61 protein-coding genes and 1 tRNA gene (2 of these 62 only partly in view) are annotated in these 53,012 nt (G+C 70.7%); 31 read left to right on the forward strand and 31 right to left on the reverse strand.

What is annotated here, in order from left to right:
• A protein-coding gene (locus AB0310_RS13840; protein WP_366237481.1) for a metal ABC transporter ATP-binding protein crosses the window boundary here: on the forward strand, positions 1-693 show its 3' portion. Its footprint begins 51 nt before the window's first position; 693 of the gene's 744 nt are visible here — the last part of the coding sequence; the start codon falls outside the window, past its left edge; it ends in the stop codon at positions 691-693.
• On the opposite strand, the gene AB0310_RS13845 is transcribed toward AB0310_RS13840, so the two are convergent.
• Positions 631-975, reverse strand: a complete 345-nt coding sequence (locus tag AB0310_RS13845) for a hypothetical protein (RefSeq protein WP_187662384.1) — start codon at positions 973-975, stop codon at positions 631-633. The two genes, AB0310_RS13840 and AB0310_RS13845, sit on opposite strands and share 63 nt — an antisense overlap.
• Positions 976-1,047: 72 nt before the next feature.
• Positions 1,048-1,878, reverse strand: coding sequence for a putative endonuclease domain-containing protein (locus tag AB0310_RS13850; protein ID WP_280568136.1), 831 nt, complete (start codon positions 1,876-1,878; stop codon positions 1,048-1,050).
• Between the two features lie 167 nt (positions 1,879-2,045).
• Here AB0310_RS13850 and AB0310_RS13855 point away from each other — a divergent pair, with 167 nt between their 5' ends.
• Positions 2,046-2,537 (forward strand): DUF1269 domain-containing protein, encoded by a 492-nt coding sequence (locus AB0310_RS13855; protein ID WP_187662382.1) that lies wholly within the window; start codon positions 2,046-2,048, stop codon positions 2,535-2,537.
• Between the two features lie 86 nt (positions 2,538-2,623).
• Positions 2,624-3,139, forward strand: a complete 516-nt coding sequence (locus AB0310_RS13860; RefSeq protein WP_187662381.1) for a GNAT family N-acetyltransferase — start codon at positions 2,624-2,626, stop codon at positions 3,137-3,139.
• Between the two features lie 10 nt (positions 3,140-3,149).
• On the opposite strand, the gene AB0310_RS13865 is transcribed toward AB0310_RS13860, so the two are convergent.
• Positions 3,150-4,550, reverse strand: coding sequence for a threonine/serine exporter family protein (locus tag AB0310_RS13865; protein ID WP_187662380.1), 1,401 nt, complete (start codon positions 4,548-4,550; stop codon positions 3,150-3,152).
• A gap of 96 nt (positions 4,551-4,646) precedes the next feature.
• On the opposite strand from AB0310_RS13865, the gene AB0310_RS13870 reads away from it, so the two are divergent.
• Entirely contained in the window at positions 4,647-6,131 is a 1,485-nt protein-coding gene (locus tag AB0310_RS13870; RefSeq protein ID WP_366237482.1) for a serine/threonine-protein kinase, read from the forward strand.
• Positions 6,132-6,170: 39 nt separating this feature from the next.
• On the opposite strand, the gene AB0310_RS13875 is transcribed toward AB0310_RS13870, so the two are convergent.
• From AB0310_RS13875 to AB0310_RS13885, 3 genes are all read right to left on the reverse strand, one after another.
• The gene (locus tag AB0310_RS13875; protein WP_187662378.1) at positions 6,171-6,509 is read right to left on the reverse strand and encodes a DUF7882 family protein; all 339 of its coding nucleotides are present in this window, start codon (positions 6,507-6,509) and stop codon (positions 6,171-6,173) included.
• A 150-nt stretch (positions 6,510-6,659) separates the two neighbouring features.
• The gene (soxR, locus tag AB0310_RS13880; RefSeq protein WP_060922707.1) at positions 6,660-7,094 is read right to left on the reverse strand and encodes a redox-sensitive transcriptional activator SoxR; all 435 of its coding nucleotides are present in this window, start codon (positions 7,092-7,094) and stop codon (positions 6,660-6,662) included.
• Positions 7,095-7,145: 51 nt separating this feature from the next.
• On the reverse strand, positions 7,146-7,352 hold the full coding sequence (locus AB0310_RS13885) for a hypothetical protein (protein ID WP_025102541.1): 207 nt from the start codon (positions 7,350-7,352) through the stop codon (positions 7,146-7,148).
• 113 nt (positions 7,353-7,465) lie between these two features.
• Between AB0310_RS13885 and AB0310_RS13890 the strand changes: the two genes are divergently transcribed.
• The 4 genes from AB0310_RS13890 to AB0310_RS13905 all read left to right on the forward strand — a co-directional run bounded on the left by AB0310_RS13890 (position 7,466) and on the right by AB0310_RS13905 (position 9,951).
• Entirely contained in the window at positions 7,466-7,840 is a 375-nt protein-coding gene (locus tag AB0310_RS13890) for a VOC family protein (RefSeq protein ID WP_259954026.1), read from the forward strand.
• Positions 7,841-7,929: 89 nt separating this feature from the next.
• Positions 7,930-9,255 carry a flavin monoamine oxidase family protein gene (locus AB0310_RS13895; protein WP_366237483.1) on the forward strand — a complete coding sequence of 442 codons (1,326 nt, stop codon included), beginning with the start codon at positions 7,930-7,932 and terminating at the stop codon, positions 9,253-9,255.
• Positions 9,256-9,361: 106 nt separating this feature from the next.
• On the forward strand, positions 9,362-9,526 hold the full coding sequence (locus AB0310_RS13900; RefSeq protein ID WP_164498166.1) for a hypothetical protein: 165 nt from the start codon (positions 9,362-9,364) through the stop codon (positions 9,524-9,526).
• Between the two features lie 56 nt (positions 9,527-9,582).
• Positions 9,583-9,951, forward strand: coding sequence for a hypothetical protein (locus AB0310_RS13905; RefSeq protein WP_268776602.1), 369 nt, complete (start codon positions 9,583-9,585; stop codon positions 9,949-9,951).
• Here the strand turns inward: AB0310_RS13905 and AB0310_RS13910 are convergent.
• Together AB0310_RS13910 and AB0310_RS13915 are read right to left on the reverse strand one after the other, a co-directional pair.
• A complete protein-coding gene (locus tag AB0310_RS13910; protein ID WP_268776603.1) occupies positions 9,885-10,802 on the reverse strand; it encodes a cytochrome c oxidase assembly protein in 918 nt (305 codons plus the stop codon). The genes AB0310_RS13905 and AB0310_RS13910 overlap by 67 nt on opposite strands.
• Complete coding sequence (locus AB0310_RS13915) at positions 10,772-11,233, reverse strand: DUF2243 domain-containing protein (protein ID WP_259954022.1); 462 nt, start codon at positions 11,231-11,233, stop codon at positions 10,772-10,774. The genes AB0310_RS13910 and AB0310_RS13915 overlap by 31 nt, the downstream gene beginning before the upstream one ends.
• A gap of 124 nt (positions 11,234-11,357) precedes the next feature.
• On the opposite strand from AB0310_RS13915, the gene AB0310_RS13920 reads away from it, so the two are divergent.
• The 4 genes from AB0310_RS13920 (at position 11,358) to AB0310_RS13935 (ending at position 15,213) form a co-directional block, all read left to right on the forward strand.
• Positions 11,358-13,085: an MDR family MFS transporter gene (locus AB0310_RS13920; RefSeq protein WP_522727343.1), complete on the forward strand. Its 1,728-nt coding sequence runs from the start codon at positions 11,358-11,360 to the stop codon at positions 13,083-13,085.
• A gap of 1 nt (position 13,086) precedes the next feature.
• Positions 13,087-13,542, forward strand: a complete 456-nt coding sequence (locus AB0310_RS13925; protein ID WP_187662372.1) for a MarR family winged helix-turn-helix transcriptional regulator — start codon at positions 13,087-13,089, stop codon at positions 13,540-13,542.
• Between the two features lie 52 nt (positions 13,543-13,594).
• A complete protein-coding gene (locus AB0310_RS13930) occupies positions 13,595-14,062 on the forward strand; it encodes a MarR family winged helix-turn-helix transcriptional regulator (RefSeq protein ID WP_187662371.1) in 468 nt (155 codons plus the stop codon).
• A gap of 62 nt (positions 14,063-14,124) precedes the next feature.
• The gene (locus tag AB0310_RS13935) at positions 14,125-15,213 is read left to right on the forward strand and encodes an alkene reductase (RefSeq protein WP_366237485.1); all 1,089 of its coding nucleotides are present in this window, start codon (positions 14,125-14,127) and stop codon (positions 15,211-15,213) included.
• 16 nt (positions 15,214-15,229) lie between these two features.
• Here AB0310_RS13935 and AB0310_RS13940 read toward each other — a convergent pair whose 3' ends face one another.
• Positions 15,230-16,015 carry a DNA/RNA non-specific endonuclease gene (locus AB0310_RS13940; protein ID WP_187662369.1) on the reverse strand — a complete coding sequence of 262 codons (786 nt, stop codon included), beginning with the start codon at positions 16,013-16,015 and terminating at the stop codon, positions 15,230-15,232.
• 126 nt (positions 16,016-16,141) lie between these two features.
• On the opposite strand from AB0310_RS13940, the gene AB0310_RS13945 reads away from it, so the two are divergent.
• From AB0310_RS13945 to AB0310_RS13955, 3 genes are all read left to right on the forward strand, one after another.
• On the forward strand, positions 16,142-17,539 hold the full coding sequence (locus AB0310_RS13945) for a DUF1254 domain-containing protein (protein ID WP_366237486.1): 1,398 nt from the start codon (positions 16,142-16,144) through the stop codon (positions 17,537-17,539).
• 114 nt (positions 17,540-17,653) lie between these two features.
• Complete coding sequence (locus AB0310_RS13950; RefSeq protein WP_268776607.1) at positions 17,654-19,087, forward strand: MFS transporter; 1,434 nt, start codon at positions 17,654-17,656, stop codon at positions 19,085-19,087.
• 44 nt (positions 19,088-19,131) lie between these two features.
• On the forward strand, positions 19,132-19,617 hold the full coding sequence (locus tag AB0310_RS13955) for a universal stress protein (protein WP_366237487.1): 486 nt from the start codon (positions 19,132-19,134) through the stop codon (positions 19,615-19,617).
• Between the two features lie 50 nt (positions 19,618-19,667).
• On the opposite strand, the gene AB0310_RS13960 is transcribed toward AB0310_RS13955, so the two are convergent.
• Positions 19,668-20,357, reverse strand: a complete 690-nt coding sequence (locus AB0310_RS13960; protein ID WP_187662367.1) for a DedA family protein — start codon at positions 20,355-20,357, stop codon at positions 19,668-19,670.
• Between the two features lie 204 nt (positions 20,358-20,561).
• On the opposite strand from AB0310_RS13960, the gene AB0310_RS13965 reads away from it, so the two are divergent.
• The 5 genes from AB0310_RS13965 (at position 20,562) to AB0310_RS13985 (ending at position 24,592) form a co-directional block, all read left to right on the forward strand.
• The gene (locus tag AB0310_RS13965) at positions 20,562-20,711 is read left to right on the forward strand and encodes a hypothetical protein (RefSeq protein WP_187662366.1); all 150 of its coding nucleotides are present in this window, start codon (positions 20,562-20,564) and stop codon (positions 20,709-20,711) included.
• Between the two features lie 49 nt (positions 20,712-20,760).
• Positions 20,761-22,116: an aminotransferase class I/II-fold pyridoxal phosphate-dependent enzyme gene (locus AB0310_RS13970; protein WP_187662365.1), complete on the forward strand. Its 1,356-nt coding sequence runs from the start codon at positions 20,761-20,763 to the stop codon at positions 22,114-22,116.
• Positions 22,113-23,351 (forward strand): aminotransferase class I/II-fold pyridoxal phosphate-dependent enzyme, encoded by a 1,239-nt coding sequence (locus tag AB0310_RS13975; protein WP_187662364.1) that lies wholly within the window; start codon positions 22,113-22,115, stop codon positions 23,349-23,351. The genes AB0310_RS13970 and AB0310_RS13975 overlap by 4 nt, the downstream gene beginning before the upstream one ends.
• Before the next feature lie 13 nt (positions 23,352-23,364).
• A tRNA-Cys gene (locus AB0310_RS13980) sits at positions 23,365-23,435 on the forward strand.
• A gap of 44 nt (positions 23,436-23,479) precedes the next feature.
• Entirely contained in the window at positions 23,480-24,592 is a 1,113-nt protein-coding gene (locus AB0310_RS13985) for a DegT/DnrJ/EryC1/StrS family aminotransferase (protein ID WP_187662363.1), read from the forward strand.
• 2 nt (positions 24,593-24,594) lie between these two features.
• Here the strand turns inward: AB0310_RS13985 and AB0310_RS13990 are convergent, their stop codons facing one another.
• Positions 24,595-25,446 (reverse strand): AraC family transcriptional regulator, encoded by an 852-nt coding sequence (locus AB0310_RS13990; RefSeq protein WP_187662362.1) that lies wholly within the window; start codon positions 25,444-25,446, stop codon positions 24,595-24,597.
• 123 nt (positions 25,447-25,569) lie between these two features.
• On the opposite strand from AB0310_RS13990, the gene AB0310_RS13995 reads away from it, so the two are divergent.
• Positions 25,570-26,115 carry a carboxymuconolactone decarboxylase family protein gene (locus AB0310_RS13995; RefSeq protein WP_268776613.1) on the forward strand — a complete coding sequence of 182 codons (546 nt, stop codon included), beginning with the start codon at positions 25,570-25,572 and terminating at the stop codon, positions 26,113-26,115.
• A 59-nt stretch (positions 26,116-26,174) separates the two neighbouring features.
• Here the strand turns inward: AB0310_RS13995 and AB0310_RS14000 are convergent, their stop codons facing one another.
• Positions 26,175-26,888 carry a glutamine amidotransferase gene (locus AB0310_RS14000; protein ID WP_366237488.1) on the reverse strand — a complete coding sequence of 238 codons (714 nt, stop codon included), beginning with the start codon at positions 26,886-26,888 and terminating at the stop codon, positions 26,175-26,177.
• Positions 26,889-26,914: 26 nt separating this feature from the next.
• Between AB0310_RS14000 and AB0310_RS14005 the strand changes: the two genes are divergently transcribed.
• Positions 26,915-27,595, forward strand: coding sequence for an HAD-IA family hydrolase (locus AB0310_RS14005; RefSeq protein WP_363446628.1), 681 nt, complete (start codon positions 26,915-26,917; stop codon positions 27,593-27,595).
• Here the strand turns inward: AB0310_RS14005 and gabT are convergent.
• Complete coding sequence (gene gabT / locus AB0310_RS14010) at positions 27,579-28,922, reverse strand: 4-aminobutyrate--2-oxoglutarate transaminase (protein ID WP_366237489.1); 1,344 nt, start codon at positions 28,920-28,922, stop codon at positions 27,579-27,581. The two genes, AB0310_RS14005 and gabT, sit on opposite strands and share 17 nt — an antisense overlap.
• Before the next feature lie 73 nt (positions 28,923-28,995).
• Between gabT and AB0310_RS14015 the strand changes: the two genes are divergently transcribed.
• Positions 28,996-29,775, forward strand: a complete 780-nt coding sequence (locus AB0310_RS14015) for a YggS family pyridoxal phosphate-dependent enzyme (RefSeq protein WP_280565015.1) — start codon at positions 28,996-28,998, stop codon at positions 29,773-29,775.
• Between the two features lie 7 nt (positions 29,776-29,782).
• Here the strand turns inward: AB0310_RS14015 and AB0310_RS14020 are convergent, their stop codons facing one another.
• The 6 genes from AB0310_RS14020 to AB0310_RS14045 all read right to left on the reverse strand — a co-directional run bounded on the left by AB0310_RS14020 (position 29,783) and on the right by AB0310_RS14045 (position 34,801).
• On the reverse strand, positions 29,783-29,989 hold the full coding sequence (locus AB0310_RS14020; protein WP_280565013.1) for a CDGSH iron-sulfur domain-containing protein: 207 nt from the start codon (positions 29,987-29,989) through the stop codon (positions 29,783-29,785).
• Positions 29,986-31,032: an iron-containing redox enzyme family protein gene (locus AB0310_RS14025; protein ID WP_268776619.1), complete on the reverse strand. Its 1,047-nt coding sequence runs from the start codon at positions 31,030-31,032 to the stop codon at positions 29,986-29,988. The genes AB0310_RS14020 and AB0310_RS14025 overlap by 4 nt, the downstream gene beginning before the upstream one ends.
• 108 nt (positions 31,033-31,140) lie before the next feature.
• Positions 31,141-32,010: an endo alpha-1,4 polygalactosaminidase gene (locus AB0310_RS14030; RefSeq protein ID WP_396654775.1), complete on the reverse strand. Its 870-nt coding sequence runs from the start codon at positions 32,008-32,010 to the stop codon at positions 31,141-31,143.
• Positions 32,007-33,413 (reverse strand): MFS transporter, encoded by a 1,407-nt coding sequence (locus AB0310_RS14035; RefSeq protein WP_280565008.1) that lies wholly within the window; start codon positions 33,411-33,413, stop codon positions 32,007-32,009. Before AB0310_RS14035 ends, AB0310_RS14030 begins: the two co-directional genes overlap by 4 nt.
• A gap of 39 nt (positions 33,414-33,452) precedes the next feature.
• The gene (locus AB0310_RS14040) at positions 33,453-34,529 is read right to left on the reverse strand and encodes a carboxylate-amine ligase (RefSeq protein WP_187662352.1); all 1,077 of its coding nucleotides are present in this window, start codon (positions 34,527-34,529) and stop codon (positions 33,453-33,455) included.
• Between the two features lie 5 nt (positions 34,530-34,534).
• Entirely contained in the window at positions 34,535-34,801 is a 267-nt protein-coding gene (locus AB0310_RS14045; protein WP_187662351.1) for a DUF7218 family protein, read from the reverse strand.
• 121 nt (positions 34,802-34,922) lie between these two features.
• Between AB0310_RS14045 and AB0310_RS14050 the strand changes: the two genes are divergently transcribed.
• Positions 34,923-35,087 (forward strand): hypothetical protein, encoded by a 165-nt coding sequence (locus AB0310_RS14050; RefSeq protein WP_164498167.1) that lies wholly within the window; start codon positions 34,923-34,925, stop codon positions 35,085-35,087.
• Positions 35,088-35,156: 69 nt separating this feature from the next.
• Here the strand turns inward: AB0310_RS14050 and AB0310_RS14055 are convergent, their stop codons facing one another.
• Positions 35,157-35,363: a CsbD family protein gene (locus AB0310_RS14055; RefSeq protein WP_101848342.1), complete on the reverse strand. Its 207-nt coding sequence runs from the start codon at positions 35,361-35,363 to the stop codon at positions 35,157-35,159.
• A gap of 191 nt (positions 35,364-35,554) precedes the next feature.
• Between AB0310_RS14055 and AB0310_RS14060 the strand changes: the two genes are divergently transcribed.
• Positions 35,555-35,956 carry a four-helix bundle copper-binding protein gene (locus tag AB0310_RS14060; protein WP_025102514.1) on the forward strand — a complete coding sequence of 134 codons (402 nt, stop codon included), beginning with the start codon at positions 35,555-35,557 and terminating at the stop codon, positions 35,954-35,956.
• A gap of 21 nt (positions 35,957-35,977) precedes the next feature.
• On the opposite strand, the gene AB0310_RS14065 is transcribed toward AB0310_RS14060, so the two are convergent.
• Complete coding sequence (locus tag AB0310_RS14065) at positions 35,978-36,325, reverse strand: hypothetical protein (protein ID WP_268776623.1); 348 nt, start codon at positions 36,323-36,325, stop codon at positions 35,978-35,980.
• 291 nt (positions 36,326-36,616) lie between these two features.
• On the opposite strand from AB0310_RS14065, the gene AB0310_RS14070 reads away from it, so the two are divergent.
• Positions 36,617-37,111, forward strand: a complete 495-nt coding sequence (locus AB0310_RS14070) for an FBP domain-containing protein (protein WP_366237490.1) — start codon at positions 36,617-36,619, stop codon at positions 37,109-37,111.
• Here the strand turns inward: AB0310_RS14070 and AB0310_RS14075 are convergent.
• From AB0310_RS14075 to AB0310_RS14110, 8 genes are all read right to left on the reverse strand, one after another.
• Positions 37,108-37,929, reverse strand: coding sequence for a PaaX family transcriptional regulator (locus AB0310_RS14075; protein ID WP_366237491.1), 822 nt, complete (start codon positions 37,927-37,929; stop codon positions 37,108-37,110). The genes AB0310_RS14070 and AB0310_RS14075 overlap by 4 nt on opposite strands.
• Complete coding sequence (locus AB0310_RS14080) at positions 37,919-39,274, reverse strand: kynureninase (protein ID WP_366237492.1); 1,356 nt, start codon at positions 39,272-39,274, stop codon at positions 37,919-37,921. The genes AB0310_RS14075 and AB0310_RS14080 overlap by 11 nt, the downstream gene beginning before the upstream one ends.
• A 1-nt stretch (position 39,275) precedes the next feature.
• Positions 39,276-40,295, reverse strand: a complete 1,020-nt coding sequence (locus AB0310_RS14085) for a hydrolase (RefSeq protein WP_366237493.1) — start codon at positions 40,293-40,295, stop codon at positions 39,276-39,278.
• Positions 40,295-41,146: a tryptophan 2,3-dioxygenase gene (locus AB0310_RS14090; RefSeq protein WP_187662345.1), complete on the reverse strand. Its 852-nt coding sequence runs from the start codon at positions 41,144-41,146 to the stop codon at positions 40,295-40,297. Before AB0310_RS14090 ends, AB0310_RS14085 begins: the two co-directional genes overlap by 1 nt.
• 313 nt (positions 41,147-41,459) lie before the next feature.
• Positions 41,460-42,512, reverse strand: coding sequence for an alpha/beta hydrolase (locus tag AB0310_RS14095; RefSeq protein WP_280564992.1), 1,053 nt, complete (start codon positions 42,510-42,512; stop codon positions 41,460-41,462).
• Between the two features lie 194 nt (positions 42,513-42,706).
• Positions 42,707-43,234, reverse strand: coding sequence for a cysteine hydrolase family protein (locus AB0310_RS14100; protein WP_366237690.1), 528 nt, complete (start codon positions 43,232-43,234; stop codon positions 42,707-42,709).
• An 83-nt stretch (positions 43,235-43,317) separates the two neighbouring features.
• Positions 43,318-44,757 (reverse strand): purine-cytosine permease family protein, encoded by a 1,440-nt coding sequence (locus AB0310_RS14105; RefSeq protein WP_366237494.1) that lies wholly within the window; start codon positions 44,755-44,757, stop codon positions 43,318-43,320.
• 67 nt (positions 44,758-44,824) lie between these two features.
• Complete coding sequence (locus tag AB0310_RS14110) at positions 44,825-46,108, reverse strand: M18 family aminopeptidase (protein ID WP_366237495.1); 1,284 nt, start codon at positions 46,106-46,108, stop codon at positions 44,825-44,827.
• 238 nt (positions 46,109-46,346) lie between these two features.
• Between AB0310_RS14110 and AB0310_RS14115 the strand changes: the two genes are divergently transcribed.
• Entirely contained in the window at positions 46,347-47,210 is an 864-nt protein-coding gene (locus AB0310_RS14115; protein ID WP_366237496.1) for an EamA family transporter, read from the forward strand.
• 9 nt (positions 47,211-47,219) lie between these two features.
• On the opposite strand, the gene AB0310_RS14120 is transcribed toward AB0310_RS14115, so the two are convergent.
• On the reverse strand, positions 47,220-47,873 hold the full coding sequence (locus AB0310_RS14120; protein WP_232089094.1) for a response regulator: 654 nt from the start codon (positions 47,871-47,873) through the stop codon (positions 47,220-47,222).
• 226 nt (positions 47,874-48,099) lie between these two features.
• Here AB0310_RS14120 and AB0310_RS14125 point away from each other — a divergent pair, with 226 nt between their 5' ends.
• Entirely contained in the window at positions 48,100-49,242 is a 1,143-nt protein-coding gene (locus AB0310_RS14125; RefSeq protein ID WP_268776632.1) for a sensor histidine kinase, read from the forward strand.
• 214 nt (positions 49,243-49,456) lie between these two features.
• Here the strand turns inward: AB0310_RS14125 and AB0310_RS14130 are convergent, their stop codons facing one another.
• On the reverse strand, positions 49,457-50,200 hold the full coding sequence (locus tag AB0310_RS14130; protein WP_232089093.1) for a GntR family transcriptional regulator: 744 nt from the start codon (positions 50,198-50,200) through the stop codon (positions 49,457-49,459).
• A 170-nt stretch (positions 50,201-50,370) separates the two neighbouring features.
• On the opposite strand from AB0310_RS14130, the gene AB0310_RS14135 reads away from it, so the two are divergent.
• The 3 genes in view from AB0310_RS14135 to phnE are tightly spaced (at most 28 nt apart) and all read left to right on the forward strand, a layout consistent with a single transcriptional unit that may run on beyond the window.
• Positions 50,371-51,294, forward strand: a complete 924-nt coding sequence (locus tag AB0310_RS14135) for a phosphate/phosphite/phosphonate ABC transporter substrate-binding protein (protein WP_187662337.1) — start codon at positions 50,371-50,373, stop codon at positions 51,292-51,294.
• A 28-nt stretch (positions 51,295-51,322) separates the two neighbouring features.
• A complete protein-coding gene (gene phnC / locus AB0310_RS14140) occupies positions 51,323-52,150 on the forward strand; it encodes a phosphonate ABC transporter ATP-binding protein (protein ID WP_268776633.1) in 828 nt (275 codons plus the stop codon).
• Positions 52,147-53,012, forward strand: partial view of a phosphonate ABC transporter, permease protein PhnE gene (gene phnE / locus AB0310_RS14145; RefSeq protein ID WP_366237497.1) — the start only. 925 nt of this gene lie beyond the right edge of the window; the window shows 866 of its 1,791 coding nt (coding positions 1-866); it begins with the start codon at positions 52,147-52,149; the stop codon falls past the right edge of the window. Before phnC ends, phnE begins: the two co-directional genes overlap by 4 nt.

Genomic DNA, 53,012 nt, shown 5'->3' on the forward strand with positions numbered 1-53,012 from the left:
TCCGTGCGGTTCGGGGAGCGCGATGCGCTGCGCGACCTCGCCCTGTCGATCGGAGTCGGAGAGGTCGTCGCCGTCTCCGGCCCGAACGGCGCCGGGAAGTCGACCCTTCTCGAGGTCGTCGCCGGCGTGCGTTCACCGACGCGAGGGCAGCGGAGCGTGACGGGCCGGATCGCCTTCGTGCCGCAGCGCGCCGTGGTGCCTCCCGGCCTGCCGCTCACGGCGCGAGATGTCGTGGAGGTCGGCACGTGGGGGCGGCTCGGCGCCTTCCGGCGGCGGGATCAGCGTGCGCGCCACGCGGTCGAGGCGGCGATGGAACGCACGGCCGTGCAGGCTCTGGGGCGTCGTCCGTTCGCGGAGCTCTCCGGTGGCCAGCAGCAGCGGGTGCTGCTGGCTCAGGGGCTGGCGGCAGGCGCGGCGATACTCCTGCTGGACGAGCCGACGACCGCTCTGGATGCGGAATCGGTCCAGCGGATCCGGGCCGTGCTGCGCGAGGAGGCCGAGTGCGGAGCGACCGTGATCTGCGTCACGCACGACGCCGGGCTGATCGCGGCGGCCGACCACGGGATCGCCCTCCTCGACGGGGTGCGGCAGGCAGATCCGCGTCGCCGGGACGCGCGCACGGCGGTGCGGTCAGAGACCGTGCCCCATGTCGAAGTCGGAGAGTGCGGGGATGTCGATGTCTCCGCGCGATGACGAATCGCCCGTGGTCTTCGGGAAGTGGCGATGCGCGCGCAGCTCGTCGACCTCCGTCGCGAAGTCGGGTTCGGGGTCCGCGGTGTGGTGGGGGCTCACGAGCACATCGTTGCCGACACCCACGAGCAGATCGGCCCAGTCCTTCTCCCCGTCCAGGAGGATCGGGATCTCCACCGCTTCGGACTCGCCCTCGCTGGCGATCGCGGCCGCGAGGGTGAGGAGCGTCTCGGCGACGTCGTCAGAGGTGAGGAGCTGCTGGCCGGCGTAGGAGACGAGTTTCATGAGGACATCTTGTCGTCGTCGGCACCCTCCGGCACGGGGGTTGCGTCGATCCTCGAGCAGGGGATAAGCGGTTCAGCGCAGATAGGCGTCGACCATCAGGGCGCCGCGGATGTCGCGGAGCCGGTCGATGAGCCGGGTGATCCCGGCGGCGCCCACGGAGGCGAGAGGAAGGTCGAACGGGCCCAGGGGCTCCAGCTTCCCCATGCGCAGCCGGACGACCTCCCATCCGGCGCTGCGGACCGCGCGGTCCTTCCGGCGGTCCGTCTCCTCCCGCTTGCCGACGTGCTCCAGCCCGTGCCGGCCGACCGTGTCGTACTCGACCGCGATGCGCAGCTCGGGGAGCAGGATGTCGGGCCACACCTCCGTATGCCGGAAGAAGGGCCGCCCGACCTTGATCGCGTTGAGCTCGTCGGGGAACACCAGCCGTTCGGCCAGTGCCTGCCGGAGCTTCCCCTCCGCCGCCGAGGCCGGCTTCGGAGCGCATGCGCTCAGGAACGCGGTTCCCGTCGGCAGCGCAGGAGTCTTGGTGCAGAGCGCCGGTGCCGGCTTCTTTGGACGGGCGGGGAGCGCACGCGCCTCTCCGAGGATCACCGGCTGCGGCCGCGCCAGCGCCGCGCACTCCGGACACCAGGACGAGCGCCGTCGGACCCGCCCCGGACGCTCGCGCTGCTCGGTCGGCGTCGCCGCGAACAGGTGCCCGACGGCGCACTCCCAGCAGAGCAGGACATCGGCGGCCAGCGGGATCTGCGAGAGCACGATGCCGTGGTTGAGCTCCGGGTGGTACTGCCGGATGAGCTCGGGGTAAGCCGCCCACGCCGCCCGGTACGTCCCGACCGCATAGGGCACGTCGAGTCCGCGCGAGAACTGCCGTCTCGCCCACCACTGCTGCACGGACTCGGGCACGACAGCGACCGTAGGCCAGGCCACGGACATCGCCGAGCGGAGTCACCAGGGTGAACATCGCTCGCCGCTCTGTCGTGTCCCCAGGGGCGCGCCTAGGGTCGGTGGCGAAGACCGGTGCCTCTGCGCGCGTGGAGAGCATCTCCGACCGCAACCGAAAGCAGGAAACCATGGCTGAACTGATCGTCATCTCCTATGACACCGAGAGCGACGCAGAGGGCGCCTACAACCGCGTCCAGGCCCTGCAGGACGACCTCGTCGTCGAGCTCGCGGGCCTCGCGCTCGTGAAGGTCGACGGGGAAGGCAAGACGAAGGTGGAGTACCCGGGCGCCGGGAGCAGGATCGGCCTGGGCGTCGCGTCTGGTGCCCTGTTCGGCGCGCTGATCGGCATCCTGTTCTTCATCCCGGTCGCCGGCCTGGTGTTCGGCGGCCTGCTCGGGGCCCTGTTCTCCGGTCTCGACAAGACCGGCATCGACGCCGAGTTCCGCGACCGGGTCAAGGCCACCGTGACGGCCGGCAAGTCGGCCGTCGTCATCTACGCCCTCAAGCTCACGGAGGACAAGTTCGCCGAGGCGCTCGCCCCGTACAACGGCACCGTCGTGCAGACCTCGCTGTCCAAGGAGGACGAGGCCGAGCTGGTCAGGGACCTCGGCGGCCACTGACCGCCCACTGATGCGCCCGCCGTGGATCCGCCCGCGGCGGGCGCATCGTCGTCTCCGGTGTCGGTGGGGCGTGCAAGGCTGCGCGCGTGGACACACTGAGCCTCCGGCCCTGGTCGGCCGACGATCTCCCTCTCCTGCGGGCGGCGAACACCCCGGAGATGACGGTGCACCTCAACGGGCCGGAGAGCGCGGCGGAGGTGCAGGCGCGTCACGAGAGGTACCTGCGTCTCGTCGCAGACGGCGAGGCCCTGATGTTCGCGATCATCGACGACGAGGGGCAGCCTCTCGGCTCGATCGGCGCGTGGCGGATCACGTGGCAGGACGAGCCCGCGTGGGAGACCGGCTGGTTCGTGCTGCCTGCCGCGCAGGGCCGGCGGGTGGCCGCCCGCGCTCTCGCTCTGCTCGTCGACGTGCTCCGTGGTCGAGTGGGGGACGGGCGGCTCCTGCTCGCGTTCCCCGCGGTCGACAACCCCGCGTCGAACGCCGTGTGTCGTCGCGGCGGGTTCACTCGCCGGGGAACGATCACGGAGGACTTCCGCGGGGCCGAGCTCACGGTCAACGAGTGGGTGCTCGACCTCGCCGCCGACTCCTCGACGGGATGACGCCGTCGGGTCAGCGGCGCACGCGCGCCCTGGTCTTCGCCACCCCGGCGAGAGTCGCCCGCACCGGCGTTCCGAGGTAGAGCCCGAGGGAGGCGCCGGAGGCGAGGGCGATGCCGATCACGGCGGCGTCGATGAGCGATCCGCCCACGGTCAGCATCCCGGTGGAGGTGCCCGCCGCGTGCACGACCTCGAGCAGGCCCTGGAAGACCGCGACGCCGGGGACGAGCGGGACGATCGCCGCCGTCGTCACCGCGACCGAGGGCACGTGCAGGTTGTGTGCGATGAGCATGCCGATGAAGCTCGCCAGCAATGCTCCGACCGCGCTCGCCGCGGCCGGGTGCAGCTGGAGCGCGACGGTGCCCGCGTACCCGGCGAGGGTGACGGCGCTGAGCAGGGCGCTGACGAGGATGATGCGGATCCCGGCGCCGTTGAACACGGCCACCGCGACCGCGATGATGATGGCCCCCGCGAACTGGTTGAGCAGGGGTCCGAACGGCGCCGGGTCGTCCGGGAGCTCCATCGTGAAGCCCAGCACGCCACCGAGCTCCAGCCCGACGAGGATGCCGATCACCACGCCGAGCGTCTGCATCGTCAGGTCGAGGATGCGCCCGCCGGCGGTGAGCGCGAAGCCGTCGATGGCGTCCTGCGCCGCGCCCACCACGGTGAGCCCGGCGAGCATGAGCACGATGCCCGAGGCGACGATGATCGACGGACGGATGCCGACGAACGGTTCGATCCCCGCGCTGCCGAGCGCCGAGACAGCCACCGCGACGACCGTGGTGACGAGGCCCCCGGCGATCTGGCTGAAGAACAGCGGCACCCGCAGCCGGGCGAGGCCCGCCTGGGTGAGCGCCGCCCCCAGGGCCGCGACGAACGTGAGACCCACGATGAGCGGAGAGGCCCCGAGCATGATGCTCACCCCGACCGCGAGGAGCGCCCGTGCGACGATCACCACGGGCTGCTGATAGCGGAAGGGCACGCGGCGGATGACGCGGAAGGCGGTGCGCGCGGATTCCAGGTCCAGGCCGCCGTCGATGTCGGCCACGAGCGCCTGCACGCGCTGCAGCTTGGCGTGGTCCGGGGCGGCGACGCGGACCACGCGGACGAGGGTCTCCGGCCACACCTCCCCGCTGAGGTGGAAGGAGACCGTGATCGAGTTGTAGGTCACGTCGACCTGCACGCCCTTGAGTCCATAGGCCTCGCACACGCGGGTGATCGCGAGCGTGACCTCGTGGGCGGAGGCGCCGACCGCGAACATCGACTCCCCGATGCGCGTCGCGAGATCGAGGACCCGCGGGACGGTGTGCTCGTCGATCACGGGCATCGCCTCGGTGTGGGCGACGGTGGACGGATCGGTGTGCAGCAGCCGGCGGACGGAGTGGAGCAGTCGCTGAGGGGAACGCGCGGGCATATGTCCCATTCTCCCGCGGGCGAGGACCTCCCGATCGACCGCCCCGCTGTCAAGGCCCGAGACGACCTCCGGCCACGCTTCTAGAGTGGCCTCGCCGTGGCGCTCCCGACGCCGTGGCAGGAGGACTCGACGATGACGGATGACTCGCTTCCCACGGAGGCGCTGCTCGATGGTCGCTACCACCTCCGGGAGTGCGTCGGGCAGGGCGGGATGGCGCGGGTGTACCGCGCCGAGGACTCGCTGCTCGGGCGCACAGTGGCCATCAAGATGCTGCGTGCGGAGACGGAGGAGGGGGCCGCGTCCGAGCGCGCTCGTGGCGAGATGACCGTCCTCGCCTCACTCAACCATCCCGCGCTGGTCACGCTGTACGACGCGCAGCTGCATCCCGGGCGGGCCGAGTACCTGGTCATGGAGTTCATCGACGGGCCGACCCTCGCGGCGCGGATCGCCCAGGGGCCGCTTCCTTCGGACGAGGTGGCGGCGCTGGCTGCCGACCTGGCGGAGGCCCTGCACGTCGTGCACGGCGCGGGCATCGTGCACCGCGACATCAAGCCCTCCAACGTCCTGCTCACGGGTCGCTCTCTCGCCGGGAGCCGATCGGGCGCGAAGCTCGCCGACTTCGGGATCTCGGTGCTCGTGGACGCGGCCCGGCTGACGTCTCCGGGGACGGTGGTCGGGACCGCGGCGTACCTGGCGCCGGAGCAGTTGAACGGCGCGGCGCCGGCGCCCGCCGCCGACATCTACGCACTGGGGCTGGTCCTGCGCGAAGCGCTCACCGGAGAGCGCGCGTTCGCCGAGGCGGAGGGGATCGGGGCCACCCTGGCCCGCCTGATCGAGCCGCCCACGATCCCGGAATCCGTGGGTCCGGCGTGGTCCGCGCTGCTCCAGCGGATGACCGCCACGGATCCCGAGGACCGGCCGAGCGCCGCCGGCGTCTTCGCGGCGGTGTCCGCGCTCGCACAGGATCCTTCGCTGCCGCCCCGCCCGCCGGTGCCGGCCCCCATCGCCGCCGCAGCATTCGCGGATCGGACACCGACCGGCCCCTCCGCGCCCCCGACGCAGACCCGCGTGCTTCCCGTTCGTCCGTCTGCCGAGGGGGCGATGCTCCGCGCCCGGGCCCCTCGCACGCAGCGCGTCCGGCGGCGCCGCGGGCTCCTGACCGGCGCGGTCGCGGTCGCGGTGGCGCTCACCGTCGCCGGAACGCTCTGGGCGGCGGGGGCACTCAACCCGAATCCCGCGGTGACGCCTGTCGACACCGAGCCGAGCCCTCGTTCATCGCCCACGCCGGCAGTCGTGGTGCCCGTGACCGTCCCGGAAGACGGGGAAGAGCCGTCGACACCGGCCGAGGCTCCGCCCGCGGCACCGGAACCCGCGCCCGGCGTGCCGGCCGACAAGAAGGCGGAGAAGGCTCAGGAGGCCGCGGAGAAGACCACGCAGAAGGCCGCCGAGGAGCAGCGGAAGGCCGAGGAGGACGCGCAGAAGAAGGCCGAGAAGGCTCAGGAGCGCGCCGAGAAGGAGGCGGAGAAGGCCCAGGAGGAGGCGGAGAAAGCGGAAGCGGAGGACGCCGACCTCGAGGACTGAGTCCTCGGGCCTGCGACCTCCGCGTCGGCGGAGCCGGTGTCAGACGGTGAGGTCCGCGAGCTGCCGGGAGGCACTGCTCGTCTCGGTCGGCTCCGGCACCAGGTACAGGCCGTTCGTCGTGTTCGCGGTGTACGCCAGAGCGTCCACCCACCGCCGGTTGATGGCCGGGGGCCTGCTGCCGAAGAACTTGAACACGATGTTCGCGTTCGCGTGCACCCAGACTGTCGTCCGGCCGCCGCCGACGGAGGCGTCTTCCTTCCACGAGAACGGCATCGGCTCTCCGCGCCGGAGCTTCGTCATCATGACGAGCTGGATATGAGTGAGAGCGCGGTCCTCGATCTCGACCTTCGGACCGCCCTCGTAGATGAACTTGCCCATTGGATGGATCCTTCGTTCCATCACCACAGGAACCCGTTGCCAAGAGGCGCAACCACGCTGATCGCTGGTGGGGATATCTCTACGGTCTCACCTATCCCGGATCCGCAACACCCCACCTTCGTCCAGGGGTCGCGGCGGAGGTCCCCGATCTCAGATGCGGCGAGGGCCAGGACCGTTCTCGCCCAAGGCGTCCTCGGGGTTCAGCAGGCGGCAGGCCTTGAGGGACAGGCAGCCGCAACCGATGCAGCCCGCGAGCTCCCGCTGCAGATGCTCGAGCTGCGTCCGTCGCTCCTCGAGCTCGGCGCGCCAGCGTTTGGCCACGCGGCGCCAGTCGCCGTGCGAGGGCGGCGCGTCCACGGGCAGGGTCTGGAAGAGCTCCTGCACCTCGCTGAGCGGAATGCCGATGCGCTTGGCCACGACGATGATGGAGATCCGGCGCAGCATGTGTCGGCGATAGCGCCGCTGGTTGCCGGGCGTGCGCGTCGAGGCGATGAGACCGAGCTGCTCGTAGAAGTGCAGCGCGGAGGGGGCGACGCCCGTGCGTCGGGTGACCTCTCCGATCGGGAGGAGATCGTCGGGTTCCATCCGCCGCCCTTCCGTAGACCTCAACAATAGTTGAGGAACGGGCGGAACGGGTCAGCGCGACGTGGGCGGGAGCTTGTCCACGCCGTGGCGGTTCGGCTTGTCCGGCTCTGCCGCCGTCTCCGGCGTCACGTCCGGGCTGTCGGCGGGTGCGCCGGACGTCGGATAGTGCGGCTCGTCGATCTCGACGGCCTTGTCCCGCTCATCCGCCGGGGGGAGGTGGTCCAGGGGCTGCTTGATGTCATCGGGGTGGTGGCTCATGGACCCAGGGTGCGCTGTTCCGCCTGCAGCGCCCAGGGGGTTGTCATCCGGTCGGCGGTGTGGTCGGTGGGTGGCGCTACGGTGAACGGACACGACCACGGAGGGTTTCCCACATGGCATCCGTCCTCACCGGACTCGACCACATCCAGCTGCCCGTCGCCGATCTGGCCGCGTCCATCGCGTGGTACCAGCGCCTGCTCGGCTTCCGCGTCCTCACCGACTACGGCACGAGCGCCATGCTCCGGGCCGAGGGGGGCCCGGACCTCATGCTCTGGGAAGCGCCGGGGCACGCGCCGATGAAGCTGACGGTGGCGGGGGAGGAGCGGCCGATCTTCTTCCTGCGCACGACCGAGATCCACGCCCTCGCGGAGCGGTTCGCGGCAGAGGGCGTCGATATCGTGAGCTTCGACGACGGCGGCTTCGCTCTCTTCCTGAAGTTCTTCGACCCTGACGGGACCCTGCTCGGGGTCATCCAGCACGCCGCCTGACGCAGAGGCCCAGCCACCCTGTCGATGCCCGCCCGCCTGGGCTATCGTCGGGGCACGGCTCCGTGCGGCGGGGCTGCGAGGAGGGGCGCATGGAGCAGGTCGACACGGTGATCGTGGGCGCGGGCATGGCGGGCTTGACCGCTGCGCGGCTGCTACAGGGCGAGGGGCGGACGGTCGTGGTGCTCGAAGCGCGCGACCGGGTCGGCGGCCGGGTGCATACGGACCGGACCGACGGCATCGTCGATCTCGGCGCCTCGTGGATCCACGGTGTCGACGGCAGTCCGGTGGCTGCCGCCGCCGAGGCCTTCGGCATGCGGACCGTGGAGTTCACCGTCGGCGGGTTCCAGGTGGACAGCCGGCCGATCGCGTATCACGGTCCCGACGGTCGCCCGCTCTCGGCGGAGGAGGCGCGCGCCTTCGCCGCGGATGTCCACGCGGTGGACGAGGCGCTGCCGGCTGTCATCGCCGCCTCCGGCCCCGAGGCCTCCTACCGCGACGTCACGGACCAGGTGCTCTCACGCCGGCAGTGGAGCGCGGACCGCGCACAGCGAGTGCGTGAATACCTGGAGCATCGCGCCGAGGAGCAGTACGGGGCGTGGATCGAGGACCTCGCCGCGCATGGCCTCGACGACGACGCGATCGAGGGCGACGAGGTCGTGTTCCCGGACGGGTACGGGGTGCTCCCGGAGCGCCTCGCCGAAGGGCTGGACGTCCGGCTGGAGCACATCGTCACCCGCGTCGACTGGAGCGAGGACGGCGTCTGGGCGCGGACCTCGCGCGGGGACTTCTCCGGCGATACGACGGTCGTCACGGTCCCGGTCGGCGTGCTGCAGTCCGGGACCATGGAGATCGTCCCTCCGCTGCCGCCCGTCAACGCCGAGGCATTGGGACGGCTGCGCATGAACGCCTTCGAGAAGGTCTTCCTGCGGTTCCCCACCCGGTTCTGGCAAGACGGGGTCTACGCGTTCCGGCAGCAGGGGCCCGAGGCACGGTGGTGGCACTCCTGGTACGACCTCACGGCGCTGCACGACGAGCCGCTCCTGCTCACCTTCGCCGCCGGGCCCGCGGCCGTGGCGACGAGGGACTGGAGCGACGACCAGGTGCACGCCTCGATCATGGTCCAGCTCCGCCGGCTGTACGGGGACGGGATCCCGGATCCGATCGGCCTGCATCGTACGGCCTGGCAGGACGATCCGTTCGCGCACGGGTCGTACGCGTACATGACGGTCGGGTCGACCACCGCGGATCACGACGACCTCGCCACCCCGGTCGGCGGCGTGCTGCACCTGGCGGGCGAAGCCACCTGGACCGACGACCCGGCGACCGTGCCGGCGGCCGTGTTCTCCGGGCATCGCGCGGCCGAGCGCATTCTCGGACGGACGGTACCGATCGAACGGCTCTGGACGCAGGGATGACGCCCCGGCGCATCGGCAGTGTGGCCGTCGCCGTGTCCCCGGTCAACCCCCTGCGTCACCGGGGCCGGCGCGCATACGGTCGTCGGAACGAACAGAGGAGGAGAGCATGAGCGACCCCCAGAACACGCAGGGCACTCCCGGCGCCGACGAGGAAGCCGACACGGCCTCCGGCGGCGCTCCCGACGACAGCGGCGAGAGCACCGACGACGTGCTCGAGCGCGAGACGACGGACGACGAGGGCAAGCCCCTCGAGAACCCGTCCGGCGGCTGACCGCCGCACCGCCCGAGGGTCAGCCGCGCCCCAGGCGGCGCGGCTACCCTCGGGTCATGCGCCGAATCGCCATCGTCCCCCTGCTGCTCGCCGCCGGTCTTCTGGCCGGGTGCGCCCAGGTCACTCAGGCTGCCGGAGACGCGTTCGGAGTCCCGGTCGCGGAGACCTGCGCGACGATCGATGACGCATACGCCCAGTACCAGGCGCTGCTCGCGCAGGGCGACGTGTCCGCGGAGCAGCTCGACGCCGCCCGCGACGACCTCGTCGCCACGCTCGACCGCGTCGCCGACGGCATGGACGGACAGCTCGGCGACCTCATCCGCTCCGGCGCCGATCAGCTCGGCGGCATGACCGACCTTCAGGCTCCGGAGACCGTCGAGGCGATCGAACGCCTCCACGACGGGCTCTCCTCGTTCTGCCCCTGAGCCAAATCCCGCGGTCGCGTCGCCACGAACCACTGTCGGAGCAGCAGCACGATGAGCAGCACGTCCACCGCGTCACCGGCGTAGAACATCAGCTCCGCCCCGATCCGAGCGTCCCCGACGTCGACGCCGGCGGGCGGGTGGGCCCACAGCCACTTGGCGAGGATCGAGTGTGCGGCGACGAAGACGATGAGGACCCCGGCCCGCACGGTGACAGACGCGCGGTGCGGATCCGGATCGAGCCCCACGATGCTCGCCGTGAACAGGTATCCGGTCAGCAGCACGTGAAGATGCACGGCGGCATGCAGCCACGGTGAGGCGTGCATCAGGGGGAACAGCGGTGTGGCGTAGAGGAGCCAGAGACCGCCGACATTGAGGGCGCCGGCGACCACCGGATGCGTGAGCACCCGGATCGGGCCGCTGCGCAGCACTCGGGACAGAGTGCGCGCCCGCGGGACGGGGAGGGCGCGCAGGGCCAGCGTGACCGGCTGCCCGAGCACGAGGAGGAGTGGCGCCAGCATCCCCACGAGCACGTGCCCGGCCATGTGCACCGGGAAGCTGCTGTGGGCCAGGGCGGCGAACGGTCCGACCATGCCGACTCCGGCGCAGAGCAGACCCGCCATCCAGGCCGCCGTCCGCGGCCGGGGCCAGGGGCTGCGGTTCCGGGTCCGCCGCAACCCGACGAGATACAGAACGGCCGCGGCGACGAGGGCGACGAGCGCGACCGGTGCGAGCAGATCGATCCCGCCTCCGACGGCGTCGGTGTCGATGCCCGGCGTCTCGGGCGGTCCGTGGTGTCCGTCGTGACCCTCGCGCATGGCCGTCACCGCGCCGGGCCCGGGCGGGTCCGCCACACCACGAGGATCCCTGCAGTGAGCAACAGGACGGCCGACACGATCCAGACGGTGTCGTAGAGCACGAGGTCGACGCCGTAGCGGATCTGGTGGATCCCGAGGAGCTTGTGATCGACCACGCCGTCGAAGAGCTGGAAGAACCCGACCCCGGTGATCACCGCGCCCGTCCAGCGCGTCCATCGCACGGGGCCACGACGGCGGACGTCGGCGAGGAGGAAGGCGCCGAGGATCGTGATGAACCAGCCGAACGCATGGAAGAACCCGTCCGAGACGAGGGCCACGTCAGAGGTCGACAGATCGTAGAAGTGGTGCCAGTGCAGCACCAGGTGGAAGACGAAGAGGTCGATCATCGAGGCGGCGATCCCGCAGCCGAACAGGAAGCCCGACAGCAGCAGGCGCCGGTCGGGGCGGGGCATGGCTCCGGAGGTCATGCGGTCAGGGTCGTCCGTCCCGCCCACCCCGGCGACGTCCTTGACCCCGGCCGCCGAGTGCGGTAGCCGCCGATAGTTGCGAAACCGCAACTATCGGCGTATGGTTGATCTCGATCAACTTTCTATGCAGGAGCATTCCCCCGTGACACACACCTCATGCTCTTCCGAGACCACGCGCTCGGCCCGCGAGGTCTTCACCGCGATCTCCGGCCTCATCGTCGGCATGTTCGTCGCCGTGCTCTCCGGCACGGTCGTCTCGACCTCGATGCCGGTCATCATCGCCGACCTCGGCGGCACGCAGTCGCAGTACACCTGGGTCATCACCGCGAGCCTTCTCGCCACCGCCGTCTCCACCCCGATCTGGGGCAAGCTCGCCGACCTGGTCGACCGCAAGGTGCTCGTCCAGATCTCGCTCATCCTCTTCACGGTCGGCACCGTGATCGCCGGATTCTCGACCGATACGAACATGCTCATCGCTGTCCGCGTCGTGCAGGGCATCGGCGTCGGCGGTCTCATGTCGCTCGTCATGATCGCGGTGGCCCTCATCATCTCGCCGCGTGAGCGCGGCAAGTACATGGGCGTCGTCGGCGGCATCATGGCCCTCGGCACGATCGGCGGGCCGCTGCTGGGCGGACTCCTCACCGACGTGTGGGGCTGGCGCTCGAACTTCTTCGTCGGCGTCCCGTTCGCCATCCTCGCCCTCGTGCTGCTGCAGTTCACGCTGCACCTGCCCAAGCCGCAGCGCGGCACGAAGGTCTCGATCGACTACTTCGGCATCGTCCTGCTCGCCGTCGGCGTCTCGACGCTCCTCATCTGGGTGTCCATGGGTGGCAACCAGTTCGACTGGGACTCCGGGACGAGCATCGCGCTCATCGTGACCGCGGTCGTCGCGATCGCCGCCTTCATCGTGGTCGAGTTCTTCGTCAAGGAGCCGATCGTCCCGATGACGCTGTTCCGCAACCGCACCTTCACGCTGTCGGTCATCGCCTCGATCGCGATCGGCGTCTCGATGTTCGCGACCTCGGTCTTCCTCGCGCAGTACTTCCAGCTGGCCCGGGGCGCGACGCCCACCGAGTCGGGCCTGATGACCATCCCGATGATCATCGGTCAGATGGGCGCGTCGATCATCATCGGCCAGCTCGTCAGCCGCTTCGGCAAGTGGAAGAGCTGGATGGTCACCGGCTCGATCCTCGCCACGATCGGCGTGAGCCTGATGGCGACGCTGCGCTACGACACCCCGTTCCCGCTGGTCGCTGTCTACATGTTCGTCCTCGGTGCCGGGCTCGGCATGGTCATGCAGAACCTGACCCTGATCGTGCAGAACGACACGGCTCCGCAGCAGCTGGGCGCGGCCTCGTCGAACGTCAACTTCTTCCGTACGATCGCCGGCACCATCGGTGTGACAGTCATGGGGTCGCTGCTCTCCACGAGCGTCGCCGACTTCATGAAGGACGGTCTGAAGGGCTTCGTCCCGACCACGCCCGACGAGATCAGCGCCCTGGAGCGCCTGGGTTCCGGCGACGTGCCGAAGGTGGGCGAGCTGCCCGACACGATCCGCACGATCGTCGAGAGCGCCTACGGGCACGGCATCGCGGACGCGTTCATCCTCGCCATCCCGCTGGCGGTCATCGCGATCATCGCGATCGCGTTCATCAAGAACAAGCCGCTGTCCACCAAGAACGCCGCGGAGCAGCTGCGCGAGCAGGCCGAGGAGTCCGTCATCGAGGTCTCCGAGGCCGAGGTCGGCGCGAGCCTCTCGACCGGGACGATCCGCACCGGGCAGGCCGAACCGGCGACCACCACGGGGTCCGTGAGCGTGCTCGAGCGCGACGATCGGAAGCAGGAGCGCTGACATGAGCGCGTCCGAGGCGGTCGGCACGCCCGACGTCGATACCGCCCTCAGCGACCTCCAGGCGCATCTCAACCTCATCTTCGCGCGGACCCGGTCGCTGTGGAAGGAATCGGCGTCCCGGGTCCACCCGGAGCTGCAGGTGGCGGGGTACAAGCTGCTCACCTTCATCGACCGGGCGGGCTCGGCCAGCGCGCATGAGCTCGCCGAGCGCTTCGAGATGGACAAGTCCGTCGTCAGCCGCCAGGTGCGGATGCTGGAGGAGCTCGGGCTGATCGCCTCGGTGCCGGATGAGCGCGACGGCCGGCTCCGGGTGCTCACCGCGACACCGGCCGCGTGCACCGCGCTCACCGATGTCCGCCGGGAGTACGGCAGCCGACTCCGCGCTGTCATCGATGAGCTCACGCCCGCGGAGATCGACGCCGCATCCAAGGTGTTCCGGCTCCTCGCCGAGGTCTGAGCACAGCCCCGCGACCGCATCCGGTCGCGGGGCTTCGCCGTACACTGGCGATATGAGCGCCCCGTCCGACGAACCCGCCGACGGCGCTCCGATCGACGACCTCGACCAGGCGGTCGCCCGCGTCGAGCACGAGCTCGGCCGGCTGTTCGCCCGCATCCGCGTCGGGTGGCGCGAGGCCGCGGTCACCGTGCATCCGGATCTCCAGCCGCTGGGCTACCAGGTGCTGACCTCGATCCTCGCCGGACGGGCGACCTCGGCGGGAGCACTCATCGAGCGCCTGCAGACGGACAAGTCCGCGGTGAGCCGGCAGGTGCGTCAGCTCGAGCAGCTCGGGCTCGTCGAGAGCATCCCCGATCCCGAGGACGGTCGCGCCCGGGTGCTGGTGGCGACCCCGCTGGCCGAGGAGCGCGTGGCTCTCGCCCGCTCCCGGTATGAGGGGCGCATCGGCGAGCGCCTGCGCGGCTGGACCGCCGCCGACCTCGACCACTTCGCGAACCTCGTCGCCGATCTGGGCGGTTGATACACCGGAATACGTCATCGATTCACGGGAATACAGTGGCGGTCGGACGCCTTGGCCCCACTGTGACTCTCTACGACTCCGCCGACTTCGGCTCGCTGCACCTGTCCAACCGCGTCGTCATGGCGCCGCTCACCCGCACCCGTGCGGACGCGGAGGGCGTGCCGACCGCGATCATCGAGGAGTACTACCGCCAGCGGGCCGGGCAGGGACTCATCATCTCGGAGGGGGTCTGGCCGGTCCTCGAAGGCAAGTCATACCCCGGGCAGCCGGGCATCGTGACCCCCGCGCAGATCGAGGGATGGCGCCGCGTGGCCGACGCCGTGCACGCCGAGGGCGGCACCATCGTCATGCAGCTCATGCACGGCGGCCGTGTAGGCCACCCGGACATCTCCGGCGAGCCCCGCGTCGTCGCGCCGAGTGCTCTGGCGGCCCCCGGGCAGACGCGGACCCTCAAGGGCAAGGCCGATCTGCCCGTCGCGCATGCCCTCACCCTGGACGAGATCCCCGTGGTCGTCGAGCAGTTCGTCCAGGCCGCGCGTAACGCGATCGCGGCCGGCTTCGACGGCGTCCAGGTGCACGGTGCCAACGGCTACCTCGTCCACGAGTTCCTGTCCCCGGTGTCCAACGTCCGCGACGACCGGTACGGCGGCTCGCCGGAGAACCGTGCGCGCTTCGCGGTCGAGGTGACCACGGCGGTCGCAGCAGCCGTGGGTGCCGACCGCACCGGAATCCGCCTCTCACCGGCCCACGGCATCCAGGGCGTCATCGAGGACGACCCCGCCGACGTGCTCGCGACCTACACCGCGCTGGCCGAAGGACTCGCACCTCTGGGGCTGGCCTTCGTCGATGTGCTGCACCCCGAGCCGGCCGGAGAACTCGTGCAGGCCATCCGCCGAGCGGCGGGCGCTCCGTTCATCGTCAACACCGGCTTCGGCGTCGAGACCACCCGAGCCGCGGCCGAGGAACTGGTCGCGGAGGACTGGGCCGACGCGGTCGCGGCCGGGCGTCCCGTCATCGCCAACCCCGACCTCGTGGAGCGGTGGCGGACCGGGGCCGAGCTGAACGAGCCCCGCCCCGAGCTGTTCTACGGCTCGACCGCCGAGGGGTACATCGACTACCCGTCGCTCGAGGGCGTGCGCGCCGGCGAGTGACGCGGGGTGCCCGCTGTCACAGGACGATGTCGTCGGCGGTGTGCAGCGGGCGCCATGCCGTCTCGCGGAGTCCGCGCCGGGGGAGCACATCGGCGTCGGGAAGGGGGCCGAGGTCGACTCCGGTGAGGGCGGTCACCTCGGCGACCGGTACTTGGAACGTGCGGAAGGCCCCGAGACTCGCGACGGCGAAGACGCCCTCCCGCGTGTCCACGAGCTCGGTCTGGTCGAGGATGAATGCGGCGGCCGCGAGTCGGTCCTCGGAGCGCCACGCCACGATCTTCCAGTACTGCAGGGGCACGCGGATGCCGCGGTACGGCGGGTCGGCGTCCGCGAGCACCGGGGCCGTGAACACCGACAGGCGCTGCGCGGTCGCCTCGGCATACGCCAGCACGTGGTCCTCCAACCCGAGCCAGAGGTCCTTCGACTGGTTGAAGGCGGCCGCCTGCGGGGCCGCGTTGGGGTAGGTGAAGGTGGCTTCCGCAGCGGCGCGGGCCTCGTCGAGCTCCCCCCAGCCCGGGTCGCGGCGACGGACGAGGTGTCCGCGGTCGAGGTCGTTCCGGGCGTAGACGGCGGACCCCGCCTGTTCCTCCGCGGGCACCCGGGGGTCGAGGCGCCACTCACCCGTGCGCGGGAGATCCCGCAGGCGGGCGCCATCGATGGTCACGCCCGTCACCGCGGCGAGGCGCCGTTCCGGATCGAGCAGCACCGTGAACCGGGGCGCAGGGAGCGCGCGCACCGGCATCGGGGGCACGGGCAGCGGCAGCGGGATGCCGAGGAACGCGGGGTCGTAGCCGTCCGTCATGCCACCATCGTGCCCCGCCCCGCCGACATCACACCTCTTCCGCGTGCTCGTCCGCCCCACTACTGTCGGGGTTCAGGCGGAGCCGATTCGCGCAGTACGGGAGCGCGCTGACAGAGGGGGACGGATATGACCGGAGCGAGCGGACTCGACGGGGTACGGAAGGACGGCGAGCTGCCGGCGCGGGAGTCGATCCCCGCGATCTTCGACGAGCTGGACTTCCAGTTCGCCTGCCAGGCCTACCTCTGGGCTCTTCCGCTCGTCTCCTACGCGCAGTGGAAGTCGCAGCACGAGGAGGTCTTCGGTGCGACGAGCAGTGATCTCGTCCGATACCTGACGTATCGCGACCGCCTCGGCCTCATCACGGCGAATGCCACGACGCCGTACATCCTGAACTTCTTCGACCTCGCCGAGACCGGACCGCTGGTCATCGACCTGCCCCCGGGGCACACGGCCGGCGGCGTCTCCGACTTCTGGCAGCGGGAGGTCGGGGCGATGGGGGAGATGGGGCCGGACCAGGGGCGCGGCGGCAAGTACGTGATCGTCGCGCCCGGGGCGACCGTCCCCGCAGACATCACGGCCGAGTTCCGGATCCTGCAGTCCTCCGGGGTCAACATCATGTTCGGCTTCCGCACGCTCGACCCTGATCCGGAGCGCGCCGATGCCCTCGTGCGCGCCGTACGGATCTACCCGTACCGCGATCGGGAGGACCCCGCACCGACGCGCATCATCTCTCCGGACGGTCGGCCGTGGAGCGGCGATCAGCCGCGCGGCATGGACTACTGGCGTCTTCTGCACCGCATCTACCAGTCGGAGGTCGTCGACGAACGCGATCGCTTCTATCTCGCGATGCTGCGGCAGCTCGGCATCCGCGTCGGGGAGCCCTTCGCACCGGACGACCGTCTCACCCGCATCCTGGAGCGCGGCGCCGAAGCGGGTGAGCTGATGGCGCAGGCGAACACGTTCGCGAAGCGCTTCGCGCAGGGGAGCTACTGGCCCGACCGTGTGTGGGAGCAGGCGATCGTCCTGGACAACTCCGCGCAGCGGGGCGACGGCTATGACGAGCTCCTCGAGAGGGCCTCATGGTTCTACGAGGCCGTCAGCTTCTCGGAGGCGATGAAGAGCACCACTCCCGGTGTCGGGCAGGCCTACCTCGGTGCCTACACCGATGCCGACGGAGAGTGGCTCGACGGTGCCCGCACCTATCGCCTGCACGTGCCGGCGGACGTGCCGGCGAAGCTGTTCTGGTCTGCGACGGTGTACGACTCCGACACCCGCTGCCTCATCGACAACGAGCAGCAGCGCGGCGACCGCGGGTCGCGCGATGAGGACCTCCGATACAACGAGGACGGCTCCGTCGATCTGTGGTTCGGCCCGGAGCCGCCGACGGAGGGGCGCTCGAACTGGGTGCAGACGATTCCGGGGCGGCACTGGTTCAGCTACTTCCGTTTCTACGGGCCGCTGCAGCCGTACTTCGATCGGTCCTGGAAGCTCGGCGACATCGTCGCGGCCGACGCCGCCGGTTGACACCTGGCTCTGCCACGAACGACCTCTTCAGCTTGTCGGGAATACCATACCCCCCTAGGGTATTAAAACGAGAGACGCCGACTGGCGTCTCTACCCGACGGAATGGAGAACGACGTGTCATCGTCAACGAGAAGTCCCGCGCGGTGGTGGGGCCTGACGCTCATCGCCCTGGCGCAGTTCATGGTCATCATGGACGCGTCCATCATCGGCGTGGCGCTGCCCCGGATGCAGGAGGACCTCGGGTTCACCCCGAACACCCTCTCCTGGGTCTTCAACGCCTACGTGATCGCCCTTGGCGGCCTGCTGCTCCTCGGCGGTCGCCTGTCCGATCTGTTCGGCCCTCGGCGCATGTTCGCCACGGGATGGGTCATCCTCGGGGCTGGCTCCCTGGTGGCCGGATTCGCGGGAGATGTCGCCACCGAGCTCGTCGGACGCGTGTTGCAGGGTGCGGGTTCCGCCCTCATCGCGCCCGCCGCGCTCACGCTGCTGATGATGCTCTTCGGGCACAACCCGCGCGAACTCACGAAGGCGATGGCGTTCTACGGGGCGGCGGCTCCGGCCGGCGGCACCGCGGGCGTGTTCCTCGGCGGCGTCATCACCGAGTTCGCATCCTGGCCCTGGGTGTTCTTCATCAACGTCCCGATCGCGGTGCTCGTCCTCGCGGTGATGTGGCGTGCGCTTCCCGGCGGCACGCTCGGCGCGAAGGGGTCCGTGGATGTCCTCGGTGCCCTCACCGTGACCCTCGGGCTCGCCGCGCTGGTCTACGGCATCGTGCGCGCCGAGGTCGTCGGGTGGGCGGCCGCCGAGACCTGGATCGCCATCGGCGCCGGTGTCGTCCTGCTGGCGCTGTTCCTCCTCATCCAGCGTGTGAAGCGGGAGCCGCTCATGCGCCTGTCGATCTTCCGGTCGCCGAATCTCGGTGCGGCGAACCTCGCGCAGGTGCTGCTCGGTGCCGCGTGGATCCCGATGTGGTTCTTCCTCAACCTCTACCTGCAGCAGGTGCTCGGTTTCAGTGCCTTCCCCGCCGGTGCGGCACTGCTGCCGATGACTGCTCTCATCATGATCGGGATGATCGTGCTGGCTCCGCGCGTGATCGCCGCCTTCGGGCCGAAGGTGCCCATCGTCCTGGGGCTGGTCGTGCTCGCCGCCGGGCTCGGCTGGATGGCGCTCATCCGCCCGGAGGGGAACTACTGGGTCGATGCTTTCGGGCCGTCGCTGGTCGTCGCTTTCGGGCAGGCCCTCGCGTTCATCCCCTCCCTGCAGGTGGCGATCTCGTCCGCACCGCCGGAGGAGGGCGGCCTCGCCTCCGGCATCGTCAACACGAGCTATCAGGTGGGGTCTGCGATCGGCCTCGCGGCGGTGTCCGCGATCGCCGCAGGTTTCGGTGCGAGCCACCTGGGTGACGCCGAGGCCCTCACCTCCGGATACTCGGCCGCGTTCATCGCGGCAGGCGGTATCGCCCTGGTCGGCGCCCTGCTCGTCGCCGCACTGTTCCGCACCCGGCGGCCCGACCGGACGGTGGAGACGATCTCCGCCCGCACGCTGTGAACCCCAGGACGTCGGAACAGCCCCACCGAACGAAGGAAACGAACATGTCCACTCCCAGACTCCTCATCGCCTATGACGGATCGCCCAACGCCCGAACCGCTGTGCATGCCGCCGCGGCCTTGTTCCCGGGCGCTGAAGCCGTGGTCTTCTTCGCGCGGCAGCCGATGGAAGCCTTCGCAGCCCACCTCCAGGGTCACCCCGTCCTGGAGGGGCTGGACGGGCTGGATGCGGCATTGCTCGACGCTTCTGAGAAGATCGCCGCCGCGGGTGCGGAGTTCGCCGTCACGCTCGGCCTCCGTGCGCAACCGCTGGTGTCCTCCTCCGTCGTCTCGGCGTCGGAAGCGATCATTGCGGCCGCGGAGGACCGTGACAGCGGTTTGATCGTGCTGGGGTCGCGAGGGAGGCGCGGGCTCACCGCGACAGTTCTCGGCAGCACCTCGGCGGACGTCCTCCATCACGCGACCAGACCGACGCTCGTCATCCCCTCCGACGCGGTGGCCCTACCGCGCTCCGCGGTGACGCAGGACTGATCGGCGCGGCGCTCTCCGCTCGGCGGCCGCTGTCGTCGAGCGGAGGGGCCTCAGGCCTGACCGTTGTCCTCTGCCCGCCGTGCCGCGGCTTCGCGCATGCGGCGGCGGATGCGCAGCGCGATGAACACCAGAAGCAGCAGGATGAGCACGCCGACGACCACATCGGAGATCACGCCGCTCCACTGCTCGAGGATCGGCCGGATGGCGGGGCCGAAGGCGAAGCCCAGGCCGATCCAGATGCCGTTCCAGACCGCCGAGCCGACCAGCGTGTACAGCGTGAACTTCCACAGCGCCATGCGCTCGATGCCGGCCGGGATCGAGATGAACGAGCGCACGAGGGGCACGCAGCGACCGAACAGCACGGCACCGCCGCCCCAGCGCGCGAAGAACGCCTCGGCCTTGTCGAAGTCGTCGTGGTCGAGAAGGGGGATGCGTCCGACGATGCGCCGTGTGCGGTCCCGGCCCACGGCCGCGCCGAGTGCATACCAGATCCATGCACCGACGAGTCCGCCGATGGTGGCCGCGGCCCAGGCGCCCCAGGCGTTCATCCGCCCGTCGTAGGCAAGGAATCCCGCCGCCGGGAGGATCGCCTCCGAGGGGATCGGCGGGACGAACGTCTCGATGAGCACGGCGAGGCCGACGCCGACCTCGCCCAGGGTCTCGATCAGGCTGAGCACCCAGCCGATGAATCCGTCGTAGCCGGGGGCGGAAGCGGCGAGGGGGAGAGTGCCGGGGGTCATCGTGTCCTCTGTCGGGGGATCGCGGTGATCGTGCGGGATGCGGGAGGAGATCCGTGGGGACCGACCGCTCCTGAACGGTAACCGGTGTACCTGGGCTCCGCCTGCGTGCATCGGGAGCCGGGCCACCGGAGGCGGCGTTGTCAAGGTGCTCGCTCCGGCAGCGCGGCGGGCCGATCATGAAGTCCCATCAACCGAGGAGGCATCATGACCGATCCGCGACAGGACGAGACGACCGGATTCCACGGCGAGCCCCCGACCGCGAACAACGGGGAGGGCGACGCACCCGAGGTCGACGTGACCGACCTGGAGCCTGAGGAGATCGAGGACGGCGTGGAGGTCGACGACCGCCCCTGATCCCCGGGGAGATTTTGACATAGGTCAAAATCTCCCCTACCGTCGAGTCATGGCAGCGGCGGAGAGCAGAGACGACGAGACCGACGGGATCAGCGGCGTCACCGCCGCGGAGATCTCGGAGAGCGTGCGCGACCTCGTCGAACGGGGGACGCTCGTCGCCGGGGACCGCTTGCCGCCGGTCCGCACGCTGGCCGAGCGGCTCGGCGTCAATCGCAACACTGTGCTCGCCGCCTACCGCGCACTCGTCACCGCCCGTATCGCGACCACCGGCGGGCGCACAGGGACGACCGTGCTCGGACCCGTCGCCACGCCGGATGAGGGCTTCACGCCCGGAACTGCGCTCCGCGACATCGCCAACGGCAACCCTCAGGCGGCCCTCCTTCCCGACCTCGCCGCCGCTCTCGCAGCCGTGCACCCGAGCCCCGTCCTCTACGGCGAGTCGGTGATCGATGCCGGTCTCGCCGAGTGGGCGACCCGATGGATCGCGGAGGACCAGCCTCGCCCCTTCCGCCTTTCGGTCACCGCCGGGGCGGTCGACGCGGTGGAGCGCCTGCTCGCTCAGACGCTCGTGCACGGCGACCGGGTGGGTCTCGAGGATCCGTGCTTCCTCTCGAGCATCCAGACCGCGCGTCTGGCGGGGTACACGCCCGTCGCGATACCCGTCGACGACGAGGGCATGACCGTGGAGGGCGTGCGTGACGCTCTGGAGAGCGGTGTGCGCGCGATCGTCTGCACGCCCCGCGCGCACAACCCCACCGGGGTCAGCATCAGTCCCGCGCGTGCCGCGGCGCTGCGCGAGGTGCTCGCTCCGCACCCCCACGTCCTGGTGATCGAGGACGACCACTTCTCGCTGCTCGCCCCGACTCCGTACGCCACCGTCATCGGACCGGGCCACGAACGGTGGGCTCTCGTGCGGTCGGTGTCCAAGTTCCTCGGACCCGACATGCGGCTGGCCCTCACCGCGTCCGACCCCGTCACCGCCGAGCGCCTCGCCCTCCGGCTCAGCCCCGGCACGATGTGGGTGAGCCACGTCATGCAGCAGCTCGCCGCGACCATGCTCCGTGACGAAGACGTGCACCGGCTCATCGCGAAGGCGGGGGCCCGATACGCCGCGCGCAACAGGTCCTTCGCCGCGCTCGTCTCCGCCCGTGGATCGGACGTCACCGCGGAGAGCGGTCTGAATGCGTGGGTCGATGTCCGCGAGGAGGCCGCGGTCGTCGCCGAGCGGCTCGCGCACCGCGGATGGCTCGTTCGACCGGGGTCCGAGTTCGCGCTGGAGGACGGCTCGCCCGGCGGCCACCATCTGCGTCTGACGGTGCACGACCTCGACGACGCCGACCTGCGACGACTGGCCGACGACATCGCCGCCGCTTCCGGTCCGGCCGAGGCCGAGGGGGACGAATGACGGCCAGGGCCCCGTTCCGGATCGGCCGATCATCGCGCCTGGACGGCGTGCTCTACGACCTGCGGGGTCCGGTGGCCGAGCGTGCGGCCGAGTTGGAAGCCCGCGGCGAGCAGATCCTCCGCCTGAACATCGGCAACCCGGCCCCGTTCGGTTTCGAGGCGCCGCCGGTCATCGTGGAGGCCCTGCGCGAGGCTCTTCCGCACGCCCATGGGTACTCGGAATCACCGGGCCTTCCGGAGACGAGGGAGGCGATCCGCGTGCACTACTCGCGCCGGGCCGGGTTCCCGTCCCTCGGGATCGAGGCGGTGACCGTCGGCAACGGCGTGTCCGAGCTGGTGGGTCTCACGTTGCAGGCGCTGCTGGAGCCGGGCGACGAGGTCCTCATCCCGAGTCCCGACTATCCGCTGTGGACCGCATCGACTGTCCTCGCCGGGGGTGAGCCCGTGCACTACCGCTGCGCGGAGGAGGCCGGGTGGCTCCCGGATCTCGAGGCCATGGCGGCGGCGATCGGCCCACGGACCGTGGCCATCGTCATCATCAACCCGAACAACCCCACCGGCGCGGTCTACCCGCGGGAGACCCTGGAGGGCGTGGCGGAGCTCGCCCGTCGCCATGGTCTGCTGCTGCTGTCGGACGAGATCTACGACCGTGTCGTGTACCCCGGATTCACGCACGTCTCCACGGCGCAGGTCGCCCCCGACGTGCCCTGCGTCACCTTCGCCGGCCTGTCGAAGACGCACCGCGTCGCCGGGTATCGGGCCGCCTGGGCGTTGACGACCGGGTTCGCTGCCGATGACCCCTTCCTCTCCGGTCTGCGGCTGCTCGCCTCGATGCGGATGTGCGCGTCCGTGCCGGCACAGCACGCGATCACGGCGGCCCTGGAGCACGACGCATCGCTCGACGCGCTCGTCGCGGCCGAGGGGCGGCTGACAATGCAGCGCGACGCCGCCACGGCCGCGCTCCGAGCCATCCCCGGCGTCGATGTGCAGGAGGCGGGTGGAGGGCTCTACCTCTTCCCGCGCCTCGACCCTGAGGTGTTCGGCATCCGTGACGACGAGCGTCTGGTGCTCGACTTCCTCGACGCGGAGCACATCCTGCTGGTGCACGGCCGCGCCTTCAACGGCGCCGACACCGATCACGTGCGCCTCGCCTTCCTGCCCGGGACCGACACGCTGATCGATGCGGTGCAGCGCTTCGGCCGCTTCCTGCAGGGGTACTCGCCGCCGGGCGCGTGAGGACATCTGACCCGGTGGAGTGACCGAGTGGCCAGGTCGCGGTCCGCAAGACCGTGCACGCAGGTTCGATTCCTGCCTCCACCTCCGATCCGGCTCGCGCCGAGCCGTTCCCGACGAAGGACATACCCATGCAGAAGGACTTCATCCCGGCCGCCGCGCCGCTCATCGGCGACGACGAGGTGGCAGCCGTCGAACGCGTGCTCCGCAGCGGCATGCTCGCCCAGGGCCCCGAGGTGGCGGCGTTCGAGCGCGAGTTCGCGACGCAGTTCGTGGAGGGCCGCACCACCGTCGCGGTGAACTCGGGGACGAGCGGCCAGCTCCTGGGCCTGCTCGCCTCCGGTGTCGGCCCGGGCGACGAGGTGATCGTGCCGTCCTTCACCTTCGCGGCGGTGGCGAACTCCGTGGTCCTGGCCGGCGCGACGCCGGTGTTCGTCGACATCGAGCCGAGGCACTTCACGCTGGATCCGGCGCGGGTCCGTGCCGCCGTCACCGCCCGCACGAAAGGCATCATGCCGGTGCACCTGTACGGGCATCCGTTCCTCGTGGACGACATCGAGGAGGTCGCCAGGGACCATGGCCTGGACATCTACGAGGACGCCGCGCAGGCCCACGGCGCCGCCTGGCGAGGCCGGCCGGCCGGGACCATCGGCAGGTTCGGCATGTTCAGCCTCTACCCGACGAAGAACATGACGGCGATCGAGGGCGGCATGGTCTCGTGCGTCGATGAGCAGGTCGCGCGCCGGGTCCGACTGCTGCGCAACCAGGGTATGGAGACCCAGTACGCGAACGAGGTCGTCGGCTACAACAACCGGATGAGCGAGGTGCACGCCGCGGTCGGTCGGGTGCAGCTCGGGCGGGTCGCCGCCTGGATCCGCCAGCGCCAGGAGAACGCCGCATTCCTCGACGGCGCGCTCGCCGGCATCGACGGGCTCACCGTGCCTGCGGTCGCGGAGGGCGCCGAGCACGTCTACCACCAGTACACGGTGCGGGTCGCCGCGGGGGAGCGCGACCGGGTGCGCGACGCACTCCGCGACGAACACGGGGTGGGCTCCGGCGTCTACTACCCGATCCCGAACCACCGGCTACCCTCGCTGGCGCGCTTCGCGCCGGCCGACGAGCTTCCGGAGACCGAACGGGCAGCGCAGGAGGTGCTCTCCCTCCCCGTGCACCCTTCGCTCACGGCCGGCGACCTCGACCGGATCGTGACCGGGGTCGCTGCCGTGATGTCAGCCGGCGGCTGAGCTCAGGCGGCGAGGCCGAGCCAGGCCCGCGGAGAGCGACCGAGCCGCTGGGCGAACGCGCGGGAGAAGGCGGAGGCGCTCGCATAGCCGAGGTCGGCGGCCACAGCGCTCACGGACATCCCCGCACGGAGCTGTTCCTGGGCGATCGTGAGGCGCCACTCGGTGAGGTAGTCGCCCGGCGCTCGGCCCACGACCTCCTTGAAGCGCGCCGCGAAGGCGCTGCGCGACATCGCGGCGGTCCGCGCGAGAGTGTCGAGCGTCCACGGCTCGCCGGGGGCCTCATGCATCGCCACGAGGGCGGGTGCGAGGCGTTCGTCGGCCAGGCCGGGCAGCAGCCCCGGCGGGAGAGTGAGATCGCCGGAGTGGTCGAGCATCCAGCGCAGGAGCTGGATGAGCACGACCTCGAACATCCGGTCCGCCAGCAGCGGACGACCGCAGCGCACGTTGTCGACCTCGGCGAACAGGAGGTCCAGCGCGGGGGCGAGAGTGGACACCTCGTCGAGCGGCAGGACGATCACCGAGGGGAGGGTGCGGACGAGCGGGTGCGTGGCTCCGCCGTCGAAGTCGATCGTCGCGCAGGCGAAGTCGGATTCATCGGTCGGGGCGTTGAGGAAGGTGTGGTCGACCGGGCGCGGGAAGAACAGCAGGCTCGGGCGGGTGATCGTCTCGCGCTCGATGCCGCCGTCCGGGCGCTGGTGCGTCACCTCCATCTCGCCGCGACGCAGCACGTGGAGGAAGCCGTGGCCCGCACTCGCGGCGAAGACCGTGGTCCCGCACAGGGGTCCGGTGTGGAACAGGCGGCTGCGCACCCGGAAGCGGTCGAGCAGCGGGGTGAGGCGGTCGAGCGGTGGCATGCTTCCATTCTTCTGGACGATATGTCACGAACGCAAGATCAAATGATGCGTATCGTACTGCGCGGCGAGCAAGACTGGAGGGGAAGCCGAATCCGGCCCGTCCGAAACACAAAGGAGCACCCCATGCCCAACGTCCCTCTCGTCGACCGTGAGACCGCCACCGGCCCCGTCAAGGAGCAGCTCGAGCAGATCGGCTCCGCCTTCGGCGCCGTCCCCGCCATGTTCCGCGCGGTCGCGAACTCGCCCGCCGCGCTCACCAGCATGTGGAGCGCTTTCGGCGCCTACGGTGGGGGCACGCTCGGCGCGGCCCTCGGTGAGCAGATCGCGGTCGCGGTCGCGAACCGCAACTCCTGCGGCTACTGCCTCGCGGCGCACACCGCGCTCGGCAAGAAGGCGGGCCTCACGACCGAAGCGCTCGCCGAGGCCCAGGCCGGCAACTCCGACGACCCTCGTACGGCCGCTCTGCTGGCCTTCGCGCTCAAGCTCGTCGAGGAGCGGGGTCAGGTAACCTCGGCCGACGTCGACGCTCTCCGCGCGCACGGCTGGAGCGACGAGCAGATCGTCGAGACCATCGGCCAGGTCGCGCTGAACCTCTTCACGAACTACGTGAACATCGCGCTCGACGTGCCGATCGACTTCCCGACGGTGCCGCTGCGTCGCGCCGCCTGAGGTCGAGGGGAGCAGAGGCCGGATTCGCTGGGGGTCCGGCCTCTTCCCCTGCCCGCCTGCTACGCCTCGACCTCGTCGAGCCAGTCGCTCAGCACACGGATGGCGAGGGCCTCGAGCCGCGGGCCGTGCCGCTGCGCCTGCTCCCGGATCGTCCGCGGGTCGATGCCGTGGTGATGGAGCTCGTGCGCGTGACCGATGAGCCAGCGCTCGATGACCCGGTGGTCGGCTTCCAGGTGGAACTGGAGTCCGAGCGCGCGCGCGACGGCGAAGGCCTGATGGGGGAAGCCGGGCGTGTGCGCCAGGGAGTGCGCCCCGGCGGGGATCGCGAACTCGTCGCCGTGCCAGTGCAGCACGGGCTCGCCGTCGAGAGGGGCGAGGACGGAGTCCCGGCCCTCGGGGGTGAGTGCGAGTGGGCCGTAGCCGATCTCGACGGCCCCGGTCGGGCGTACCTCTGCGCCCAGAGCCTCGGCCAGGAGCTGGGCGCCGAGACAGACGCCGAGCGTGGCGCCGCCCGTGGCGAGCCGGGTCGCGAGAGCCGCCTTCGAGGAGTGCAGGAAGGGATACCGATCCTCGTCGTACACGCCGATCGGTCCGCCGAGGACGAGGAGCAGGTCCGTGCAGGCGACGGCGTCCGGGTCGATCGCGTCGATGCCGGCGTCGAGCAGTGTGGTCTCGTAGCCGCGCGCCGCCAGCAGCGGGGCGAGGATCCCGAGGTCTTCGAAGGGGACGTGGCGGACGGCGATCGCCGTCCGGGGCGTGCGGGACGCGGACATGCACTCTCCTCGGATAGATTTGACCTATGCCAAAACTAGCACACGAGGTTCGAGGTGCCGAGGTGATCGTGCGCGCCGCGGGGGTCCTGTTCGACTGCGACGGCGTGCTGGTGGATTCCGTCCCCTCGGCGGCGATCGCGTGGGACGCCTGGGCGCTCCGGCACGCCCCGGGATTCGACTTCCTGCGGGACGCGCCTCATGGCATGCGGCCGAGTGAGGTGGTCGCGGCGATCGTGGGGCCGGAACGGGCGGCCGAGGCGACGGCCGACCTCCTCGCTCGGGAGCTCGCCGTCGCCCCGGCGACGACCGGGATCCCCGGCGCCGCTGCCCTGCTCGCGGCGCTGCCCCCCGAGGTGTGGGCGGTCGCGACGAGCAGCAACCGAGCTGTCGCGGCCGCCCGGATGGGTGGAGCGGGCATCCCGGCGCCCGCGGTGCTCGTCGCCTCCGAAGACGTGGACAGAGGCAAGCCGGCGCCCGACCCGTACCTCCGCGCCGCACGGCTCCTCGGGCGGGACCCGGGGGAGTGCGTGGTCTTCGAGGACTCGGCGCCGGGGGTCAGCGCGGCGCGAGCGGCCGGTGCCGGCCTCGTGGTCGGGGTGGGCGCAGGCTCCGGGGCGGCCGACCCCGACCTGGTCGTGCACGACCTCGCCCGCGTGCGGTGGAGCGGGGAGGCGCTGTGCCTCCGCGTGCTCAGCGGAGCGCGCTGAGGGCCTCGTCGATCACGTCCACGGCGACGTCGAGCTGCTCGTCGGTCGTGGTCAGAGTGGGGAGGAAGCGGATCACGTTGCCGTCGCTGCCGGCAGTGAGGAGCAGGATGCCGCGCTGGGCGGCGAACTCCGCGATCATGGAGGCGGCCCCGGCCAGCGGTCGCGTCGTCCCGGGGGTGCTCAGCTCGAAGGCCTGCATGGCGCCGACCCCGCGCACGTCGCCGATGACCGCATGGCGAGTGCGCAGACCCTCGAGTCGGGCGGACAGGTGGGCGCCGATCCGATGGGCGTCGGCGAAGAAGGTCCCGTGCTCGAGCTCGTCGAACACTGCGAGGGCGGCGGCGATCGAGACCGGGTTGCCGCCGAATGTGCCGCCGAGGCCGCCAGGGTCGGGCGCGTCCATGATCTCGGCGCGGCCGGTCACCCCGGCCAGGGGCAGCCCGCCGGCGATGCCCTTCGCCGTGAGCACGAGGTCCGGCACGAGGTCGAAGTGCGTGCTCGCGAACCACGTCCCGGTGCGCCCGAGGCCCGTCTGGATCTCATCGGCGATGAACACCACGCCGTTCTCCGTGCACCACTCCTGCAGGGCGGGGAGGTAGCCCTCGGCCGGGACGACGAAGCCGCCCTCGCCCTGGATGGGCTCGGCGATGACGGCCGCGAGGTCGTGGACGCCGATCCGCTGTTCGAGATGGGCGATCGTGCGCGCGGCGGCTTCCTCGCCGTCGAGGCCGTCGCGGTAGGGGTACGAGTTGGGGACGCGGTGGACATCGGGCGCGAACGGACCGAACCCGGTGCCGTACGGCGCCGCCTTGTGGTTCATCGCGAGTGCGAGGTTGGTGCGCCCGTGGAACGCGTGATCCAGGGCGGCGACGGCGCGCCGTCCCGTGTGCCTCCGGGCGATCTTGACCGCGTTCTCGACGGCTTCGGCGCCGGAGTTCGCGAAGGCCGTGCGGGTCTCGTGGGTGCCGGGGACCTTTTCCGCGAGCAGTTCGGCGAGGCGCACGTAGCCCTCGTAGGGGGTGACGGTGAAGAGCGTGTGCGTGACCCGGTCGAGCTGCTCCGCCGCGGCGGTGACGGCTGCGAGGTTGGTGTGGCCGATGGTCGTCACGCCGATCCCGCTGCCGAGGTCGAGGAAGCGGTTGCCGTCGACGTCGGTGACCCAGGGGCCGTCGGCGTGCTCGATGTAGACGGGGAGCACGCTGCCGACGCCGCGCGGGACGACCCGTTGCCGGCGCTCGTGCAGCGCCCGGCTCTGCGGCCCTGGCACCTCGGTGCGCAGGCGCGGGGTCGACAGGGCGGTGTCCGAGAACAGGCCGGGTGCGGACATGGGCGGGCTCCTTCGTGAAGGGGGTGTCGGCGGGTACGCGACGTGGTGTCGAAGCTATGTTAGATTTTGACCTATGTCAAAGATCGAGCGTGTGGGGGAGAGCGCCGAGCGCTACCCGACGGCCTTCACCGCCGCGGACTTCCGCGCCAACGTCGTCGACGTCCGCGCCCGCATCGACGCCGCCGCGGAGCGCGCAGGACGCGACCCCGGTGAGGTGCACCTGCTCCCGGTGAGCAAGACGGTGCCGACCGATCGGGTGCGGGTGGCCATCGACGCCGGGCTGCGCCGACTCGGCGAGAACAAGGTGCAGGAAGCCGTGCGCAAGCACCGGGAGACGGCCGACCTCGATGTGGACTGGGTGGTCATCGGCCACCTGCAGACGAACAAGGCCAGGGATGTCGCCTCCTTCGCCGCCGAGTTCCAGGCGCTCGACCGGCTGCGGGTCGCCGAGGCTCTCGACCGGCGCCTGCAGGCCGCGGGGCGCAGCCTCGACGTGTACGTGCAGGTGAACACCTCGGCCGAGGACTCGAAGTTCGGGATGCCGCCGGAGGAGCTTCTCGACTTCCTGAAGGCGTTGCCCTCGTACGGTGCTCTCCGTGTGCGCGGCCTGATGACGCTGGCGCTGCTCACACCGGACGATGCCCGGGTGCGGGAATGCTTCGCGCTGCTGCGGACCCTCCGTGACAGAGCGCGTGAGGAGAACCCCGAACTCATCGGCGACGGCGCCCTGTCGATGGGTATGTCCGGGGATTACGAGATCGCCGTCGAGGAGGGCGCGACGTGCGTGCGGGTCGGGCAGGCGATCTTCGGTGCGCGCGCCGTCCCGGACAGTCACTACTGGCCGGAGGGCTGACGCCCGCTCAGTCCTCGGTGCGGAAACCGGCCGCCTTGTGTGTGCCGTCGCAGAACGGCTTCAGCGCGGAGAGCCCGCAGCGGCACAGGGCCACCGTGCGTCGACGCGGGTCGATCACCGCGCCGTCGCTCGCGTGCAACTCGATCTCTCCGCGCACCAGGAGGGGGCCGTCCGGGTACGCCGTGACGGTGACCGGCTCGTCCCGGGCGGTCATGCCGTCGTCCTCTCCCGCAGCGCCGAGCGGCCCTCGGTCCACGCGTCGAGGGTGTGCGCACCCGCCCAGCCGTCGACCGTGAGGCACGCGGCCGCGCCGAACAGGATGTCTGCGAGCAGCTCCGGACGGTCCTCGGCGAGGCTGCCCGCGAGGTCACGGGCGGCGATCTGCTCGTGCACCGCGTCGGCCTCCACGTGCTCCTCGAAGTATGCGGCGACATCGTCGGCGAACCCCAGCCGGTGCAGGCCGTCGGCGTAGAAGCGGCACGGGATCGACGAGGTCATCTCGTAGGCGGCGAGGTGACCCACGATTGCGCCCACGAGGCGGCGGTTGAGGCCGAACAGGCTCATCATGTTGTGCGAGGCGAGCGTGATCGCGGGGGCGTCGTCGACGTAGGCGCCGTATGTGTCGTCGAGTCCGGCGGCGCGAAGGGCGCGGGCGTAGAGCTCCGCGTGCACCCGCTGCGGTCGGCCGCCGCCGTACTCGTCCGACTGGATCTCCACCAGCGCCGCCTTGGGGCGGCCGGTCAGCCGTGGGATCGCCCAGGAGTGCGGATCGGCCTCCCGCAGCGTGTACACGGAACGGAGGATCAGCGACTCCTCGGCCTGCTCGCGGGTGGCCTTCCTGGCGATGTGCCGCGACAGGCTGGGGCCCGTGTCCGCAGCGGCGAGGGCGAACAGGGCGCGCCCCACGGCGTCGACTGTCGGCTCCGGAAGCTCGGGCACGGGCACGGTCTCGCGCAGTGCGGCCTCGAAGGCGTCCTCGAGGATCCGGCGCGCGGTGACCACCCCGGCCTCCCACTCCAGCGCCGCATCGAGCTGCGGCAGCGAGCCGTACGAGGACGCATAGAGGACGAAGAGGGCGAGCTGGATGTCGTCGTCCCGGACCACATCGCTGCTCTCAGCGACGGCTGTGGTGGCGAGGTCGGGCAGGGCGGCGGCGTCCTCGCCGCGACCGGTGAGGACGTCGAGGACGGCGCCCGACAGAGGACCGCGCGGCGAGAAGGCGACGGCGGTATCGGGGTCGAGGGTGGAAACGGTCATGAGGAGGGGCTCCCATCGAGTCGATCACCGATATCCTCGTCCGCGCGAACGGGGGCCACCAGGGACTTGACGCCGAGGCGCTCGGCAGGCAAGCGCCTCCGTCGATCGTCAGGGGCACCCGGCGAAGACGTACTCCTCGTCGTCCGGCGTGACGAGGTCGCGATCGCGGAGCACCAGGGATGCCGGGGCGTCCGGGTCGGCGCACAGCTCCGCGAACGACCGCGGGAGCTGGTCGGTGTACTCGATGTCGATCACGTGCGGCCCGTAGACCGCGGTGTATGCGCCGCACTCGGCGTACGCGGCGCACTCCTCCGTCACGGCGAAGTCGAAGCCCGCGCGCTCCTTCAGGGCCTCCGCATGCTCGGCCGCGTTCTTCTGTCCGGCGGCGAGCCCGACGCCGTGCGCCGCGTCGACGAGGAGCTCTGCGAGCGCGAGGTTGTGGTCCAGAGTCAGGAGGCCGAGCGAGCGTGAGAAGGAGTCGAGGTTGTCGAACTCGACCGCCTGGAAGCCGGAGTCCGCGCAGCCCTCGATCCAGGGGATCACGATCTCCGCGATGCGGGACCGCTGCGCTGCGCTGCCGGTATCCAGAAGGGCCTCGTCGGGCCACTCCGGGTCGAAGACCACATCGTCACCGTCATGCAGGAGAAGGTCGTCGGGCCACTCGGCGAGCTCGCCCGGCTGGGTCTGGAATCCGTTGACGTAGCAGACGGAGTAGAGTCCCGCGACCGGCTCCGCGCTGCGGTCTCGCCCGACGATGCCCACGCCCTCGGCCGGATCGTACGCGCCGCCGAGCTGGTAGTCCGGAAGGGCTCCGGCCGGAGGAAGCACGACGCCGGCCGATGACCCCGTTCCCTCCGCAGGGAGGGCGGTCGGGGCGGCGCAGCCGGCGAGAGCGAGGATCCCCATCGCGACGCACGCCGCCAGCGCCAGGGACACGCGTGCCGTTCTTCGACCGCGTCGAGAGCGCGGCGCGGTCATCGCGGCTGAGGCGTCGGCTGCGCGGGGGCGTCGACCGGCGGCGCCGCCGCCTCCGAGGGGTTCCGGCGGATCCCGATCCAGGACACGACGCCGCCGAGCACGAGGAGCGCCGCGGTGACCCAGGCGGCGTTGTGGAACCCGTCGAGGTCGAGGGAGCCGCCGACGATGGTCGACAGCATCGCGACGACCAGCAGCCCCGCGACGCGGGAGACGGCGTTGTTCACGGCGGAGGCGATGCCGGAGTGGTTCTCGTCGATGGCCCCGAGGATCGCGGCCGTCAGTGGGGCGACGGTGAGCGACAGGCCCAGCCCCATCACGATCATGGCCGGGAGCACCTGCGCCCAGTAGTCGAAGGCGGTGTTCACGGTCAGCAGCATCAGCGCTCCGACGGCCATGATCAGCGGCCCGACGGTCATGAAGATGCGCGGGCCCCAGCGCCCCGCCCACCCGCCGGCGCGGGAGCTCAGCAGGATCATCAGGATCGTCATCGGCAGGCTCGCGAGTCCCGCCGCCGTCGCGCTGAGTCCCGCCCCCTGCTGGAGGTAGACGCCGACGACGAAGCCGTTGAGCGAGAGCGCGGCGTAGACGAAGAGCGTGGCGAGGTTGCCCCACCCGAAGTCGCGCACCCGGAACAGCCAGAGCGGCATGAGCGGCGTGGCCGAGCGGCCCTGCCGCCACAGGAAGACGGCGAAGAGCGCGGCCCCGACCACGGCGGGGATCCAGATCGCGGGGGAGGCCCACCCGAGGTTCGGCTGCTCGATGAGGGAGAACACGATGGCGCCCAGGCCCAGCGCGCACAGTGCTCCGCTCCACCAGTCCACCCGGACGCTCCGAGGGTGCTCCGGCAGGTGCAGGCGGGCGAGCAGCAGCAGCGTCACTCCGATGGGGAGGACGTTGATGAGGAACACGAAGCGCCAGGAGAGGAAGTCGACGAAGAGCCCGCCGAGGAGGGGGCCGACCAGTTGGGCCGCCGTGGTGAAGGCGGTCCAGACGCCGATGGCCCTCGCCTGCAGATCGCCGCGCATGGTCGCGGTGATGAGGGCGAGGGAGCTCGGGACGAGGAGGGCGCCGGCCGCTCCCTGCGCTCCGCGGGCCACGATGAGCATGAGCGGATCGATCGCTGCGGCGACCGCGACCGACGCGATGCCGAAGGCGATGAGCCCGATCCGCATCACCAGGACCCGGCCGTAGGCGTCGGACAGGGACCCGGCGAGCAGGATCAGCGCGCTGAGGGTGATGAGGTACGCGTCGACCACCCACTGCTGCGTGGTGATCCCGCCGCCCAGCTCTTCACTGATGGCGGGAAGCGCGACGTTCACCACCGTTCCGTCGAGGAACGTGACGAACGAGGCCAGCACGGCGATCGCGATGACGAGCCGCTGGAGCGGGGCGAAGGATGACACAGGCCGACCCTACTCCCGGGGTCGGACGCGAGGGGCCGGTCAGTCAGCCGATGTCCCGGTACCTTCCGCCAGCAGCCGTCGGAGTGCGGGGAGGCCGTCCCGTCCGTGCGCCGCGCGCTGCCGCGCCGCGCCGGTGCCGTCCGCCCGCATCCGGGCGAGTCCCGCTCGCACGGTGTCCGCATCGCCCTGCTCGTCCAGCACCGGGCCGATGTCGTCGAGCAGGTGCTCGGCCACGGTCCAGGCCGGGGCGACCTCGCCCGTGAGCGGATCCAGGATGCGGGCCGTCATCCCCGCTCTCGACGCCATCCAGATCGACGCGTCGATCGTCTCCGTCTCGTCGGCGACGATCCGCTGCGCGGACGACAGGGCGATCCCGCGGGTCAACAGCGCGGAGAGAACGGCGTCCTCCGCGGTGAGCTGCGTGTCCGCGACGCGCGCCTCGACCGTCGGGTAGCGCTCGGACAGGCGCACCGCCCAGGAGAGGGAGGTCGCCTCCCCGATGGTCCCGAGATCGAGGAGCTGGTCCACGCGCGTGCGGTAGTCGTCGACATCGGCGAACCGGGGCGGGCACCACGACGACGGGAGCCGGCGGATGAGCATGCTCCGCCAGCTCGCGAAGCCGGTGTCGATGCCGTTGCCGAACGGACTGTTCGTGCTGAGGGCGAGCAGCAGGGGCAGCCACGCGCGGAGTCGATTCAGCGCACGGACCCGCTCCTCCTCGTCCGGGACCTCGACGTGCACGTGCAGCCCGTTCACCTCGTGTTCGCGGGTGAGGTGCGCCAGGCGCCGGGCGACGTCGTCGTAGTGCGCCGACGGCGAGAGCCGGGGAGAGCGGAGAGTGGTGAACGGCGAGCCGGTCGGCGCCGCGATCGCGCGCCGCGCGCGGGCCTCCGCGCCGATGGCAGCCCGCAGCGTCGTCAGTTGCTGCAGGGCCTCGGCTCCGGTCCGCACCGGATCGGTGAGGGCCTCGAGCTGTGAGGCCAGGTACTCGGTGGTCACGCGTCCGGCGGCGACCTCGCCGCCGATGCGCTCCAGGATGTCACCGCTGAGGGCGACGGGGACGAGCGAATCCTCATCGAGCAGGAGGAACTCCTCCTCGATCCCGAAGCGCGTCATCCGGGTCAGTGGTTTCGCAGTTCGGAGATGAGCTCGGCCTTGCGCTTGCCGCTGTAGCCCGTGAGGCCCAGTTCCTTCGCGCGCTTCCGCAGCTCGGGGACGGTCCAGTCCTCGTAGTCCCCGTGCTCCCCGCCGCGCCGACCGACCGAGCTGCGGCCGTCGCGTGCGGCGGCGTTCGAGATACGGGCGGCCTTCTCCTTCGAGGCGCCGTCGTCGCGGAGTTCCTCGTACAGTTCCGGATCCTTCAGGGAATTGTTGCGTCGTCCTGGCATTGCTCTGCTCCTTCGCGCATCGGGAGGGTCGAAGTCAACCCCCTCCAGGGAGGGTGTGGTTCGGGTCTAGCGTGGTGTCACCGCAGTCGGGCGCCCGCGCCCCCAGAGAAGGGAAAGACCGATGAACATCCTCCTGATCATCGTCATCGTCATCGCCGTGATCCTCGCGATCACCGGAGGACTGGTGCAGTCGCTCCAGTTCCTGCTGTGGGTCGGTCTGGTGCTCCTGGCCATCGCCGTGATCGCCTGGCTGATCCGAGCGATCACCGGCAGCCGCAAGGTCTGACCCGAGTGCGGAGGGGGAGGCTCGCCATCGGCGAGCCTCCCCCTCTTCATGGGTTCAGCGGGTGGGGGATCAGCGGTTGAACGCGTCCTTGACGCTGTCGCCGGCCTTGCCCGCGGCGTCCTTGACGTTCTCGCCGGCCTGCTTCGCGTCGGCCTTCACCTGATCCGCCTGGCCTTCGGCCTCGAGCTTCTCGTTGTCGGTCAGCTTGCCGAAGCCTTCCTTGGCCTTGCCACCCAGCTTCTCGGCGGAGTTCTTCATGTCATCTGCGCCACTCATAAGAGGCTCCTCTCCTTGACGGATCGATTGCTCTTCGAGCCTCCCACCGGCCCTCCGCACCGTCCACGGGATTGACATTCGCGCAGCGGCGTGTCAGCGTCCCGCGACCATCGACTCCCGTCCGCGCAGGGGTTAGCCTGGCGCCAGGCGGGTGTCCTGCCCGTCGTCCTCGACGAAGGGAGCGGTGTGCGATGGACGCGATGATGATGGGTGCCATGTCCAAGAACATGGAGTCGATGCCGGACATGGCGATGATGGACATGTCGGTGCTGCAGGCCTGCATGGATGCCTGCGCCGCCTGCGAGCAGGCCTGCACCGTGTGCGCGACCCAGGAGATGGACTGCGCTCCGGCCTGCATGAACTGCGCGGACATGTGTCACACGATGATGCGGTCGATGCTCCGCATGCAGGGGATGACGCCGGCCACGATGATGGCGATGCTGGACGCCTGCATCGCGATGTGCCAGATGTGCATGGACGAGTGCATGCAGCACGCCGATCACAGCGACGTCTGCCGGCTCTGCGCTCAGGCGTGTCAGGCCTGCATGAACGCCTGCATGGCGGTCCGCGACATGATGATGGCGAGCGCCTGACCCGAGGGGATCAGGGCATCGTCACACGACGGCGACGTTGAAGCGGGTGCGCCCGACGGCGAGGACGGCGTAGTCGAGGTGGAGGGCGACCGGGCTGCCGATCGCGGCCTCCAGCGCGGCGCCGGAGCCGTTCCACAGCGTGTGCGTGGTGCCGTCGAGCGTGCGGACGACGAGGTCTCCGGCGACCGGATCCGCCGCGATCACGAACGCGTCCGCCCACCCTGCCGGAGTCGCCGCCGCGAGGCGCTCCTGGATCAGGTGCAGGGCGTGGCCGGGTGCCGACGACGAGCAGCGGCCGCCGTTCCCGCACATGCACGTCGCACGCTCACGCACCTCGAGGGGCGGACGGCGGTGCAGCGGCGTGGACACGGGGACTCCTTCGGATCGGCGTCCCGCCAGAGTACGTCGACCGGGTCGGGATCCCGCAGCGGCCCCGACACGCGACGAAACAAACGGGTGTAGGCTCGCCGGGTGCTGTCGTCGATGAGCGCCCTCGGGGCGCGGAGCGGAGCTGCAGGCGCGTTCAGCGCCGCAGGCAGAGGCTGAGGACCGGCCGGAGGCGGAATCCCGTCCCCGGTGCTGCGTCGTACCCCGGCACCGTCCGGGTGATCCTCCGATCCGTCTCGCCGTTCCGGCGATCACACCGAAAGCTCTTCCCCCATGCGTCCCATCGACGAGCGCGCTCTGCGCGCCTCCTTCCGCAACGCCTCCCGCAAGGAGATCTCCGACATCACCCTGCCGCCCGGCTTCGCCGAGACGGACTTCGACCGGCTCGACTACCTCGGCTGGGTCGACCCGAAGCTGCCTCGTCGCTCCTACGTCGTCACGTGGATCGACGACGAGCCGGTCGGCGTCGTGCTGCAGCGCGCCGAGCAGCGCGTGCTCGCCCGCGCGCAGTGCTCCTGGTGCGAGGACGTGACGCTCCGCAACGACGTGCAGCTGTACGTCGCCCGCCGCGCCGGGGCCGCCGGTCGCAAGGGCGACACCGTCGGCGTGCTGGCGTGTGCGGAGTTCGGGTGCAATGTCGCGGTGCGCAGGCTCCCGCCGCTGGCCTATCCGGGGTACGACCGCGAGCTCGCGCGCGAGATGCGGATCGTGCGGCTGCAGGAGCACGTGACCGGGTTCGTCCGCGAGGTCGCCGGTCTGACCCTCTAGGCCGTCACGGCGCGCACGTGGGCGAGGGCGGGTGCCTCCCACGCCGCCGACAGCCGGGCGAACGCCTCGAAGCTGCGTCCGCCCGGCCAGTCGGCCGGCAGCATCGCCGGGGGCAGCCCGGGATCCGTGTAGGGCAGCACCCGCCACCGGTCGATGAGGTGCACGTAGGCCGGGAACGGCGCGTCGGGCAGGGCCGCGAGCGATGTCTGGAAGGCCTCGTGCTCGGCGCGCAGCCCGTCCAGGTCCCACCACGCCGCGGCGGCCTCGGCCAGGGTCCCTGCCGGGGCCGGGGCCGATGCGTCGAACAGGGTCGCCCAGCGCCGGGCATCCAGCTCGTCGAGGATCTGCTCCGCCTCCTCCCGGAGATGTCCGGGGCAGATCCACAGGGCGGGGGAGACGACGCCGGCGCCGATCCAGTGCAGTCGGCGCCGCAGCTGATGGCGCACGCTGCGTGCGCTCTCCGGGATCGAGAACGAGACGAGACACCACGGATCGTCGTCGGTCATCTCCCGCATCCGGAAGATCCGGCGGTCGCCCCGCTCCAGCATCGGCACCGCCGCAGGGCTGAGGCGGTAGCCGATCGCGTCGCGGCGCTCGGGGAGGAGCAGACCCTTCTGCTTGAGACGGGCGATGCCCGTCCGGGCGGGAGCCGCCGGGATTCCGAGGTCGCCGGCCAGCGCCACGAGATCGGCAGCGGAGATCCAGCCGCCGAGCGGGCGCAGATACAGGCCGATCAGGGTGCGCAGGAGCGAGGCGGTGCTGCCGGGGCGGGCGTCGATGTCATCGAGCACGACCGGTGCCGCGGGGTCAGGAGACACCGGACTCCAGTGCGTCCCTCACCGCGAGCACCCCGGCGACGGTCTCGGCGTGCGACGTGCTCAGCGGCGACAGGCCGAGCCGGATCCCGTCCGGGAAGCGGAAGTCGGGGATGACGCCGTCGGCCCAGAGCTTCCGGGTGACCTCCCGGAAGTCGGGGTGGCCGATCGTGATGTGTCCGCCGCGTCGCGCCGGGTCGCGAGGGCTGAGCAGGCGGACGTCCAGGGGCGCGAGCAGCTCGTCGTACGCCCGGACCGCGAGCGCGGTGAGCGACTCCGACTTCGCGCGCACGCCGTCGATCCCCGACTGTTCGATGAGGTCGATCATGCCCTGCATCGCGAGCATCGAGGTCACCGGCGGCGTGCCGCTGAGGAGCTGACGGATGCCGTCCGCCGGGACGTACTCGGGGCCCATGGCGAAGATGTCGGCGGCGCTCCACCAGCCCTGGATCGGCTGCCGCAGCACGCCCTGCAGGTCGTGGCGGAGGTAGGCGAACGCGGGCGACCCCGGGCCGCCGTTGAGGTACTTGTACGTGCAGCCGACCGCCATGTCGACGCCCCAGTCGTCGAGCTGCATCGGCACGACACCCGCCGAGTGGCAGAGGTCCCACATCATCAGTGCCCCGGCCTCGTGGACGACGGCGGTGATGCCCGGCATGTCGGCGAGGGCGCCAGAGCGGTAGTCGACGTGGCTGAGCGAGACGAGCGCCGTCCGCTCCGAGACCACGGCCGCGACGTCGTCGATCGTGACGCCGTGCACCGGATCGGGCGTGATCCAGCGCAGCGTGGCCCCCATCTCCGCTGCGACGCCTTCGGCGAGGAACCGGTCGGTGGGGAAGTTCCCCTCCTCGATCACGAGCTCCGTCCGCCCCGTGGGTCCCTGAGCCGCGCCCGTGGGTCCCTGAGCCTCGCCCGTGGGTCCCTGAGCCGCGCCCGTGGGTCCCTGAGCCGCGCCCGTGGGTCCCTGAGCCGCGCCCGTGGGTCCCTGAGCCTGTCGAAGGGCGCCCCGCATGAGCTTGTAGATGAGGACGCTCGTGGAGTCGGAGACGACCGTCTGTCCCGGACCCGCCCCGAGGGCGACGGCACCGATGCGGTCGCCGAGCTCCATCGGCAGCGCCATCCACTGCTCGTCCCAGGAGCGGATGAGACGGGTGCCCCAGTCCTCGCGCACGAACGCGGCGAGCTTCTCCGGCACGTCGCGCAGCGGGCGGCCGAGCGAGTTGCCGTCGAGGTAGGCCGTGACGCCCGGGGCCTCGACGAAGGCGTCGAGGTGGGCCGCGAGGGGGTCGGACGCGTCCAGGGCGCGGGCGGCATCGAGGAGGGCGGTGTCGGCGGAGCGGTCGGTCATGTCACACCTTCAGGTCGGCGGGGGTGAGGGGGCGGGCGGCCAGAGGATCGGCGGATCCGGGTGGCAGCAGGAGGAGGAGAGAGCGGGGATCGAGCGGGTCGACGGGCGCGAGGGCGAGGAGGAGGGCGTCGTCGTCGAGGCCGGCGGTGCGGAGGGCGGCGACCTCAGCCGGGTTCAGGTCGACGGGGGTCGGGCCGTTGCCCATGTCGGTGCCGTAGCGGACGGTGCCGCCGGCGGCGTGGAAGCGGGCGACATTGTCGATCGCGATGGCCCGCGCGTGGGAGTCGTGGATGGCGAGGGTGCTGATCCAGGAAATGCGGGCGGCCTGCTCCGCGATCTCCTCGTCGTCCAGGCGCTCGGAGAACGGGGAGTGGGCCAGCTGCGTCGCTCCGAGGCGGACGACGCGCTGCGCTTCGCCGGAGCCCTCCGCATGGGCGATCACCGGGAGGCCTCGGGCTGCGGCGAGGTCGGCGATCGTGCGGAAGAGGGCGTCGGAGAAGACCGGGCCGGCGGCGCTGTTGCTCGCGACCTTGACGCACGAGACACCGGCCGCTGCCATCTCCTCGACCGCGGTCGCCGCTGCCGCGGGGTCGGCGATCTCCCGCACCGAACCCGCCGGCGCCCAGGCGCGGTCCGAGGGGTATCCACCGGGAGGTGTGAGGAACGCGCCGGCGAAGTCGACGGTTCGCAAGTCAGGAGAATCCGGCCCAGGCACACCCGGAACCGCCTCGGAAGCGCCTCCGCCGGTCGAAACTCCTGAGTTGTGAACGGCGATCCGCGCCACCGTGGACGGATCGCCGCCGAGGTCGACCACTCGTCCGAGGCGGGACGAGGCCAGGAGCGCGTGGTCGACGAGCTGCAGGTGCACGTGGTGGTCCGTGAAGCCCCCGACGATTCGGCCGGAGAGGACCGGGCCCCCCGGCGCGGATGTCTCCTCACGGAGCCGGGGGCGCCCGTCCTCGCCGAGTCCGACGACGCCGTCCCGCCAGCGCTCGCCGTCGAAGAACGTCGCCGTGAGCATCAGGAACCGATCTCGGTGCGGACGGTGTAGAGCTCGGGGAAGAAGGTCAGGTCGAGGGCGCGCTGCAGGAAGCCGACGCCGCTCGACCCGCCCGTGCCGACCTTCATCCCGATGGTGCGGGACACGGTCTTGAGGTGACGGAAGCGCCAGAACTGGAAGTTGTCCTCGAGATCGACGAGGTCCTCGCAGGCCTCGTAGAGGTCCCAGTGGGTGCGCGGGTCCTGGTAGATCGCACGGATGGCAGGTACGAGGTCCGGGGTCTCGCGGTAGGGCTCCCGCACGTCGCGGTCCAGGATCTCGCGGGGGATCGGGAGGCCGCGGCGAGAGGCGTAGCGGAGGAACTCGTCGTACAGCGTGGGCTTCTCCCACTCGGCCGTGAGGAGCGCGAGGTTCGCCGGGTGGTCGCGGAAGACGCTCAGCATCTTCTCGTTCTTGTTGCCCAGCGCGAACTCGACGGCCCGGTACTGCACCGACTGGAAGCCGGACGAGTTGCCGAGGGCGCCGCGGAACTGGGCGTACTCCGTCGGGGTCAGCGTCGCGAGCACCGACCACTGCTGCGTCATCACGTCCTGGATCCGCTTGACCCTGGCGATGCGCTTGAGGGCTTCGCGCAGGTCGTCCGCCGCGAGCAGCTCCCGCGCCGAGCTGAGCTCATGCAGCAGCTGCTTCAGCCAGAGTTCCGTCGTCTGGTGCTGGATGATGAACAGCATCTCGTCGTGGTGCTGCGGGTCGCTCACCGGATGCTGTGCCGTGAGGAGCTGGTCGAGCGCGAGGTACGAGCCGTAGGTCATACGCCCGGAGAGATCCGTGACGATCCCCGATTCGAGTGCGCGTTCGTTCTCCGTGTGCATCCCGCGAACATATCACTTCCGTGCCGATCGTCACAGACATGTTATGTCGAGATCCCGCCCCGCCTGCACGACCCGGCGCCAGGGGCACGGGTTTCTCCCGGATTCGGTCGTGCACCCGTGCCCGGGTCGTGCACCCGTGCCCGGGTCGTGCACCCGTCCCCGGGTCGTGCACCTGTGCCGGGTCCGTCTCCACCCGTGCCGAGGTCCGCCTGCACGACCGGGGAACGGATGAACAGACGTCCGGCCGAACGAGTCGTGCCGTCGTGTCGGGATCGTGCGACCGTGGCAGCCCCGCCGGACGACAGGGGCCGGGTCAGCGGGTGTGCGCGTCGAGGAAGGCGATGGTGTCCGCCAGGGCCTTTCGAGCCTCGGGAAGATCGAGGTGGAACTGGTACTCGTGCGGGAGGGCGGGCTCGTGCGGCGCGGGCCAGAACACCGGCGTCACATCGACGCCGAGCTCCTGCAGCCGCTTCGCCATTGGGATCGACTGGAGCCAGGTGAGCCCGTCGCCGTTGCCGCCCGAGATGTACGTCGCGGGGAAGTCGGAGGTGACCCAGTCCACGGTCGACATCGTGGCGCCGGTCGAGTCCTCCGCCCAGGTCTTCGTCCCGGAGTACGCCCACATCGCCGACTTGAAGCCCCACCCCGGGACTCCGTCGAGCTCGGCCAGTGCGGCGAGGTCGTAGACGCCGCAGTTCAGCACGGTCGCGACGAGCTGGTCGGCGCGGATCGACGGGCGGATGCCGAGGATCTCGGCGTAGTCCGGATTCGTGATGAGCGTGGCCATCTGGCTGGCGAGCTGAGCGCCCGCGGAGTCCCCCGCCAGCACGATGCGACGCGGGTCGACGCCCAGTTCCGCCGCGTGCGCGTCGATGTAGGCGAGGGCCTCGTCGAGCTGGTGGACGGCGAGCGGGTACACGCCCTCGGGTCCGCGGGTGTAGTTCACGCCGATGGTCGTGTAGCCCTCCGCGGCGAGGATGCGGAGGTAGGGATCGACGTCCTCCTTCGAGCCCGAGATCCAGGCACCTCCGTGGATCCACACGACAGTCGGCAACGCGCTGTCGGCGGAGGCGGGGCGGAAGACGTCCATCGTCGTGTCCGCGCCGGCATCCCCGTAGGCGATGTCCTTCCGTTCGTCGAGAGGCGTGTCCGGGACGTGCTTCGTCATCTCCGCCGCGGTCTCGTCGCCGCCCTTCGTGAACACCGAGCGGATGATCATCGCGGATGGCCACGGCGTGAGCGCCCCGATGATCGCGACGACGGCGGCGACCGCGGCGAGGACGCCCACGGCGATCTTCGTGCGACGCCAGGGCGACCGGCCGGTCTTCGCGGCCACGGTACCGGCGGTGCTGCGGGAGTCTTCCACGGCCTCAGTGTGCCAGTATCCGCCGTCGTGGGATCGAAAGCGTTCCGGAATCCCCGAACGAGGGCGCGCTTTCGATCCCGCGGCCGGACTGCACCTCGTGCCGGGATCGAAAACGGGCCGGATGGGGCGCGCGAAGGTGCGATTTCCGTCCCGCACGGGCGCGGGGCAGGGGCACGGGCACGGATGGGGCCGGGTCAGGGGGAGAGGAGGGTGGCGGTGTCGGTCACGGTGATCTGCGGGGGATACAGCCTCATGACCTGGACGGCGGCGGCGTGGTTCCCGGCCGTGGAGCCGGCGCAGGCGTCGGCGGCGAGCGTCACCCGTGCTCCGGCATCGGCGGCGGCGAGAGCGGTGGACACGACGCAGCAGTCCGTCGACACCCCCGCCAGCACGATACGGCCACCGTGCCCGACGATCGCCTCGAGCTCCGGGCCCCACTTGCCGAACGTGGGCAGGTCGACGGTCGGATGAGGAGACAGGCCTTCCGCCTCGGGGACCAGTGCATAGAGCGCGTCGTCGGCGGACCGGTCGGCGAACGGCCACGCCGCGAAGTACTCGCCCCAGGAGGTGGAGCGGTCGGCCGTCGGAAGCCACCGGGTCACGAGCACGCGCTCGCCGAAGGCCTCCGCGAGCCGACGGATGTTCGCCATCGCCTCAGCGAAGAACGGCGAGCCCCAGGCGGAGTCGGGCGACGCGAAGATCACCTGCGGATCGACCACCACGAGCCAGCTCTCGGTCCCTGAGTCTGCCGCCTCCGGGGGCCCTGAGCCTGTCGGCTCCTGGGTTCCTGAGCCTGTCGAAGGGCTCACGACTCCTGCCGCCGGATCTTCCCCGCCCGGGCGAACCAGGTCACGAGGAACGACAGCGCCAGCGCCACGAACACCCCGAGGTTCGCATACGCCCAGTCTCCGTCCGTCCCGCCGACGAGGAACAGGAGGTACCCCTGCCAGTTGTTCCACGGCGCGGCGTCCGCGAAGCCGTTGAGGACGAGACCCCAGCCGATCACGCTCGCGACGACCATGGTGCCGATCGACGTCCAGTCCCAGGCGCCGTAGCGTCCGCGGCTGTCGAAGAGGGCCTCGTCGTCATAGTCCTTGCGACGGCGCAGGATGTCGGCGATGAGGATGCCGGCCCAGGAGGCCAGCGGCACGCCGAGGGTGATGAGGAAGCTCTGGAACGGGCCGAGGAAGTCGGTCGCGAAGAACACCACGAAGATGGTGCCCGCCGTGAGGATCGCGCCGTCGATCGCCGCCGCCGACGGCCGCGGGATGCGGATGCCGAGGCTGAGCAGGGTCAGGCCGGAGGAGTAGATGCCGAGCACCGCGCCGGAGACGAGCGCGAGCACGGCCGTGAACAGGAACGGCACGAGGACCCACACCGGCAGGATGCTCGCGAGCGCGCCGATCGGGTCCGCGGCGATCGCGTCCATGAGCTCGGCGTCCGATCCCGCGAGGAGCAGACCGAAGACGACGAGGATGACCGGTGCCACCGAGCCGCCGATCGTGTTCCAGGCGACGATCGCCCCGTCGGACGCGGTGCGCTTCTGGTAGCGCGACCAGTCCGCGGCGATGTTGATCCACCCCAGTCCGAACCCGGTCATCACCATCACGAGCGCGCCGACGACCTGGCCGATGCCGCCGTCGGGACGGGCCATCACCGCAGCGAGGTCGATGCTCGGCGCCGCGAGGATGATGTACACCACCGTCACGACGCCCGTGATCCAGGTCAGCACCGACTGGAGCCGCATGATCGTGTGGTAGCCGAGCACCGAGGCGGCGACGATGAGTGCCGCGACGATCACGGTCGCGAGGATCTTCAGCCAGAGGCTGTCCCCGTCGCCGCCGAGCTGCGTGATGACCGTCGCCGTCGCCAGTACCGCCATGATCGCGAGGAAGGTCTCCCAGCCGATCGACGTGAGCCAGGACACGATCCCGGGGACCTTCTGCCCCTGGACGCCGAACGCGGCCCGGGAGAGCACCATCGTCGGCGCCGACCCTCGCTTGCCCGCGATCGCGATGAGTCCGCACAGCAGGAACGACACGACGATGCCGACGACCGAGACCAGAGTCGCCTGCCAGAAGGAGATGCCGAAGTCGAGCACGAACGAGCCGTAGGACATCCCGAACACCGAGACGTTCGCCGCGAACCACGGCCAGAACAGGTCGCGGGGCGTGGCGGTCCGCTCGGACTCGGGGATGATCTCGATGCCTGCGCGCTCGATGAGAGCCGGCCTGATGTCGGTCATCCTCACATCCTGGCACTCCGCGAGCGCACTCGTGACGTGGATCAGGGCACCGCGCCGGGCGCCCGGCTCAGCCGGCGAAGAAAGCCCCGGCCACGCGCGTCAGGTCGTGCAGGTCCGAGACCCCGGCGAGCTCGCGCGCGGAGTGCATCGAGAGGATGGGGATCCCCACGTCGACCGTGCGGATGCCGAGCCGTGTCGCGGTGATCGGTCCGATGGTCGAGCCGCACGGCACGCTGTTGTTCGAGACGAACTCCTGCGTCATCACCCCGGCCCGATCGCACCAGTTCCGCCAGGACGCGGCGCCGACCGCATCGGTCGCGTAGCGCTGGTTGGCGTTGAGCTTGAGGATGGGCCCGGAGCCGAGCACGGGCTGAACGACGGGGTCGTGTCGGCCGACGTAGTTCGGGTGCACGGAGTGCCCGACGTCGCTGGACAGGCACCACGACGACGCGTACGCCTGGCGGCGGGCGGAGCCGTCGGCCCCGAGCCCTGCGTAGAGCCGCTCCAGCACATCCTCGAGGAAGGGGCCCGCGGCGCCGGAGCGCGACTCGGAGCCGAGCTCTTCGTGGTCGAACGCGGCGAGGATCGCGACGGGGGCTCCCGCCTCGGGTTCATGGGCCGCGAGGGCCACCACGCCCGCGTGCACGGAGGCGAGGTCGTCGAGCCGGCCGGAGGCGAAGAACGCGTCGTCCTTGCCGAACACCGCGCCCCGCGCGGCATCGGCGACGACGACGTCGTAGCCGCGGATCTCTGCGGGGTCCACGGCGGCGGATGCCGCGAGCTCGGCCAGCACGTCGGCCTCGGTCGGGTCGCCGAGACCCCACACCGGCTGCGTCTCGGTCTGCTTGTCGAGCGCGAGGCCGTTGTTGACCCCCCGATCGAGGTGGATGGCGAGCTGGGGGAGGCGCAGCAGGGCTCCGGTGTCGGCGAGGACGACCCGACCGTCGGCGAGGGCGAGCCGGCCGGCGAGGCGCAGCTCCCGGTCGAGCCAGGAGTTCAGCAGCGGACCGCCGTACACCTCGACGGCGGCCTGCAGCCAGCCGCGGGCTCCGGTGGTCGGCTGTGGCTTCAGCTTGAAGCCGGGGGAGTCGGTGTGCGCCCCGAACACCTGCACGGGCGTCGTGGCGGTCGCCCCCTCCGGCACCACCCACGCGATCGTCGCGCCGTCGCGGACCACGAGGTACCGGCCTCCGGGCTGCGCGGGCCAGGCGTCCTCCTCCTGCAACCGTGTGAATCCGGCCTCCTCCAGACGGCGGGCCGTCTCGGCGGCTGCGTGATAGCTCGACGGGGAGGCGGCGACGAAGTCGGCGAGGTCCTCGGCGTGGGCGAGGGCGTCCGGGGTGACGGGCATGGCATGACCTTCCTGCGCGGGGTGTCCTTCGAGCGTAGTCGCGCCCCGTCACGCACCCCGTCTCGCGGCCTTCCCGGTCGGGGATAGGGTGGTGGCGATAGCGCCTAGGGTTCCGGGGTCTGCACCCGTCTGGTCCGAGCGGCGCCACGATCCTCCTCCGCAGGAGGGTCGTCATCTGACAGGACAAAAGCCCGGAGGACCCGATTCGTCGCGCCCGCGGCGGAGGGAAGGGTCTGCCGTGTCCGCCGTCGCTCTCGTCCTCGTCCTCGCCGCCGCGATCGCCCACGCGTCGTGGAACGTCATCGCGCACGGCATCAGTCGCGCCGGCTCGCCGTTCCTGTGGTGGGGTGCGGCCGCTAGCACGGTCGTCTGGATCGGCGCCGTGCCGTTCACGGGCGGACTCGGTGCGGCCGACCTCTCCTCGTTCGCACTCGGGGTCTCCGTCTCCGCGGTCCTGCACGTCGCCTACATGGCCGTGCTGCAGCGCGGCTACCGGGAGGGCAGTCTGTCGACGGTCTACGCGACGGCCCGGGGCACCGGCCCCTTCCTCTCGGTCATCGTCGCCGTGCTCCTGCTCGGGGAACGCCCCTCGGCCCTGGCGCTCGTCGGCGTCGCCGCGGTGATCGTCGGGGTCGTCGCGATCGGGTTCGTCGACCGCCGGCCGGCAGGGAGCGGGCGCCGCATCGACCCCGGTCTGCTGTTCGGCGCCCTCACCGGCGTGGCGATCGCGGTCTACACGATCTGGGACGCCCACGCGGTGCGCGAGTGGGAGCTGTCACCCGTGGCGTTCATGGTCGGCACCACGCTGCTGCAGGTGCCGTTCTACACCGTGGCGGTTCGTGGACGATGGGGTGCGGTCGTGGCGCTGGGGCGCACGCAGTGGCGCCGCATCCTGGCCTTCGGCATCCTGTCGCCGCTGTCCTACATCCTCGTGCTGACCGCCATCCAGATCGCTCCCGTGGCCCTCGTCGCACCGCTGCGGGAGGTCAGCGTCGTGCTCGTGAGCCTGTTCGGCGCCTTCGTCCTGCGCGAGTCGCGGCCGGGATGGCGGATCGGCGCCTCGCTGATCGTCCTCGTCGGGATCGTGCTGCTCGCGCTCTGAGGCCGCGGCTCAGCGGAAGGTGACGAGTCCGGCGTGGGCGGCCGTGACGAGGATCTGCACGCGGTCGCGCAGGTGCCACTTCGACATCATGCGGCCGAGGTGGGCCTTCACCGTCCCCTCGGAGACGATGAGCGCCTTCGCGATCTCGGCATTGGACATGCCCTTCGCGAGGCACTGGAGCACCTCCTCCTCGCGCTCGGTGAGCGGTTCGAGGGTCTCCGCGGCTGCGGTGGGAGTGGAGTCGCGCACGTGGCGGATCAACATCGACGCGATGCGGGGCGACAGCGAGCTCGCTCCGGCGAACACCTCGCGAACACCCGTGACGATCTCCTCCGCGCTGGAATCCTTCAGCAGGTAGCCGGAGGCGCCGGCGCTCAGCATGGGCAGCACGGTGTCGCTGCCGTCGAGCGTGGTGACGGCGAGGATGCGGACGTCCGGCCATCGTTCGGCGATCGCCGCGGTCGCCTCGATGCCGTTCATCTCCGGCATCTGGACGTCCATCATCACGACGTCCGGCTTCTCGCGCTCGACCGTCGTGAGGGCCTCCAGGCCGTCCTCCGCCTGCGCCACGACCGTGATCTCGGGCGCGCGCGACACGAAGTGCGACAGCGCGGAGCGGACCAGAGGATCGTCATCGACGATCACGACGCGGATTTCCTGCATGGAGGAAGCCTAACGGCGTGAAGCGGGCGCTCTGAGGATGTAGACCTTTGGCTATCGAGGTCTGGACGAAGGCCAGATGTGCGCTCCGCGCGCCGCCGAGAAGATGAATACAGACATCGACAAACGACCACATCAAGGAGGTGAACAGTATGTCTTTCTGGCAGCAGGTTGGCAAGCTCTTCGGTCTCTACCGCTAGAATAGCTGGCAAATAGGAGATAGTGCACCATGGCCTTCGACCAGACGAAAAGGGCGACGCCCGAAATCTTCCGCCTCGGTCGAGGGGAGCGGCTCAGCCGTGTGGAGCGCTATGTGATCCTCGCGATCATCTGCATCATGATCGCCGTTGACGTCAGCGGACTCATCACCGATCCGAACGTCAATCCCCTCACATCCGCGGTGAGCATCGCTTCGACCGCGGTCTTCGCCCTCTTTCTCTGGTCCCCCCTCGTCGCGACCTGCGCGATGGGAGTGGCCCTCGGACTCTCCTTCCTCACCGGAACCGAGACCCAAGTGCTCATCACCGCCGCTTTCGCGGCGGCCCTGGTGATGCGGCTGGGATGGACGTCACTCGTCCTCTCGTACACGGCTGGATTCCTGGTCGCGACAGGCGTGATCGCCTACGGTGACTCGGAAGTGCCGGTGAACGTTGGCATCTACCTGATCTTCGCAACCGCGGCCGGTGCCGTCGGGCTCGCGCTTCGTCTCGCATTCGCGCGCGGACGTCGCCTCGAGCACGAGCTGGAGGCTGCGGCTGAGCAGGAACGGGAAGCCGTCCTCGCCGAGCGACGATGGATCGCCGGCGAGCTGCACGACAGCATCGCGCACCACCTCACCGTGGTGTCGCTGCACGTACAGATGCTCGAAGACCCCGACGCCAGCGATGGCTCCCGTGAGGCGATCCGCGTCGCCGCCCGCAAGGCCATGACAGACCTCCGTTTCGTGATCGACCTCGCCGACGACGGCCCGCGCGCTGCGGGCATGCCGACCGGTGACCTCGTCGCCGCGGTCGAGGAAGCGCGGACCGAATTCGAAGCGGCCGGGCACGACGTCATCCTCGATGGCGACCCCGGCGACGAGCGCATTCCCCGCGCGGTCGAGATCGTGCTCGCGCGCATCGTGCGCGAGTCGGCCACGAACGTCCTGAAGTATGCCGGCCCCGGAACCGTCGAGATCCGTCTCGCGGTGGACGACGACAAGGCGCACCTCTCACTGCGCAGTCCGCTCCCCACGACGCCGCGTCGGGAGCTCTCCTCCAGTCGGACCGGCCTGGGGCGGATGGCCGAACGCGTGATGGGCGCCAGCGGCGAGTTCAGCGCGGGGGAGGTGGACGGACACTGGCTCGTGTCCGCCGTGTTGCCGGTGGTCTGAGCCCCGCGTATCCTGAGACGACGCCCGTGATTCCGCCCCCGAGGCCGTAGACGAAAGTCTACGAGTGTCTCGACATTCGGCACTTCAGAGGCTTCGCGGCGCCGACATATCCTGAAGGCTCCCCAGATAAAGCGTCCCCAGCGCTGCGATCGCGGGCGCGATCTTTCTGGCTTCTTACACTCCCGCGCCCGCGGTCGCGAATCTGTCTCCGGCCTCAGCCGCCCACTGCTCTCATGTAGTGTCCGTCCGTCGATATCCCGGACGCCGCCACGGTGAAGCGCACCACCTCGCTGAGGTAGCGGTCCTCCGATGCCTCGAAGATGCGCCCCTCGGCGTCCCGCGACGTGCGCGTGAGCCGCAGGATGGGCGTTCCTCGCGGCACGCGGAGAAGCGCGGCGTCCTGATCGTCGGCGGCGACCGCGTCGATGACGTGCTGCAGCGCGACGATCGGATGCCCGACCGACGCGAGGTACTCGGTGATCGACACCGCGTCGAGGTCGATTTCGAACAGCCGACGGCCGACGTCCTCGGTGTACGCGAGGCGCTCCAGCATCGTGGGACGGCCGTCGAGGAGCCGCAGGCGCACCACGCTCACGATGGTGTCGTCGCGTCCGACACCCAGCGCCGGGCCGAGATCGCCCGCGCGCCGCAGACTCAGCTCCTGCGTCTGCGCGCCAGGGGTGACGCCGAGGTCGCGCGCCCATCGGGTGAACGGGACGGAGACGTCCACGGCCTGATTCGCCTTGCGCGCCACCACGCGCGCCGGCCGGCCGCGGGTCGTCTCGATGAGGCCTTCCGCGCGAAGGGCCGCCAGCGCGTTGCGGATCGGACCGCGCGACGTGCGCCAGTGCTCCGCGAGCTCGGCTTCCGTGGGCACGTCATCGCCGGGGCGGAGCGTGCCGTCCGCGATCCGCGAACGGAGGTCGTCGGCGATCTGGGTGTACACAGCTTCGGCCACATAGGTACATTACTTCGTCCGGTCACAGGGTCGCGAGGGTGTTGTGGCGCTGTTCATCCAGGCGAATGGCGGGTGAACGCCGACTGAACTCTTCTGAGATAGGTATACATCTCAGCGAGGCTGCTGGGAGAGTCGTCCGTGGATCACTCCTCCCACCCTGAAAGGTCCTCATGAAGCTCCGCGCTCTCCCCGCCCTCGCCGGCGCTGCGATCCTCGCGTTCGGCCTCGCCGCCTGCTCCGGATCGGCCGATGCCACCGACGCCCCCGGCGACGCACAGTCGGCCGGTGGATTCGCCGTCGACGAGAACACCCTCGTCTTCGGCGTCGTCCCCGACTCGGTGGACACCGAGACGAACTACCAGCCGCTCATGGACTACATCGCCGAGGTCACCGGCAAGACCGTCGAGTACCACGAGTCCACCGACTACGCCGCGCTCATCGAGGCCGCCGTCGCCGGGAAGGTCGACGTCGCCTCGTTCTCCGGATTCACCTACGTCACCGCGACCAACAACGGCGCGAAGCTCACCCCGATCTCGTCCATCGTCACCGAGGAGGGCCAGGAGCCCGGCTACTACTCGCAGGCGATCGTCCCGGCGGACAGCGACATCTCCAGCCTCGAGGACTTCGCGGGCAAGAAGGTGTGCTTCGTGGACCCCTCGTCCACCTCCGGCTACCTCTTCCCGTCGTACAACCTCATCGAGGCGGGCGTGGACCCGAAGTCCGACATCACGCCCGTGTTCGCGGGCAAGCACGATGTGAGCGTGCAGAAGGTCGGCGAGGGCGTCGAGTGCGAGGCCGGTTTCGCCGAGGACTCCGAGGTCGAGAAGTCCGACAAGGTGAAGGTCATCGCCGAGACCATGGTCCCGGGTGCTCCGCTCGTCTACTCCTCGTCCCTGCCGGATGACGTGGCGAAGCAGCTCGTCGACGCCCTCGGCGAGGTCACGATCGACGACATCATCGCGGCGGGCATCGACAGCGCGGACTCCGACGCGTTCCGCAGCGTGTTCTTCGCCACCAAGCCGGTGGACGACGCCTACTACGACCTCATCCGCGACATCTGCGCCGAGACCGAAGCCGAGCAGTGCCAGGGCTGACGCCCCGCGCCTGACGACAGGAGAAGCCATGACCGCGGCATCCGACACCCTCATCCGCCTCGCCGGCGTCACCAAGACCTTCGGCAGCACCACCGCCCTGAAGGACGTCACGCTCGAGGTGGCGCGGGGAGAGATCGTCGTGCTGCTCGGGCTCTCCGGTTCCGGCAAGTCCACGCTGCTGCGCCATCTCGACGGCCTGGAGCTCCCCAGCTCCGGGTCGGTCGAGGTGCTCGGCGCATCCGTTCCCTCGACGAAAGGTCGGGCGCTGCGGGAACTCCGCAGCAGCGTGGGCTTCATCTTCCAGCAGTTCGAGCTCGTGCCCTCCCTGACCGTTCTGGAGAACGTGCTGACCGGATCGCTGTCGCGGATGCGCGGCCCGCGGCTCGGGCTGTGGAGCTACCCCCGCGCCGCGAAGCTGACCGCGCTGGAGCATCTCGACCGCGTCGGCCTCCTCGACCGTGCCTATCAGCGCAGCGACACCCTGTCCGGGGGTCAGCAGCAGCGGGTGGCGATCGCCCGGGCGCTCATGCAGAAGCCGGCGATCCTCCTCGCCGACGAGCCCGTCGCCTCGCTCGATCCGGAGTCGAGCGAGCAGGTGATGGCCCTCATCCGCGAGATCGCCGCCGACGAAGGACTCACTGTCGTGTGCAGCCTCCACCAGGTCGACCTCGCGATCAGCTGGGCCGACCGGATCGTGGGTCTCCGACACGGCGAGGTCGTCCTGGACACCCCGACGGACGGACTCTCCAAAGCCGAGGTGATGGAGATCTACGGCCGCGTCGCGACGACGACGGCGGAGATCCGTGCCGTGCAGGTGGAGCTCGTCGACGCCGTGACCGCGGTGGGGGCGTCATGACGGCGGTGGGGGCGTCGACACGGGGCGCTTCGACAGGCTCAGCGACCCAGGGCGGCGGCTCAGCGACCCAGGGCGGCGGCTCAGCGACCCGGGGTGGCGGGAGTGTCGTGGAGCGGGCGCCGAAGCGGCCGCTGTCCGCGGAGCGCATCGCAGCGGGACTCACGCTCCTCGTCCTCGTCGTGCTCGGCATCCTCGCGGTGCGCGACGTGGGGATCTCGATCCCGGCGATGGTCCAGAGCTGGGGCAACGCCGAGAACTTCCTCGGCCGCGTCGGCGGGCTCTCCTTCCCCGCGCCGGCCGACCTCGCCTGGCTCATCGCGCTGACCGTCGGCCTCGTGCTCGTCGGCACGCTGCTCGCGGCCGTGCTCTCCGTGCCCATCGCCTACCTCGCCGCCGCCAACACCACCCCGGGCGCGGGCTGGCGCGCGGCCGCCCGATTCATCGGCGTCCTCACCCGCGCGCTGCCGGACGTGGTGCTGGCCATGGCGTTCGTGCTCATGTTCTCGCTCGGCACGCTGCCCGGCATCCTCGCCATCGGCATCCACTCGATCGGCATGATCTCCAAGATGTTCGCGGACGCCATCGAGCAGATCGACGAAGGGCCACGTCTCGCGATCCGCGCCGCGGGGGGCTCGAAGCTGCAGGAGTTCACGGCGGGCATCCTGCCGCAGGTGCTGCCGAGCTGGGTGGCCACAGTGCTGCACCGCAACGACATCAATCTGCGCGGGAGCGTCGTGCTCGGCTACGTGGGCGTCGCCGGCCTCGGGCTCGAGATGTCCTACGCCTTCAAGTCGCTGAACTACGGCAAGGGCCTCGGGATCGCGCTCGTGATCTTCGTGCTCTGCATCGTGATGGAGATCGT

The organism is Microbacterium meiriae, assembly GCF_040702565.1.
GTDB classification, from domain to species: Bacteria; Actinomycetota; Actinomycetes; order Actinomycetales; family Microbacteriaceae; genus Microbacterium; species Microbacterium meiriae.

Coding starts and splice junctions, on each gene's coding strand:
- AB0310_RS14070 (WP_366237490.1), top strand. CDS start 36,617: ATGCGTCCCATCGACGAGCGCGCTCTGCGCGCCTCCTTCCGCAACGCC.
- AB0310_RS14135 (WP_187662337.1), top strand. CDS start 50,371: ATGAAGCTCCGCGCTCTCCCCGCCCTCGCCGGCGCTGCGATCCTCGCG.
- AB0310_RS13995 (WP_268776613.1), top strand. CDS start 25,570: ATGCCCAACGTCCCTCTCGTCGACCGTGAGACCGCCACCGGCCCCGTC.
- AB0310_RS13970 (WP_187662365.1), top strand. CDS start 20,761: ATGGCAGCGGCGGAGAGCAGAGACGACGAGACCGACGGGATCAGCGGC.
- AB0310_RS14000 (WP_366237488.1), bottom strand. CDS start 26,888: ATGTCCGCGTCCCGCACGCCCCGGACGGCGATCGCCGTCCGCCACGTC.
- AB0310_RS14020 (WP_280565013.1), bottom strand. CDS start 29,989: ATGACCGCCCGGGACGAGCCGGTCACCGTCACGGCGTACCCGGACGGC.
- AB0310_RS13865 (WP_187662380.1), bottom strand. CDS start 4,550: ATGCCCGCGCGTTCCCCTCAGCGACTGCTCCACTCCGTCCGCCGGCTG.
- AB0310_RS14110 (WP_366237495.1), bottom strand. CDS start 46,108: ATGCCCGTCACCCCGGACGCCCTCGCCCACGCCGAGGACCTCGCCGAC.
- AB0310_RS13915 (WP_259954022.1), bottom strand. CDS start 11,233: ATGACCTCCGGAGCCATGCCCCGCCCCGACCGGCGCCTGCTGCTGTCG.
- AB0310_RS13930 (WP_187662371.1), top strand. CDS start 13,595: ATGAGCGCCCCGTCCGACGAACCCGCCGACGGCGCTCCGATCGACGAC.
- AB0310_RS14090 (WP_187662345.1), bottom strand. CDS start 41,146: ATGCACACGGAGAACGAACGCGCACTCGAATCGGGGATCGTCACGGAT.
- AB0310_RS13965 (WP_187662366.1), top strand. CDS start 20,562: ATGACCGATCCGCGACAGGACGAGACGACCGGATTCCACGGCGAGCCC.
- AB0310_RS14025 (WP_268776619.1), bottom strand. CDS start 31,032: ATGACCGTTTCCACCCTCGACCCCGATACCGCCGTCGCCTTCTCGCCG.
- AB0310_RS14030 (WP_396654775.1), bottom strand. CDS start 32,010: ATGACCGCGCCGCGCTCTCGACGCGGTCGAAGAACGGCACGCGTGTCC.
- soxR (WP_060922707.1), bottom strand. CDS start 7,094: ATGGAACCCGACGATCTCCTCCCGATCGGAGAGGTCACCCGACGCACG.
- AB0310_RS14045 (WP_187662351.1), bottom strand. CDS start 34,801: ATGCCAGGACGACGCAACAATTCCCTGAAGGATCCGGAACTGTACGAG.
- AB0310_RS13985 (WP_187662363.1), top strand. CDS start 23,480: ATGCAGAAGGACTTCATCCCGGCCGCCGCGCCGCTCATCGGCGACGAC.
- AB0310_RS13990 (WP_187662362.1), bottom strand. CDS start 25,446: ATGCCACCGCTCGACCGCCTCACCCCGCTGCTCGACCGCTTCCGGGTG.
- AB0310_RS13875 (WP_187662378.1), bottom strand. CDS start 6,509: ATGGGCAAGTTCATCTACGAGGGCGGTCCGAAGGTCGAGATCGAGGAC.
- AB0310_RS14005 (WP_363446628.1), top strand. CDS start 26,915: ATGCCAAAACTAGCACACGAGGTTCGAGGTGCCGAGGTGATCGTGCGC.
- AB0310_RS14085 (WP_366237493.1), bottom strand. CDS start 40,295: ATGCTCACGGCGACGTTCTTCGACGGCGAGCGCTGGCGGGACGGCGTC.
- gabT (WP_366237489.1), bottom strand. CDS start 28,922: ATGTCCGCACCCGGCCTGTTCTCGGACACCGCCCTGTCGACCCCGCGC.
- AB0310_RS13900 (WP_164498166.1), top strand. CDS start 9,362: ATGAGCGACCCCCAGAACACGCAGGGCACTCCCGGCGCCGACGAGGAA.
- AB0310_RS14080 (WP_366237492.1), bottom strand. CDS start 39,274: ATGACCGACCGCTCCGCCGACACCGCCCTCCTCGATGCCGCCCGCGCC.
- AB0310_RS14055 (WP_101848342.1), bottom strand. CDS start 35,363: ATGAGTGGCGCAGATGACATGAAGAACTCCGCCGAGAAGCTGGGTGGC.
- AB0310_RS13890 (WP_259954026.1), top strand. CDS start 7,466: ATGGCATCCGTCCTCACCGGACTCGACCACATCCAGCTGCCCGTCGCC.
- AB0310_RS13855 (WP_187662382.1), top strand. CDS start 2,046: ATGGCTGAACTGATCGTCATCTCCTATGACACCGAGAGCGACGCAGAG.
- AB0310_RS13955 (WP_366237487.1), top strand. CDS start 19,132: ATGTCCACTCCCAGACTCCTCATCGCCTATGACGGATCGCCCAACGCC.
- AB0310_RS13925 (WP_187662372.1), top strand. CDS start 13,087: ATGAGCGCGTCCGAGGCGGTCGGCACGCCCGACGTCGATACCGCCCTC.
- AB0310_RS13895 (WP_366237483.1), top strand. CDS start 7,930: ATGGAGCAGGTCGACACGGTGATCGTGGGCGCGGGCATGGCGGGCTTG.
- AB0310_RS14050 (WP_164498167.1), top strand. CDS start 34,923: ATGAACATCCTCCTGATCATCGTCATCGTCATCGCCGTGATCCTCGCG.
- AB0310_RS14040 (WP_187662352.1), bottom strand. CDS start 34,529: ATGACGCGCTTCGGGATCGAGGAGGAGTTCCTCCTGCTCGATGAGGAT.
- AB0310_RS14125 (WP_268776632.1), top strand. CDS start 48,100: ATGGCCTTCGACCAGACGAAAAGGGCGACGCCCGAAATCTTCCGCCTC.
- AB0310_RS13945 (WP_366237486.1), top strand. CDS start 16,142: ATGACCGGAGCGAGCGGACTCGACGGGGTACGGAAGGACGGCGAGCTG.
- AB0310_RS13975 (WP_187662364.1), top strand. CDS start 22,113: ATGACGGCCAGGGCCCCGTTCCGGATCGGCCGATCATCGCGCCTGGAC.
- AB0310_RS14060 (WP_025102514.1), top strand. CDS start 35,555: ATGGACGCGATGATGATGGGTGCCATGTCCAAGAACATGGAGTCGATG.
- phnC (WP_268776633.1), top strand. CDS start 51,323: ATGACCGCGGCATCCGACACCCTCATCCGCCTCGCCGGCGTCACCAAG.
- AB0310_RS13920 (WP_522727343.1), top strand. CDS start 11,358: ATGCAGGAGCATTCCCCCGTGACACACACCTCATGCTCTTCCGAGACC.
- AB0310_RS13940 (WP_187662369.1), bottom strand. CDS start 16,015: ATGACGGACGGCTACGACCCCGCGTTCCTCGGCATCCCGCTGCCGCTG.
- AB0310_RS14105 (WP_366237494.1), bottom strand. CDS start 44,757: ATGACCGACATCAGGCCGGCTCTCATCGAGCGCGCAGGCATCGAGATC.
- AB0310_RS13885 (WP_025102541.1), bottom strand. CDS start 7,352: ATGAGCCACCACCCCGATGACATCAAGCAGCCCCTGGACCACCTCCCC.
- AB0310_RS13845 (WP_187662384.1), bottom strand. CDS start 975: ATGAAACTCGTCTCCTACGCCGGCCAGCAGCTCCTCACCTCTGACGAC.
- AB0310_RS13905 (WP_268776602.1), top strand. CDS start 9,583: ATGCGCCGAATCGCCATCGTCCCCCTGCTGCTCGCCGCCGGTCTTCTG.
- AB0310_RS14015 (WP_280565015.1), top strand. CDS start 28,996: ATGTCAAAGATCGAGCGTGTGGGGGAGAGCGCCGAGCGCTACCCGACG.
- AB0310_RS13960 (WP_187662367.1), bottom strand. CDS start 20,357: ATGACCCCCGGCACTCTCCCCCTCGCCGCTTCCGCCCCCGGCTACGAC.
- AB0310_RS14120 (WP_232089094.1), bottom strand. CDS start 47,873: ATGCAGGAAATCCGCGTCGTGATCGTCGATGACGATCCTCTGGTCCGC.